Genomic DNA, 55,815 nt, shown 5'->3' with positions numbered 1-55,815 from the left:
CAACGGCTTTTACGGCTTCGGCGCCCATGCGGCCATTGGCGCCAAGGACGGCCACCAGCTTGGGATCGGAGAGTTGTTGGGTCATGCCGTTAACCCTACCGGCGGGGCCGGGAGGCAGGGGAACCGTGGACTGTGCGTTACCTCGCAGGAGCAGGCCTGGCTGTGGCTGGCAGTGGAACCGGAGCGCAGCGTCAGCTGCCCGCACCCACCCATTCCACGGTGCCGTCAGCGAAGAACTGTTCCTTCCAGATGGGCACCTGCTCCTTGATCCTGTCCACCAGCTCCGAACACACGGCAAAGGCCTGCCCGCGGTGAGCCGCGGACACGGCGCACACCAGAGCGGGATCACCGATGTCCAGCATGCCGATCCGGTGCGCTGCCCAGATCCGCACGGGCTGCGGGGACGGGCCAGAGGCGGCGCCGTCGCCATCGCCGCTGCCGCGGGCTGCCTGCTGTTCGGACGCCAGGCGGGCCACGACGTCGGCCATCACCTGGTGGGCGGTAGGATGCGCACTGTAGCTGAGCCGCTCAACTGCCTTGCCGCCGTCGTGATTGCGCACCACGCCGCTGAAGCTGACCACCGCACCGGCGGTGTCACTTTCCACCGCGGCGATGGCCTGGTCAACGGAGATGGGTTCCGCGCTCAGCACGGCGTTGACTACCTCGAATGCTGCCTCAGTGCCCATGTCCGCCTTCCAGCTGGTCGCAAAGGTGCCCGATGACCGGGTCAAGGACGGTCAGTCCGTCCATGACCCCCTTGGGTGATCCGGGCAGGTTGATGATGAACGTGGTCCCGGCCGCACCGGCATAACCGCGGCTGAGCGCCGCAAGCGGGGTTTTCGCGGCTCCGGCACGGCGGACCGCTTCCATGATGCCGGGAATTTCGCGGTCCAGCAGCGGGCGGGTGACGTCGGGGGTCCGGTCGTCCGGGCTGAGGCCCGTGCCGCCGCTGGTGATGACGACGGCGGTGTGCTGGGTCAGGAGCGCACGGATGGCTGCGCCTACCGGCTCGCCGTCGGGAACTACCATAACGGGAAACACGTCAAAGCCGTGTTCGGTGAGCCAGTCGGTGATGACGGGACCGGTTTCGTCGTCGTAGATCCCGGCCGCGGCACGGGTGGAGGCAATGACGACGCCCGCCTTCCTGCCCTGCACGTCGCCGTGGCGGTGCGGTTCGGGGGCGTTCAGGGTGCCGGGGCTGCTCACAGTGTCCAGTCCCCGCTCTTGCCACCGCTTTTGGCCAGCACCTTGATGTCGGTGAGGACGGCGTGCTTGTCCACTGCCTTGACCATGTCGTAAACGCTGAGCGCCGCCACGGAGGCAGCCGTGAGTGCTTCCATCTCCACGCCGGTAACGCCGCGCGTCTTCACGGTGGCGAGGATGGAGACGGAGTCCGGTGCCAGTTCGAAGTCCACGGTGACCTTGGACAGGGGAAGCGGATGGCACAGCGGAATCAGTTCGGGGGTCTTTTTGGCGGCCATGATCCCGGCCACCCGTGCCACGGCCAGGGCGTCCCCCTTGGGCAGGCCGCCCGAGCCGAGCAGGCCCATGACCTCTGCGGTGGTGCGGACTGTAGCGGTGGCGGTGGCCTCACGGGTGGTTTCGGCTTTGGCGGAGACGTCCACCATCTGGGCGCTGCCGTCCTGGCGCAGGTGCGTCAGCGCGGCCGGGGTCTGTTCTGCATTCACAGCGTCCATACTTCCACCTCCGCCCCTGCCGCGAGCGCGGCCACTCCTTCCGGAACATGGACCAGCACGTTGGAGCCGGCGAGCGCGTGCATCAGGTGTGAGCTTTCGCCGCCCTGAAGTTCCACGGTTCCGTCCGACTTGAGGGTGCCGCGGCGTACCTGGTGCTTGTGCCCGGGTGAGGTGAGCGGCTGGCTGAGCCTGGCACGGACCGGCAGGCGGGGCGCCGGGGCGCCCTGCAGGCGGGCAAGGACGGGGCGGAGGAACATTTCAAATGAGACGAGGCAGCTGACCGGGTTGCCGGGGAACCCGAGGAAGGGCCGGCCTTCGAAGGTGCCGATCCCCTGCGGCCCGCCCGGCTGCATGGCTACATGCAGGAACTCGACCGGCTGGTCCGCCATGGCCTGCCGGACCACTTCGTACGCGCCCTGGCTGACCCCGCCGGTGGTCACGATCAGGTCCACTCCTGCCCCCTCTTCCCGCAGCAGCGCCCTGAGCCCGTCCGGGTTGTCGGTGGCGATGCCTGCACGGCGGACGTGCAGTCCCGCCTGTTTCATGGCGGCTTCCAGGAGGGTCCCGTTGGAGTCGAAGATCTTGCCGGGCGGGAGCTCACGGCCGGGCTCCACCACTTCGTCGCCGGTGGTGACCAGCAGGACCGTCACGGCCTGGTACACGGTCACGTCCGGGATGCCCAGCGCGGCCAGGAGTCCCAGCTGGGCCGGGCCAAGGAAGGTGCCCGCCGCCAGGGCCGCCCCGCCGGCCTGCACATCGCTGCCTGCAGCGCGGACAAACGTGCCTGCTGCCGCCGGAGGCAGCCACACGGTGGCGTGTTCCTTTGCCTGGGCGGCGGCCGGCAGGAAGCGGTCCGGGACGGCCCGCTCGATGGGGACGACGGCGTCCGCCCCCGCGGGGAGCATGGCTCCGGTCATGATCGGGGCAGCCATGCCGGGTTGGAGTGGTGCAGGACGTGCGCCCGCTGGGACGGGAGGCATGATGCCCAGCTCTGCACCGCCGTCGGGCACGTCCACGGAACGGATGGCATACCCGTCCATTTGGGAGTTGGCGAAGGGCGGCAGGCTGATGGGGGCACGCACGTCCGCTACCAGGCCGCGGCCAAGGGCATCCGCCAGGGGCAGCGTTTCCGTCCTGTGCACCGAGTGCAATGGCTCCAGCAACGCAGTGACGGCTGCTGCATGGTCTGCCACGGACCTCGCCTGGTGCTTCGCGTGATGCCGCTGGTGCTCCGTCCGGTGCTCCGCCTCTGCAGGCGTTCCATGCGGTTGCGGGCTGGCCATGGTTCCGCCTTCAGGTCGAGCGTTCAGGGTGTCACGTCCACTCTAATCGTGTGGAGCCCGGTGGCTCCGTCCGGGACAACCGGCCGGCTCCGCTCGTCCTGGATGCGTCCCGCGAGGTCCGTGGCACGGACCTGGACTTCATACTGGCCCTCCGTCAGCTCCACTCCCAGTTTCCATTGGTACCAGGTGTCCGCCGAGATACCTTGGGCCAGGTCTGCCTGGCGCCAGGGTCCGCGGTTCAGCCGCAGTTCCACCCTGCCGATGCCTGTGTGCTGCGCCCAGGCGACACCGCCGAACATTATGGTTCCGGCCTGCACCTGCCGTCCGGGGCGGGGCACGTCGATCCTCGAAGAGGTCTTGATGGGCCCACGCTCGGACCAGCCCCGCGGCGTCCAGTAGGCAACGTCGTCCGCGAACCGGGTGACTTTCAGCTCCGTGACCCACTTGGTGGCCGAGACGTACCCGTACAGCCCGGGCACCACCAGCCTCACAGGGAAGCCGTGCTCGAGGGGCAGCGGCTCGCCGTTCATGGCGACGGCGAGCAGTGCGTCCCGGCCGTCGCTGAGCACGTCAAGCGGCGTGCCGGCCGTCCAGCCGTCGGCACTTCTTGACAGCACCATGTCCGCGCCGGCCTGGGGCCCGGCCAGTGCCAGCAGTTCGCGGACGGGCCAGCCGAGCCAGCGGGCGTTGCCGATGAGGTCTCCGCCCACGGTGTTGGACACGCAGGCGATGGTGATGTGGCGTTCGGTCAGGGGTTTGGCCAGGAGGTCGGCGAAGGTCAGTTCCACTTCCCGGTCCACCAGTCCTGTGACTTTGAGGACCCACGTCGCGGGGTCCACGGCGGGGACCGTCAGGGCGGTGTCGATGCGGTAGAAGTCCTTGTTGGGGGTGACAAGCGGCTGCATGCCGTCCACTCCGGCCTCGGCGTCCCCGGGTATGGCCGGTGCAGGTGATGCGGGAACAGGCAAGGTCACGCGGCTCCGGGCCTCGCTGGCCACGGCAGCAGCACCACGCCAGAGTCCCGCCAGCAGGCCTCCTGCCGCCGTAAACACCGCTCCCCCGGCCAGAGCCTGAAGGAAACGGCGGCGTGCCGGCGGGGCACCGGGGGCAGGCTCCAGCGCTTGGGTCTCCCATTCCCGGAGCCTGCGAATGAGGAACCTGAGCAGAAGTACGGCGACGACGGCGGTGAGCACCGCCAGCACTGCCGCGTTGGCGCTGGCCTGGGCCCGGGTCAGGACGGCGGCCAGGCCCACCATGCCGAAGACGCCGATCAGCGCAGCGCCGGCAAAGCGCTTCCGGTATTCCAGGATTCCTGCCAGGGCGGCCCCTGCAGCCATCACCAGGCCCATGCCCACGAGGAGGGCCGCCTTGTCCGCGGTGCCGAACACGGCTACCGCCCAGTCCTTGACGCCCGGGGGAACGGCGTCGATCACCGCTCCGCCAACAGCGGTCACGGGTGACAGCGATGGACTGAAGAATCCGGCCAGCAGTTCCCCCAGCACGGCGGCGCTCCCCACTGCGACGGCGCCGGCGGCTGCTGCCCGCGCAGGCTGCCGCGGACCGCCGTCGTGCGTTGCCTGCCTTGGCGGCCGTGATGGCGATACCGGCCCTGATTGCGTTGCCGGCCCTGGCTCGGAGCTGCTCACACCTCCAGCATAGATTCGTGGAATACGCCTTGCGCCGGTCCTGCCGGGATTCTGTTGCCGACGTTCGCTCCGCCCCGGGTGTGATGCGCGCCCCAAGGTGGCGTAGCCTGAATTCATGAGTGTCCAGCTTGGCATGCCGCAGCCACGGGAGGAAGCAGACGCACCCCTGCCGTCAGTCCCTGCCGCCCGCCCCGGAGATGCGCCGGCCGGGCTCGCGGACCGTTACGGACGGCGGGCGACGGACATGAGGCTGTCCCTGACGGACAAATGCAACCTGCGCTGCACCTACTGCATGCCGGCGGAGGGCCTGGAGTGGCTTTCGAAGCAGGCCGTGATGACCGCTGAGGAGATCGTCCGCATCGTCGGCATTGGGGTCGGGCAGCTGGGGGTCCGCGAGCTGCGGCTGACCGGCGGCGAACCGCTGGTCCGGCACGACCTTGTGGACATCATTGCCGCCCTGCGCAGCAACCACCCGGACCTGCCGATATCCATGACCACCAACGGCGTTGGCCTGGCGAAGAAGGCTGCCGCCCTGAAGGCCGCCGGGCTGACCCGGATCAACGTGTCCCTTGACTCGCTGCACGAGGAAACCTTCACCCAGCTGACCCGCAGGCCCTTCCTGGACCAGGTGCTGGCGGGAGTGGACGCCGCGTGGGCCGCGGGTCTTGGGCCGGTCAAGCTCAACGCGGTGCTGATGCGTGGAATCAACGACGCCGAGGCGCCATCGTTGCTGGACTGGGCGCTCGGCCGCGGCTATGAGCTTCGATTCATCGAGCAGATGCCGCTGGATGCCGACCACGGCTGGACACGGCGGAACATGATCACGGCTGCCGAGATCCGCCAACTGCTCTCCGCTGACTTTGTCCTCAGCGCCGATCCCCGGGCCCGTGATGGTGCGCCGGCGGAACGTTTTGAAGTAAGACGGCGGATGGCGGGGTCCGATGGCGGGTCCGGTCCAGTGCTGGGAACCGTGGGAATCATTGCGTCCGTGACGGAACCCTTCTGCTCCGACTGCCGCCGGACCCGGATCACTGCAGAGGGCAAGATCATGAGCTGCCTCTTTTCCCGCGAGGAGTTCGATTTGCTGGGACTGCTGCGCTCGGGGGCAAGCGATGCAGCCCTCGCCCAGCGGTGGCAGGACGCAATGTGGCTCAAGCCGAAGGCCCACGGAATGGACCACGTGGGACTTGATGCTCCGGACTTCGTCCAGCCGGACCGCAGCATGAGCGCCATCGGGGGCTGAATCTCATGGACGTACGTTACTTCGCTGCCGCACGCGCTGCTGCCGGCCTGGAGGAAGAGAGCTTCCACCTGGCGGAGGGCGCCACCGTTGCGGACCTTCTGGAGGCTGTCCTGGCCGTGCAGCGCCCTGAACCTCCGGCCGGCACTCCCCCGCTGCCACGTATTCTCTCCCGGAGCAGCTTCCTCCTTAATGAAGTGGCGGTGCGTGACCACTCAGTTGTGTTAAAAGCGGACGACGTGGTGGACGTTTTGCCTCCCTTCGCCGGGGGGTAAGGAACGCCTGTCCGGCCGGTCCAGGGCGCGGGGAGTCACTCAGCTGGTACGCCGGGATCACGCCTGTACCGGGAGGTCATGAAGGGCTTGTATAAGGCTGTTGCCCCGTCAGCTGCGCTTCGGTCACGGAGATCCGTGCCAGCAGAATCATCCCGGCGGAGTTCGGCGACGTCAAAGAGGACTCCGCCTGTGACGCGCAGGGTGTGGCGGATGGAACCCGCTCCGGCGTGGCGCTCCACCTGGAGGTCCCCGTCATGCCAGGTGCAGCGCACGGGGGCATCCGGGGCGGGGTTCACGCTGTCGACGTAGTACCAGAGGACATCCCGGCGGACGGGATCGACCGTGAAGATGCCGTGGCCCTCGAAGTGGCTTCCATCCGATTCTGTGTGACGGTAGCTCTGCACCACGGCTGAGCCTCCGGCAACCAGGGTGAACGTCATTTCGGCGTCCACGGTCCGTTCCGCGCCCCAGGGGCCGGACTCGAGCCGTGTGGTCCCCCGCCACCGGCCCAGCAGGTTCGCCAGGGCCGGGTGGCCATGATCGGTGCGGGGCCGGTCCATGTTTCGTCCTCCCCTAACCCGGGCAATGACCTGCCCTCACGGGTTCATCCTAAGCCTGGGGCCCGTAAGTCAGAAGCCGAAAGTTTCAGTCTCCTCGAACGGTCCCACCACGGTCACGGTCCGGGGTGCAGCAGCCAGTTCGGCCGCGAGTTCCTGGACCTGTTCGGCGGTGACAGCCTTGATCAGGCGCAGCGTTTCGTCGATGTCCTGGTATTCGCCGGAGACGAGCTCGGCGCGGCCCAGCCGTGACATCCGGGAACCTGTGTCCTCCAGCGCCAGCACGATTCCGCCACCCAGCTGGCCCACGGCCTTGCGGAGCTCGTCCTCGGAAATCCCGTGCTCCGCCAGTTTGTCCAGCTCAACAGTAAGCAACTCCAGGACCTGCCGCACCTTCGACGGTGTGCACCCCGCGTACATGCCGAAATAGCCGGCATCAGCGTAGGAGGACGCGAAGGAGTACGTGGAGTACACGAGCCCCCGCTTCTCCCGGATCTCCTGGAACAGGCGTGAGGACATGCCCCCGCCCAGCACGGCATTCAGGACGCTCATGACGTAGCGCCTCTGGTCCGTGGCAACGATGGTGGGGCAGCCCATGATGATGTTGGCCTGTTCCACGGCGCGCTTGACCACGTGCAGCCCTGCCGTCCCCGTAATGAGGGCGCGGTCGGTGGACCTGCGTTCCACCGGCGCGGCGTCGGACTTCAGCGACCAGCCGGCCGATTCGAGGGCATCCACCACGAGGTTGCAGACGACGTCGTGGTCCAGTCCCCCGGCTGCAGTGATGACCAGCTCATCCGGCCGGTAGTACCGCTGGTAGTGTTCCCACACCGAGTCGCGGGCCACGGCCCTGATGGCGTCGGGAGTGCCGCCGATGGGGCGGCCCAGGGGGTGGCTGCCAAGCACGGCCGCCACAAAGTGCTCATGGGCGACGTCGGTGGGGTCATCGCTGTCCATCGCGATTTCCTCCAGGATGACGTCGCGCTCCTGCTCCATCTCAGCGGGGTCCAGGACAGCTCCGGTGATCATGTCCGCGATGACGTCAATGGCCATGGGCAGGTCAGTATCCAGGACACGCGCGAAGTAGCACGTGCTTTCCTTGGCCGTAGCGGCGTTTGACTCGCCGCCCACCTCGTCGAAGGCCGAAGCGATTTCCAGCGCGGTTCGGCGCCTGGTGCCCTTGAACAGGAGGTGCTCCAGGAAGTGGGTGGAGCCGTGCTGTCCCGGTGCCTCATCCCGCGAACCGACGCCCACCCAGAAACCAATGGTGGCCGACCGCTGCCCGGGCATCGCCTCGGTGAGTACCCGCACTCCCCCGGGCAGCACCGAGCGCCGGACTTCGGAGCCGCCGTCGGAACCGTGGACCAGGGTGTCGCCGGGGTGGTTCTGCTCAAGCGGCAGGGGTACAACAGTCATTGAGGCCTTTCAAAAGGGGCAGCCGGGATCTGGCTGCCATCGTAACAGCGGCGGGGCCGGTGGATCATCCACCGGCCCCGCCGATTCATACTTCAACCTGCAGGCCGTGCCCGCAAGGCGGAATGCTAGACGTCAGCGCCTTCAGCAGGTTCCGTGGCGTGGGCACGCTCGGTCTCATCCGCGGCGCCTTCTTCCTCGGCAACTACGGGGGCGAGCGAGAGCTTTCCACGGTCGTCGATCTTGGTGATTTCCACCTGGACCTTCTGGCCGACAGAGACGACGTCGTCGACGTTGTCCACGCGCTTGCCGTTGGCCAGCTTGCGCAGTTCGGAGATGTGCAGGAGGCCGTCCTTGCCCGGGGTCAGCGAAACGAAGGCACCGAAGGTGGTGGTCTTGACGACCGTACCCAGGTAGCGCTCGCCGATTTCCGGGACCTGCGGGTTGGCGATGGCGTTGATGGCGGAGCGTGCTGCCTCGGCAGACGGACCGTTGGTGGCGCCAATGTAGACCGTGCCGTCGTCCTCGATGGAGATGTCGGCGCCGGTGTCCTCCTGGATCTGGTTGATCATCTTGCCCTTGGGGCCGATGACCTCGCCGATCTTGTCCACGGGGATCTTCACGGCGATGACGCGCGGCGCGAACTCGGAGAGCTCATCCGGGGTGTCAATGGCGGAGTCGATGACCTCGAGGATGTGCAGGCGGGCCTCGCGGGCCTGCTTCAGGGCTGCTGCCAGCACTGACGCGGGGATGCCGTCGAGCTTGGTGTCCAGCTGGATGGCCGTGACGAACTCGGACGTGCCGGCTACCTTGAAGTCCATGTCACCGAAGGCGTCTTCGGCGCCGAGGATATCGGTCAGGGCCGCGTAGCGGGTCTGGCCGTCAACCTGGTCGGACACCAGGCCCATGGCAATACCGGCGACGGCGGCCTTCAGGGGCACACCGGCGTTCAGCATGGACAGGGTGGAGGCGCAGACGGAACCCATGGACGTCGAACCGTTGGAGCTGAGAGCCTCAGACACCTGGCGGATGGCGTACGGGAACTCCTCGCGGGACGGCAGGACCGGTACGAGCGCGCGCTCTGCCAGGGCACCGTGGCCGATTTCGCGGCGCTTGGGCGAACCGACGCGGCCGGTCTCGCCGGTGGAGTACGGCGGGAAGTTGTAGTTGTGCATGTAGCGCTTGGTCTTGACCGGTGACAGCGAGTCGATCTGCTGTTCCATCTTCAGCATGTTCAGCGTGGTGACACCCATGATCTGGGTCTCGCCGCGCTCGAAGATGGCCGAGCCGTGGACGCGCGGCAGGACCTCAACCTCGGCGGTGAGCTGGCGGATGTCCGTCAGGCCACGGCCGTCGATGCGGATCTGGTCCTTGAGGATGCGCTGGCGCACAACGTGCTTGGTGACCGAGCGGAACGCTGCGGACAGCTCCTTCTCGCGGCCTTCGAACTGGCCGGCCAGGGAAGAGGTGACCTCGTCCTTCAGGGCGTCCGAAGCGTTGTCGCGCTCCTGCTTGTCAGCGATCTGGAAGACAGCGGTGAGCTTCTCAGCGGCAGCGGCCTCAACGGCGGCGTAGACGTCGTCCTCGTAGTCGAGGAAGACCGGGAACTCGACGGTCGGCTTGGCTGCACGGGCGGCGAGGTCGGCCTGGGCGTCGCACAGTGCCTTGATGAACGGCTTCGCAGCCTCAAGGCCCTCGGAGACAACCTCTTCGGTGGGGGCGGTGGCGCCCTGTTCCTTGATGAGGTTCCAGGAGTTGTCCGTGGCTTCGGCTTCCACCATCATGATGGCGACGTCGTCACCGGCGATGCGGCCGGCAACAACCATGTTGAACACGGAGTTTTCCAGCTGGGAGTGCTTGGGGAAAGCAACCCACTGTGAACCGTTTTCGTCGGCAACCAGGGCAACGCGGACGCCGCCGATGGGGCCGGAGAACGGCAGGCCGGAAAGCTGGGTGGACATGGAGGAGGCGTTGATGGCCACCACGTCGTAGAGCTCGTCCGGGTTGATGGCCAGGACGGTCACCACGATCTGGACCTCGTTGCGCAGGCCCTTAATGAAGGCGGGGCGCAGCGGGCGGTCCATCAGGCGGCAGGCCAGGATGGCTTCGGTGGACGGACGTCCTTCGCGGCGGAAGAACGAGCCCGGGATGCGGCCGGCAGCGTACATGCGCTCTTCGACGTCGACCGTCAGCGGGAAGAAGTCGAAGCCTTCACGCGGGTGCTTGCCGGCGGTGGTGGCGGACAGCAGTGCGGTGTCGTCGTCGATGTACACCATTGCCGCGCCGGCTGCCTGCTTGGCAAGGCGGCCGGTTTCAAAGCGGATGACCCGCTTGCCGAATCGGCCGTTGTCAATGACTGCTTCTGAGAACTGGATTTCGGGACCCTCCAAGAGAGTCACCTCCGTTTCTGTTTTTACGGAAGTCCAGCCGCATCAACCCAGCCAGCATCTGTCTACTGGCCCTGCACCCGGTCATCGATCGAGACCCACGGGCCGGGGCTTCCGTCAAGGAAGCCGTTCCCGGGGATCACTACCGAGGACCGCGAATGCGTGATGCGGTTGATCCTCCTGTTTAGTTATTCAGGTGAAGAAGGCGGCCCGTTCCACGGAGGGAAGGGCCGCCCCAAAGTGTGACTAGCGGCGCAGGCCGAGGCGCTCGATGAGCGAACGGTAGCGGGCGATGTCAGTCTTCTTGAGGTAGCTCAGCATGCGCTTGCGACGACCAACCATGGCCAGCAGACCGCGCTGGGTGTGGTAGTCGTGCTTGTGCTCCTTCATGTGCTCAGTCAGATCCTTGATCCGCTGGGTCAGGACTGCAACCTGGACCTCGGGTGAACCGGTGTCACCTTCGCCGGTTGCGTATTCCTTGATGATGGACTGCTTTACAGCGGCGTCAAGTGCCACAATATCTCCTTGGGATGTGCCGTGAGGGCCCAGGTCAGTACTTCACTGCCGGGTCTGCTGCCGCGGCGGGCAACCGGAAACCGGTCAGCGCCGTACGCAACAGGAACCAGCCGCCACGGACTGCAGCCGGATCCATCGTTCAGTTTACCGGCCGGTGCCTAATCTTGTCGAAACAGTGCCCGCGTTATGCCTGGAGGCGGTTCCGCATTGCCTCCATGCCCTGCAGGACCTCCCGGAAACTGGTGCTCAGCGGGGAGAGGCCCACGCGGATGCCGTGCGGAGCTCGGAAGTCCGGAATGACGTCCCCGTCCCAGAGCGCCTCCACGGTTGCCTTGGTGAATTCGGGGTGGTCCACAGTGATGTGGCTGCCCCGCCGGGCGGGATCGCGCGGCGTGGCCAGCTCCGCCCCGAGGGGAGCCAGCAGGGCGTCAAAAACCTCGACGGCGAAGGCCGTCAGCTTCTCCGATTTCTCCCGGATGGCTGCCATGGACGCTTCCTCGATCAGGTCAAGGGTGCCCTGCATGGCGATCATTCCGAGGATGGCGGGCGTTCCGCTGAGGAAGCCGCGGATCCCGGCGGCCGGCTCGTATCCTGCCGCCATCTCAAAGGCGTCCTTGCGGCCCATCCACCCCCAGATCGGCTGGTTGAGCGACGGCAGGTGCCGGTGGTTCACGTAGGCAAACGCCGGCGACCCCGGTCCCCCGTTGAGGTATTTGTAGGTGCAGCCCGCGGCGAAGTCCACACCCGCCGCATCCAGCCCGATCTCTACCGACCCCGCGGAATGGCACAGGTCCCACACCACCAGCGCACCGGCGTCGTGCACTGCCGCCGTGATGGCGGGAAGGTCGGCCAGGTGGCCGGAACGGTAGGCGATCTGGCTGAGGAGGACGACGGCGGTGCGTGGCCCGGTTGCCTGCCGCACCTGCTCAACGGTTACCCCGGCGGCCGGATCCGCCTGGATCCAGCGGAGGGTCAGCCCCTCTTCCAGCGCTATGCCTTCCACCAGGTAGCGGTCCGTGGGAAAGTTTTCGGTGTCCAGGACCAGCTCGTTGCGCTCGGGGTCGGCCACAGCCGCGAGGGCGGCACGGATCAGCTTGTACAGCACCACGGTGGTGGAGTCCGCAATGATGGTCTGGCCGGGAGCCGCTCCCAGCACTGCCCGGCCCAGCTGGTCACCGATGGCCTGGGGCATCGCGAGCCAGTGTTCATCCCAGCTGCGGATGAGGCGGCCTCCCCATTCTTCGCGGATGAAGGCGGCGACGTCGTCGGCGGTCCGGTTGAGGGGCCGGCCCAGGGAGTTGCCGTCCAGGTAGGACACGGGGGTGTCCGAGCCGATGAAGTGGTGGCGGTAGTGGGCCAGCGGATCATGGCTGTCCAGCTCTTCCGCGCGCTGCTGCAAAGTCATGGCTGCCTTTCCGTGGACCGGCTGGTGGTTGGTGTCCGTGCGGAAGGTCCCCTGGTGCGTGCTCATTGGCCGATTTCCGTCCGGACTGCGAACAGTTCGGGGAAGAACGTCAGTTCCAGGGCCTTCTGCAGGAAGGCCGCGCCGCTCGAGCCGCCGGTGCCCGCTTTCATGCCGATGGTCCGCTGGACCGTCCGGAGGTGGCGGAACCGCCACAGCTGGAAATTGTCCTCAAGGTCCACCAGCTCCTCGCAGGCCTCGTAAGCGCCCCAGTTGGCTGCGGCATTCTCGTAGATGTGCTTGAACAGTGGCACCAGTTCCGGTGTGTACTCGTGGGCCCTGGTCACGTCCCGCTGGAGGACCGACGCCGGAACGTCGAAGCCCTGCCGGGCGAGGTAGGCCAGGAATTCGTCGTAGATGCTGGGGGCTGCCAGCAGTTCCTCCAGCATGGCGTGCGCTTCCGGGTCCGACTCGAACACCGGGAGCATCTTGCGGTTCTTGTTGCCCAGTACGAACTCAACCGCCCGGTACTGGCTCGACTGGAAGCCCGAGGAGTTGCCCAGGAAGCCGCGGAACTGGGAATACTCGGTGGGGGTCAGCGTGGCCAGGACCGACCACTGCTCGGTCAGGGTCTTCTGGATGTGTTTGACCCGGGCAATGCCCTTCAGCGCTGATCCGAGGTCATCGGCCCGGAGCCACGCCGCGGCGCTGCGCAGTTCATGCAGGACCAGCTTGAGCCACAGCTCGGTGGTCTGGTGCTGGATGATGAAGAGCATTTCATCGTGGTGCTCGGGCTCACTGACCGGCTGCTGCGCGCTGAGGAGGGTTGGCAGCTGGAGGTAGGAGGAGTAGCTCATCCGTGAGCTGAAGTCGCGGACGATGCCTTTGTCCAGCTTCCGGGTGTTCTTGTCGACGGACACGGTGCTGCCTTTCCCTGGTGGGCGCCCCTAGCGCCTGGCCAGCAGCTCGTGTGCCTGGACGACGTCCAGGCGCATCTGCTCCACGAGTGCTTCCGGCCCACGGTAGGCCACCATGCCCCGGAGGCGGGCAACGAATTCCACAACTACTGTCTGGCCGTACAGATCGAAATCTTCCACGTCCTCTTTTGGCCGGTCGATCACGTGGGCTTCCACTTGGCGGCTGACGCCGTCGAACGTGGGGTTTGAGCCCACGGAAATAGCCGCGGGCCACCGGGTCCCTGCCTGGTCCACCAGCCATCCGGCGTAAATGCCGTCGGCAGGAATCAGTCCACTGGCGTTGCTGGCCAGGTTGGCGGTGGGGAATCCGAGCGCACGGCCGCGTGCGGCGCCGTGGACAACCTCGCCACGCATCCGGTGCGGACGTCCCAGGACAGCGGAGGCCGTTGCAACGTCACCCTCCTGCAGGGCTTCCCGCACCCAGGTGGAGGAACATCGGCGGTCCGTGCCGTCGTCGTCATGCAGGGGGTAGCCCTCGGAGCCGAACTCGCTGATCACCTGCACCTCGAACCCGAACTTCCGGCCGAGCTCCTTCATGGTGTCCAGGTCCCCGGAATTGCCGCGGCCGAAGCGTACATCGTGGCCGATCACAACGTGGCCGGCATGCAGGCAGTCCACCAGGTACTGCTCCACGAAGTCCTCGGGGGTGAGGCTGGCCAGGTCCAGCGAGTACTTCATGACCAGGATGGCGTCCAGGCCCAACTCCCCCAGCGCCTCCAGCTTGTCCTGCAAACCCATGATCAGCTCAGGCGCGGACTCGGGACGGTGGACCTGGGCAGGGTGCGGGTCGAAGGTGACCACAACCGCTTTGGACCTTGTGATCCGGGCCGTGCGGATCAGTTCGGACAGCACCTGCTGGTGCCCCCGGTGAACGCCGTCGAAGTTCCCAATGGTGACCACAGATGGGCCGAAGTCCGCCGGGACCTCGGACGGATCGTTCCAGATGTAGACCATCACCCTCGCCTTAACCGCTTGCAAGTATCAATGTTCGGGCCTGGTACCGGCCGCGGAACTCTCTAAGATTACCTGCATTCGGGGGCCCGCCCGGACGCCGGGAACGGCACGGGCCGGGCGGTTACTCTTCCGCCGCCGCTGCCGGCCGCCCGTCCGGAGCCGGTGCGGCAAACAGGCGGATGAGCCCGTCCACTTCCTGCGCGGCAGTTGCAGGATGCCGGAAATGCTGGTGCGGCCGGATGGTGTAGTGGGTCCTGCGCCCCACCCTTGCCCGCTGGAGGTATCCCGCAGTTTCAAGGTCCTTGAGGATCTGGAGGGCGGCCCGGGTGGTGATGCCCACCCGCTCGGCGATGTCTGCCACCAGGATGTCCGGATCCGCTGCCACGGACAGCAGGACGTGCCCGTGGTTGGTGAGGAAGGTCCAGGCGGGCCGGGCGGGCCCGCCTGGACGTGGAGCTTCCTGGCCGCTGCCGATGGAACTTTCAGCCGTCATGGATGCTCCGTTGTTTCGGGGTTATGGATAGTTGGTCCTGCTTGGTTCGCGGCGGCGCCACAGCGGTTCAAGGGCTGCCATCTCCTCGGGTGATGCTGTCCCGAACGGAGCACGCTCCGGCGCGGGAAGCGGCCGGCGGCCCTGGCCGCGCGTTGCCCACAGGCTGGCTGCCACCGATACCAGGAGGATCGCGGCAATGACGGCCAGGGAAACGGGCGTGGGGATGTAGTAGATGTCGATCTTCAGGAACATCTTAATGCCCACCCAGATCAGGACGAGCGCCAGGCCGGTCTTGAGGTAGATGAACCGGTGGATAAGGTCCGCCAGGAGGAAGTACATGGCCCGGAGGCCCAGGATGGCGAACGCGTTTGCGGTGAACACGAGGAACACGTCATCGGTGACGGCGAAGATCGCGGGGATGGAGTCAACAGCGAAGATGATGTCCGTGACCTCAACGAGGACCAGGACCGCCAGCAGCGGGGTGGCCAGGAGGACGCCGTGCCGCCGGATGAGGAACCGCTGCCCGTGGAAATCATTGGTCATGGGTACGTGCCGGCGGAACAGCTTCAACGCCCGGGACTTTTCCGGGTCCAGGTGGTCGTCCCGGTGCCGGATCATCCGGTAGCCGGTTACAAAAAGGAACGCCGCGAAAATGTAGAGCACCCACCCTGCGCTGGCGATGATGGCGGCGCCTGCGGCGATGAAGATGCCCCGGAACACCAGGGCGCCCAGGACACCGAAGAATAGGACCCGGTGCTGGTACTCCCGGGGCACCGCGAAGTAGGTGAAGATGATGGCCCAGATAAAGACGTTGTCCACGGCGAGGGACTTCTCGATCAGGTAGCCGGCAAAATATTGCTGGCCGAACTCCGCGCCGTAAACCTGCCAGACCAGCACGCCGAAGCCGACACCGAAGGCCACCCAGACCGCGGACCACAATGCTGCCTCCCGCACCCCGATCACATGGGCTTTGCGGTGCGCGAAGAGGTCAAGGGCAAGCATCAGGACAATGAAAAGAAGTACGGCCAGCCAGGCCCATAGGGGAACGTTCATCAGGGGGAACCTGCTTCCAGTCAGATGTACCAACTGGAGGTCTTTCCCGGCTCCCTGCGGGAGCCTGCCCCGCCGGGCCGCTCAGGGGCGGCCGGACTGACGACGAGGCATTCGGGGGATACTCCCCTCCACACAAAATAGTGAAGCATATTTCATGTGTTCCGGCAAGGGTGCGCCAGTCCGGGAGGAAAGTTCCTCAGGCGGAGGTCCGTGCCCCCGGGCGCCGGCGGTACAGCCACACCAGCCCCAAAATGGGCAGCAGCAGCGGGATAAACGCATAGCCGCGGCCAAACAGCGACCATACGGTTTCATGCGGGAACTGGACGGGGTCGAAGAGGCTCAGGGCGCCCACCACCAGCACCCCGACAAGTTCCACCAGCACTGCGGCAACCGACACCTTGAACCAGGTACTTCCGGCCTTTGCCAGTGAGACGGTGGCCACCACGTACACGACGGCGGCGAAGGCGGAGAGCAGGTACGCGAGCGGCGCCTCGGAGAACTTGGTGAGGATCTGGTAGCCCGCCCGCGCGGAGGCAGAAATCGCGAAGACGGCGTAGACGGCGATGAGCAGCCGCCCTGGGCCGGTGTTCCGGCTGTTGGAGGCGCTGCTGCCGGCGTGGTCCTGCCCGGCGGTTGTGGTGTGCTGGTCTTTCACGTTGCGTGCTTCTTCCACTTCAGTACCAGATCTGGTTCATGCGGGCAGCCATGACCAGCGCGGTTACGCCGACGGCGGCCAGGACAAAGTTGCTCCACCTGGTCCGTTCCAGGATGGACCAGTAGACGGCGGCCGGGGGCAGGAGCATGGCGGTGACCAGGTAGCCCCAGAACTCCCACGCCTCGCCGGCGATGGGCTCGCCGGCAAACACCCGGATGACGGATCCCACCAGGTAGACGAGGAGGGCGACCTCCACCGCGGCCACGGACAGGATCGTGACGTCGTTCGGCGCCTTCTTGAGGATGCCCGCCGCAAGGCACACCGCGGTGGACAGGAGCCCGACAACCAGGATGATGTAGAAATACGCGTCCACCGTCAGCCCTCCACGGGGTTCCGGACCGGCGGGGCGCCGTTGCCGGGAGCGAACACCAGCACGGGTTTGGCGAAGCTGCCCGCATCGGCCAGGAGTGCCACCAGGCTTCCGTCCGGCGCGAAAGCGGCTGCGGGGTGGTCGGCGGTGGCAGCGTCGGGGCTTCCGGGAACGGCGCCGGCGGCGATGCGCCGGCCAAAGGAGATCTCGGTGGTTTCTTCTGCGCTGAGCTCGCGGTTAGGCATCAGGGCCCGGGCAGCCTGCGACATTTCCAGGACGTTGAGCTCCTCGGCCAGCTGGTCCAGGGTGCGCGCCTGGTCCAGTGAGTAGGGGCCCACGTGGGTCCTGCGGAGCGCGGTGAGGTGTCCGCCTACTCCCAGTGCATTGCCCAGGTCCCGGGCGAGGGCGCGGATGTACGTGCCGGAGGAGCATTCCACGGTGACGTCCAGGTCCACGACGTCCGCCTCGGGGTCCCGCCGGATGGCGTGCACCTCGAACCTGTGGATGGTGACAGGGCGGGCGGCCAGTTTCACGTCTTCACCGGACCGCACGCGCGCGTAGGCGCGTTCCCCGTTGACTTTGATGGCGCTGACGCTGCTGGGCACCTGCTGGATGTCGCCCGTCAGGGCCGCAACGCCGTCGTGAATTCCCTGCTCACTGACCCCGGACGTGCCGGCCGCGGCAATGACGTCGCCTTCGGCGTCGTCCGTCACGGTGGACTGGCCCAGGCGGATGGTGGCGGTGTAGGTCTTGGAGGTGCCCACGATGTAGGTGAGCAGCCGGGTTGCCTTGTTGATACCCACCACCAGGACGCCGGTGGCCATAGGGTCAAGCGTTCCGGCGTGCCCTACTTTCCGGGTGCCTGCGAGGCGCCGCATCCGGCCAACCACATCATGGCTGGTCCATCCCTGCGGCTTGTCCACTATCACCAGTCCAGAAAGCACGCCTCCCAGTATATCGGCGCTGGTCCCGGCCCCTGCCCACGCCCGGGCACCGGCACTCCGGAGGCGGTTCCAGCGCCAGCTAGGATGGCAGGCATGCCTGAGCTTGCCGCCCATGTCCGCGACGTGCCCGTCAACCAGATCCGCGAAATCACCGAGGCCGCGTGGCGCACCCCCGGCGCCCTGGTGCTCAGCATCGGCGAGCCGGGCTTTCCGGTCCCCCGGCATGTGCTGGAAGCAGCCATGGCGTGCCTGGACCGGGATGAGACGAATTACACTCCGAACGCCGGCATCCCGGCACTGCGGGAAGCGTTCGCGGCGCGGTTCCGTGAACGCGCCGGCATCAGCCCCGGCGGCATCGACAGCATCGGCGCCGACCGGGTGTACGTGGTGGACGGCGCCCAGCAGGGCCTGCACTTTGCCATGAGCCTGCTGCTCTCCCCCGGCGACGAAATCCTGGTCCCCAACCCCGGCTACCCCACCTTTGCGATGACCGCCCGGTTGCTGAACGCTGTCCCCGTGGGCTACCCGCTCTACCCGGACCACGGTTTCCAGCCCAGGCCCGCGGACATCGAGGCGCTCGTCACGGACCGCACGCGGGTACTGGTCCTGAACTCCCCCTCCAACCCGCTCGGCGCCGTGCTGGGCGAGGACCTGACCCGGGAACTGATGGATCTGGCCCGCCGTCACGATCTCTGGGTCATCTCCGACGAATGCTATGAGGCCTTCACCTACGATGTGTCGCACGTCAGCCCCGCAAGGTTCGACGGCGATGCGCCGGGTGACGCGCGCGTCTTCACCTCCCTGACCCTGTCCAAGACCTACGGGCTCACCGGGCTGCGCATCGGCGCGCTGATCTGCCCGCCCGGCATCAAGCAGAAGATGGACAATGTGATGGAGGCGATTGTCTCCTGCGTCGCTTCACCGTCCCAGTACGCTGCACTCGCTGCCCTGACCGGGCCGCAGGACTATGTGCAGCACGCACACGGGCACTACCGGGCGAACCGCGATGCGGCGTCCGCCGTGCTTGACGCGAAGGGAATCCCCTACCTCAAGGCGCAGGGGGCGTTCTATCTGTGGGCGGATGTCTCCCACGCCACCGGCGGGGACGTCCGCAGCTGGGTGCGGCGGTTCCTCGCAGATTCGGGTGTTGCCCTGGCCCCGGGGACTGCCTTCGGTTCCATCGGCGAAGGGTGGGTCCGGGTGGCCCTGTGCGGACGGCAGGAAGACCTGGTGGAGGGCCTGGGTAGGCTGCCGGACAGGGCTGATTAGGCCAGTGTCTGCCGGCTGCCGGGCCGGTCCCGGCAGGGTTAGTGCCGCCGGGGAGGGGCTAGTTTCCCTTTCCCGCCAGTGCCCCGTCCAACCACGAACGGAGTACCTCCGCGGGGGCCGCCCCAGCCTGGCGGGCGGCCACCTTGCCATCAACCATCACCATCAGCGTGGGAATTGCCTGTACATCGAATCTGCGCGACAGGCCCGGGGACTTGTCCACGTCCACTTTGACGAGCTTGATCCGGCCGGGCCGTTCCCTGGCCAGCTTGTCCAGCACCGGGCTCACCATCCGACACGGGCCGCACCAGGCAGCCCAGAAGTCCACCATCACGGGAACGGGTGACTGCTCGGCGACGGCCGCGAAGTCACCATCCCCTGCGGCCACGATCCAGGGCAGGTCCGCTTTGCAGTTGCCGCAGCGCGGCCGGCCGGCCGCCTGGGCCGGGACCCTGTTGGTCTTTCCGCAGGCTGGACACGTGGTGAGTGCAGGTTCCATTCCTTAGTATTCCTTCCTGCCGACGAAGTCCCCCCACGCCTGGAACGGCGCGTGCGACGACGGGATGTCGCTCCGGGTGACGGGCAACAGTTCCGGCCGGGTCCCGTCGAAGTACTCGTAGAAAACTGCGTCGTCGAAACCTGCGGCGGCGGCGCCGTGTCGGTCGGCGGCGAAGTAGACGCGGTCGATCCTTGCCCACAGTGCGGACGCCAGGCACAGCGGGCAGGGCTCGCAGCTCGCGTAGAGGACGGCTCCCTGCAGGTCATAGTTGGCTATCGCCGTTGCTGCGGCCCGGATGGCCACCACTTCGGCGTGGGCGGTGGGATCGTTATCCAGGGTTACGCGGTTGACGCCTTCATGCACCCGCCCGTCGGCAGTCACCACCAGCGCGCCGAACGGTCCTCCTCCTGCGCCGACGTTCCGGGTGGCCAGCTCCACAGCCTGCTCGAGGTACTTCGCGGTGTGGTCGGAGTCATGCGGCTCAGTCATAGCTAGATCCTAATCACTCAGGCTGCCGTTAGGGGGTGGAATTAGGGGGCTGATAGGGGGAAATCCCCGCGACATTCGTACTGTGCAGGAATAATCTGGCGCCGGGGGGTTCCGAATTTCTAGCCTCCTGCCGGGAGGCTCCTTATCCGCCACGTTAAGGCCCCAAACCGGAGTACCCAATGAAGATGAAATTTTCGATCGTCGCGTTGTTCGCTGCTGCGGCGACAGTTGTTCCTGCCGGGGCCGCAGCCGCGGTTTCCACCCTCGAGCACACAACGCCCCGGACGTTGGCTGAGGGCCTGACCGCGCCTTTGAGCCTTACCGTAACCTACGATAAATCCGTCCTGGTGTCCCAGAATTTCTCCGGTCTGCTCAGTCGCGTCAACGACGACGGCTCCACTACTGCCCTCTACCAGGGGGAACAGGGTTGGAGCGTCGGAGGCGTTGAAACCCGGCATGGCACGAGGTACTTCGTGGAGAACGCAGGCGCCGGGGAAGGTGATCCGGCCGCTCTCAAAGGTTACTTGAAGTCCCTCGACCCAGAGGGAGAGGTGCATACGCTTGCCGATCTCGCCAGCCATGAACGGGACAAGAACCCTGACGGCGCCCAGCACTACGGTTTTGGACCCGACGTACCGGATTCATGCCTGGCCGAGTGGCCCGCCTTCCCGCCGGCCCGGTACCAGGGCGGCCTGGACTCGAATCCCTACGCCGTGGCAATACGGGATGATAAGGCGTACATCGCGGATGCGGGAGCAAACGCAATCCTGGAAGTGGACCTGGAATCAGGGGACGTTGACACGCTGGCAGTCCTGCCGCCCCGGCCTGCAGTGATCCCCGCGGGGACCAGGATCCCCGTGGATATGGCTGGGACCACTGTAGAAGTTCCTGCGTGCGTGGTGGGGCACGAATACGCCTTTGAGCCTGTGCCGACGGACCTGGAGTTCGGCCCGGACGGCCGGCTGTACGTCACGTCACTTCCGGGTGGGCCTGAGGATCCTTCCCTGGGAGCCCGGGGTGCCATCTTCCGCGTGAACCCTTCCACCGGCAGCACCAAGGTGTGGGCGGAGGGCATCCTGAGCCCCACCGGCCTGGCCATTGCCGACGACGGCGACGTCTACGTGGCGTCCCTGTTCGGCAACGAGATCATTGAGTTTGATGCCTCCAGCCGCCACAGGTCACAGTTCCTCGCGATCGACGGCCCGGCTGCAGTGGAAATCCGCGGAAACTCGCTCTATGCCACGGCCGGTTTCAGTTTCGCTGATCCCACTCAGGGAAGTGTCATCAAAATAGGCCTGTAACGCGAAAGGACAGTTACCGGCACAGCAGAAGGCCCGGACCGCATCGGCGGTCCGGGCCTTTTGTTGTGCTGACGGTTACTTGTGGCCGTCTTCGTCGAGTTCCCCGTCGTCGCTGAGGTCAAGGTCCTCTTCGTCGAAGTCGTCCTCGTCGATGTCCACCTCTGCTGCAACGTCGCTCTTGTAGGGATCGGCGTCGCCGGCGTGCTGTGCCTTGGCGGCGAGGGCAGCCACCTCGGCGTCACGCTTCTTGGCCTCCCGCAGCAGTTCCTCGAGGTTGGAGGCAACCACGGGAATCTGGTCGGCCACGAATTCGAGGCTGGGAGTCAGCCGGACGGTGATGTTCCGGCCCACCTCCTGCCGAAGCACACCCTTGGCCTTCTCCAGCCCCTTGGCAGCATCGGCCTGCACGGCCTGGTCGCCAAAAACGGTGTAATAGACAGTGGCATGCTGCAGATCATTGGTCACCCGGGCATCGGTAACAGTAATGCCCTCCAGCCGGGGATCCTTAACCTTCCGGCCCAGGGCCTCAGCAACAACAACCTTAATCCGCTGCGCCAACTTGGCAGCACGTGCCGGATCAGCCATGAACAACTCCTAAAAAATTTGGAACGTACGACGGCGTGTTGCAGCTGACGTACCCACGTTCGATTGATGCCACGCACTCTAGGCGGGCCTAAGACGGACCCACGTTGGGATTTTTTCCGGCGGCCTGGGAGTGGCATCGGGCCTGCCGAAGCTGGGTGGCCGACGTCGTAAGACGTTGGCCACCCAGCGAAGGGGCGGGGCCGCCGGAAAAATCCCAACGACCCCGCACCCTTTAAGGCTGGAACAGCCTAAACGCGCGGCTTCTCACGCATCTCGAAGGTCTCGATGATGTCACCTTCGTTGATGTCGTTGTACGAGCCAAGGCCGATACCACACTCGAAGTCCGTGCGGACCTCGGTGGCGTCGTCCTTGAAGCGCTTGAGCGTCTCAACGGTGAGGTTGTCACCGATGATCTTGCCGTCGCGGCTGATGCGTGCCTTGGTGTTACGGCGGATGATGCCCGAGCGGACGATCGAGCCTGCGATGTTTCCGAACTTGGAGGAGCGGAAGACTTCGCGGACCTCGGCGGTGCCCAGCTGGAATTCTTCGTATTCCGGCTTGAGCATGCCCTTGAGCGCCGCCTCGATGTCATCGATTGCGGAGTAGATGACGGAGTAGAAGCGCATGTCCACGCCTTCGCGGTCTGCCAGTTCGGCAACGCGCTCGGCAGGCTTGACGTTGAAGCCGATGATGACGGCGCTGTCCACTGTTGCCAGGTTGACGTCGTTCTGCGTGATGGCACCAACACCGCGGTGGATGACGCGCAGCTGCACGCCTTCGCCGACGTCGATCTTGAGCAGGGCGTCTTCGAGGGCTTCCACGGCACCGGACACGTCACCCTTGAGGATGAGGTTGAGGGTGTCGATCTTGCCGTCGGCCACTGCCTGGTCGAAGTCTTCCAGGCTGATGCGCTTGCGGCGCTTGGCCAGGGCGGCGTTGCGGTCGGCTGCTTCACGCTTCTCGGCGATCTGGCGGGCGGTGCGCTCGTCAGCGGTCACGAAGAAGGTGTCGCCTGCACGCGGGACGTTGGACAGACCCAGCACCTGCACGGGGCGGGACGGGCCGGCCTCGGTCAGGGCGCTGCCGTCGTCGTCGAACATTGCGCGGACGCGGCCGTGGGCCGTGCCTGCAACGATGGTGTCGCCGACGCGCAAGGTACCGGACTGCACCAGGACGGTGGCAACCGCTCCCCGGCCCTTGTCCAGATTGGCTTCGATCGCGATACCGCGGGCGTCCTTGTTCGGGTTGGCGCGCATGTCCAGGGCAGCGTCCGCGGTGAGCAGGACGGCCTCGAGCAGCTCGTCGATGTTGAGGTTCTGGCGGGCAGAGACCTCAACGAACATGGTGTCGCCACCGTACTCTTCGGGAACCAGTCCGTACTCGGTCAGCTGGCCGCGGACCTTCTCCGGGTTGGCGCCTTCCTTGTCGATCTTGTTCACAGCCACGACGATCGGCACGTTGGCCGCCTGCGCGTGGTTGAGTGCTTCAACGGTCTGCGGCATAACGCCGTCGTCCGCTGCGACCACCAGGATGGCGATGTCGGTGACCTTCGCACCACGGGCACGCATGGCGGTGAACGCCTCGTGGCCCGGGGTATCGATGAAGGTGATCTTGCGGTCGTTGCCCTCGTGGTTGTGGGTGACCTGGTAGGCACCGATGTGCTGCGTGATGCCGCCGTGTTCGCCGGCCATGACGTCGGACTTGCGGATGGCATCGAGCAGGCGGGTCTTACCGTGGTCCACGTGGCCCATGACGGTGACAACCGGAGGACGGGCCTCAAGTTCTTCGTCGCCTTCGGCTTCGAGTTCGGCATCGAAGTCGATGTCGAACCCGGAGAGCAGCTCACGCTCCTCGTCTTCCGGGGACACAACCTGGAGCTTGTAGCCAAGCTCCTCGCCCAGCAGGGCAAAGGTCTCTTCATCCAGCGACTGCGTGGCCGTGGCCATTTCGCCGAGGTGGAAGAGGACGGTCACCAGCGCGGCGGGGTTTGCCTCGATCTTGTCGGCGAAGTCCGTGATGGACGAGCCGCGGCGCAGCCGGATGACAGTGTTGCCGTCGCCGCGGGGTACGCTCACGCCACCCAGCGACGGGGCACTCATCTGCTCAAGTTCCTGGCGCTTTGCACGCTTCGACTTGCGCTGCTTGCCACGTCCGGCGCCGCCCTTGCCGAAGGCACCCTGGGTGCCGCCGCGGCCGCGGCCGCCCTTGCCGAAGCCACCGCCGGCGGGAGCACCGCCGCCGCCACCGGGACCGCCGGTTCCGGGAGCGCCACCGGGGCGTCCGGGACCACGGCCACCGGCACCGGGACGGCCTGCACCAGCGGGTGCGGGACGTTCAGTGCGGTTGGGCATCATGCCGGGAGTAGGACGGTTTCCACCGGCACCACCGGGGCGCGGTGCACCCGGGCGGGGGCCACCGGCACCTGCTGCGGGACGGGGACCGCCCGCACCTGCTGCGGGGCGCGGACCACCGGGACGGGGGCCACCGGCACCTGCTGCGGGACGCGGACCACCGGGACGGTCGCCGTCGGTGCGGCTTCCACCCGGACGGGGCATGCCCTGCGAGGTGGCAAACGGGTTGTTCCCGGGACGGGGAGCACGCTCGCCGTCGCCGCCGCGGCCGCGGGGCATGCCCTGGGACGTGGCGAAGGGGTTGTTGCCCGGACGGGGACCGCCGGGACGGGGAGCGGAGCCACCCTGCCCTGAGCCGCCGGAACGGGTAGGTGCAGCGGGAGTTTCAGCCTTGGGTGCCGGGCGTGCGCCGGGCTTCGCTCCAGTGGACGGAGCAGCCGGAGCCGGTGCAGCCGGAGCTGCGGGGGCGCTGGCAGCGGGCGCTGCCGGAGCAGCTGCCTGTGCCGGTGCTGCCGGAGCGGCGGCCGCGGGGGCCTCAGCCTTGGGGGCCGGGGCTTTCGGTGCTGCCGGACCGGGTGCGGGTGTTGAGGGACGCGCCTCTGCCGCCGGGGCGGGCGCCTTGGGCGCTGCTGCCGGTGCTGCAGCCTTGGGCGCGGCGTCGGGGAAGGCGTTGCGCAGCTTGCGCACAACGGGGGCCTCAATGGTTGAAGAGGCAGAGCGAACGAATTCGCCCAGTTCCTGCAGTTTTGTCACTGCATCTTTGGAAGTAATACCGAGCTCTTTGGCGAGCTCATGTACGCGGACCTTGGCCACATTTCTCCTGTCTCGGTCCGCACCGAGCCAGGCACGAACCGTCTACTTCTTGCTGCGGGCCCAAGCCGCAAATGCTGCAGAAGGGCCCATTGCAGAGCGCAACAAAGTTGTCATCGTTGCGCACTCATCGCTGGGAACTCATCGGGTTTCCATCAGTTTTCTGACCCGCTTTCAGGTTGGACGGTTGGTGTTGCAGTTGCCGTAACGCGTGCAACGCTCGGGCCTGATGTGATCCGGCGTTCTACGGCGGAGGTACCGGCCGCTCCCCGCAGGGCGCGTCCGAATGCTCGCCGCTTCAACGCCAGAGCCAGGCACGATTCGCTGGGGTGCAGCCATGCACCCCGGCCAGCCATCCGGCGTCGTTCATCCACCAGGACAGCGTTTGATCCGCTGCCTTCGGCGACGAGCCGGAGTAACTCATTCCGCTTGCCTTTCTTCCGGCATCCGATGCAGGTACGCTCCGGCTGATTCCCGCTTGCTACTGGCACGGTCATCTTCCTGACGTTCATATCTGCTGGCCGCGGACGGCCCTCCTCCGCGTGAACGGAATGGGGCACGCCCAAGGCGCACGGCTGCCGGCCGTTAGGCGCGGTCTTTACTATTCTAGCCCCTCCCTGCCCGTCTGCCCGAAACTGCGCGGGCGATTCGAGGCCGGGAGGGCGTCAGGAACTGTTCAGTTGTCGCGGGCAGCAGCGGCGTCGGACACGATGTCGATCCGCCAGCCGGTGAGCTTGGCCGCCAGCCGGGCGTTCTGGCCTTCTTTGCCGATGGCCAGGGACAGTTGGTAGTCCGGGACCACCACGCGCGCCGAGCGAGTGGCTTCATCGGTGATTGTGACCGAATTCACGCGCGATGGCGAGAGGGCGCTGGCGATGAAGGTGGCCGGATTCTCGCTGAAGTCGACGATGTCGATCTTTTCGTCGTTCAGTTCGGTCATCACGGCGCGGACCCGGGATCCCATTTCGCCAATGCAGGCGCCCTTGGCGTTGATACCGGGAACGTTTGCCTTGACAGCGATCTTGGTGCGGTGGCCGGCTTCACGGGCCAGGGCAACGATCTCGACGGAGCGGTCCGCAATCTCCGGCACTTCAAGTTCGAAGAGCTTGCGGACGAGGCCCGGATGGGACCGGGACAGGGTGACGGACGGGCCCTTGGAGCCGCGGTGGACGTCGATAACCAACGCACGCAGCCGGTTGCCGTGGATGTACTTTTCCCCGGGAACCTGCTCCGGCGGCGGCAGCAGCGCCTCCACGGAACCCAGGTTGACCTGGATCATATGCGGGTTGTTGCCCTGCTGGATGGTGCCGGAGACCAGCTCGCCTTCACGGCCCTTGAACTCGCCCAGGACGTTGTCGTCCTCAACGTCGCGCAGGCGCTGCAGGATGATCTGGCGTGCGGTGCTGGCGGCGATCCGGCCGAAGCCTTCGGGAGTGTGCTCGAACTCGCCGATGGGGGCGCCGTCGTCGTCAATCTCCACAGCCCAGATGGTCACATGGCCGCTCTTGCGGTCCAGCTCGGCACGGGCCTTTTCGAAGGCGCCGGGCGACTTGTGGTACGCCACCAGGAGCGCCTGCTCAATGGTGGGGATCAGGAGGTCCAGCGGGATTTCACGCTCACGCTCCAGAAGTCTCAGTGCGCTCATGTCAATATCCATCAGGCCTCCTCAGAAGGTCCATTGTGTCCAGGTTCCAGACCATCCCCATTGAGGTGGCTGAATTCGATCTCGACTTTTCCGTTGCGGATCCTGTCGAAAGGAAGTTTCATGGGGTCGCCCTGCTTGGGCTTCATGCCCTTTTTCACCGCGATCTCCGGGACGATGGTGACTCCGTCACCGTCCACTGACGTGATCCGGCCCATGACATTCTCGCCCTGGACAACGTTGATTCTGGCCATGCGGCCCTTGGCGCGGTGCCAGTGCCGCGGTTCCGTCAGCGGGCGTCCGACGCCGGGTGAGGACACTTCAAGGTCGTAGGGCCTGCCGTCGTCTGCGGGATCGTTGTCCAGGACGTCTGAGAGAATCCTGGAGATGTCGGCAATGGCGTCAAGGCTGACGCCGCCGGTTTCTTCCTGCGGAAGGTCCACCACGACGTGGACCACCCGGTGGGAACCAGCCACGATGGCCACGTCCTCCAGGTAAAGGCGGTTGGCCTGGACCGCGGGTTCAAGGAGTGCTCGGAGCCGGTCGGCCTCCGGGTTGTGTGCGGGGGCGGCTTCAGCCTTACCCGTTCCGGTTTGGTCCGATGAAGCCGTGGCTTCTGCGTTACTCACGATGCCGCGCCGCCTCCCTTATAGATGATGTTGTGTGTACTAGCGTAGCTATTTTACCGGTCCGGTGGGGCGGAGATTCCCCGCCGGCGTGACACCATGGTCTGTTGTGAAAGAAGACGATCCGGAAAACCGCCCAAAGCTGCGCTATTTCCGGTACGCCGTTATTTCGTTCACAGCCCTGATTGTGCTCAGCCTGGGATTCTCGCTGATCCCCGCCGATCCGCCGGCGCCCGCGGATCCCCCGTTCTCCGAGCAGGCCAGGGTGGCCGCCCTGCAGGATTCGCTGGATCTGCGCGCTGCGGCCGGGCGGCTGTCAGCCAGCGCCGAGGCGGACGGCGACGCAAACCCAACCGCAGCGGACGAAACTGTGACGTTGCTGACCCTGCAGGCCCGCGCCCTCCTTTCACCGGCGGATTCTTCCCCGGAGGAGGATGCCCCGGGGTCCGCCACTCCCCTGCCGTCCGGACAGTCCGGGCCAGCCGCCGAGGCTGCGACGACGGCGGAGCCCACGCTTGCAGGGCTGGCTTCCGCGCTCTCGGCCAGTGGCGTTCAGCGCCTTACCGATGCTGCAAAGTCCGACGGCGGGATGGCGCGGTTGCTTGCCGGTGCCGGCACCGCCCAGCTGCTCGCAGCGGAGGACCTAGCCGCCGCCGCGGGCGTCGCCCAGGATACGCTTCCCCATGCCGGCACGGCAGCGCCTCCGGCCGCCGGCGCGCTGGCGCCCGATGCGACGGCGTCCTCCTGCCCGTCTCCTCTTCCGGAGCCCGGTGATGCAGGGCGGGAACCATCTGCCGCGGGGAGGTCGGCTGTACTGGGCAGTGCGTTGTCCGCAGCTGTGGCCACCGAGCAGCAAAGCCTGTACGCCTACCAGGCGGCGCTCCCCCGGCTTGGCGCGGGCGATGCTCCAGCAGCGGAGGCCTTCCTGGGGCAGCACCGGGAACTCGCTGCCCAGGCCGCGGCACACTCCCGTGCCGCCTGCAGTGCCCCGCCGGCGCAGCCGCCGGGCTTCGTGCTGGACCCTGGCTTCCTCGCGGCACCCCGCGACGGGCTGGCCCGCCTGGAAGTAGCGGCTCTGCCCGCCTACGGGGACGTCATTGCGCAGGCCGACGGCGGGCTGCGGAGCTGGGCGATCGCTGCCCTGCAGTCCGCCACGCGGCGCGCTGCCCACTGGAACGGCGGTGTGGGGCCGGTTCCCGGCCTCCTGCTGGACCAGGACCAGCTCCCGGAGCTTCCAGCCAGCCCCGCACCCGCGTCCGCCGGGACGTGACCTCGCCAAGCAATGGCGGCGGCCTGCCGGAAAGGGTGGCCCGGCGGGGCTTCTAATGGTTTGCTGAAGGAATGGATGCACACGACCAGTCCCAGCCTGCAGGCACGGACGCTGCGAGCCCCGAACTGCGCCGCCATATGGAGACCGAACCGCATGGAACGGACATTGCCCAACGGCTGAACTGGCTCCGGGCGGGTGTCCTGGGCGCAAACGACGGCATCGTCTCCGTCGCGGCGATTGTGGTGGGCGTGGCAGGAGCTACCTCCGAAACGGGTCCCATCCTCGCCGCCGGCGCTGCCGGGCTGGTGGGCGGAGCGGTGTCCATGGCACTTGGCGAGTACGTCTCCGTGAGCAGCCAAAGCGACAGCCAGCGGGCCCTGATCGAGAAGGAACGCCGGGAGCTGGCCGAGGAACCGGAGGAGGAACTCGCCGAACTCACCGCCATCTACCAGGCCAAGGGCCTTAGCCCGGAAACGGCCGGCAAGGTCGCTGAAGAGCTCACAGCCCACGACGCCCTGGCAGCGCACCTCTCCGCCGAACTCAACATCGACGAGACGGACATCGTGAGCCCCTGGCACGCAGCCTTCGCCTCGGCCGTGGCTTTTGTCATCGGCGCCATACTGCCGATGCTGGCGATCCTTCTCCCCCCGCCCGGGATCCGGGTTCCCCTGACCTTCGCGGCTGTCCTGGTGGCACTCGCGCTGACAGGCACGCTGGGTGCCTGGATTGGCGGCGGGTCGAAGACCCGGGCAGCAGTCCGGGTGGTGGTGGGCGGTGCCCTGGCACTCGCTGCCACCTTCAGCATTGGCACCATGCTCGGCGCCACGGGCGTGGTGTAGGAAAACCTGCCGGCCGCTGATACGTGCCGGCCAAACGGCAGGGCCCCGTTGCACCTAGGCTGGGACTGATGAGCCAGCCAACGGCAGTACCCATCCCGCCGGACCTTACCGGGCGCTACTCCCGCACCGCCACCGGACGGGAGTGGCTCGCTTCCCTGCCCGGCGTCACTGCGGGCCTGCTGGAGCGGTGGCGGCTCGTGCCGGACCTCGCCCCTGGCTCACTGCCGTGGAACGGGCACGGCGCGGTAGTGATACCGGTTCTTCGGGCGGACGGCCGGCCAGCAGCCCTCAAGATCGCCTTCCCGCACGAGGAAGCGCGCGTTGAGCGGCATGCGCTGACGCTATGGGGCGGGCACGGCGCCGTCACCCTCCTGGCGGCCGACGCCGGCACGTGTTCCATGCTCCTCGAAAGGCTCGACGCCGGGCGCTCCCTGGGTACCGTCCCCCTGGCTGACGCCGCGGCCGTGTGGGGCGGACTCGTCCGGCAGTTGAGCCTTGTTCCCGACGACCGGCCGCAGTGGCGGGAATTCGAGCACATCGCAGCTCGTGCCGAACAGTGGAGTGATGACCTGCCCGCTGAGTGGGAACAGCTCGGCCGCCCCTTTCCACGGTGGCTGCTGGAAGCGGCGCTCGAGGTGTGCCAGACGCGGGGCGCGGTGGGGCGCCGCTCGGGGCGGGACGTGCTGGTCCACACGGATTTGCACTTCCTCAACATCCTGGCCAGGCCGGATGGTGAGGCAACGGCTGGAAGGCCGGTGGCTGAAGCCTTCGCCGCCATCGATCCGCAGCCCATGATCGGCGAAGCGGAATTCGGCGTGGCCCCGCTGTTGTGGAACCGGCTGCAGGAGCTGCCGCTGAACCAGCCTGAATCCGGCCTGCGGCAGCGCTGCGCGGACTTCAGCGCCGCTGCCGGGCTTGACTCCGACGCCGCGAGGGAGTGGGGCCTGGCCAGGGAAGTGGCAAACGCGCTGGGGTACGCCGGGCAGCCGGGCCACCGCGGTGACCTGGCACGCTCACTTTGGGTTGCCAGCACCCTTGCCGGCCGCACCCTCGAGGGACTGCCGCCGGCCCACGCGCTGCCGGAGCCCGGCCAGGCGCCCGGCGTATAACGGCAACCGGGCACGGCCTTCTCCTGCAGGCCGGGGCGGCGGGCACCACGCAGCGGTCAGCTGCCGCGCACTGCGCAGTGCGCGGCCTTGACCGTCAGGCGAAGTTTTCCTGCCAGACGTCGTAGCCGAGCTTGATGATCAATGCCGACACGACTAACAAAAAGACCACGCGGACAAACCGGCTTCCCTGCTTCACGGCCGTCCTGGCGCCCAGGTAACCGCCGGCCATGTTCGCCGCCCCCAGCAGCAGGCCCACGCCCCACAGGATGGACCCATGGGGCAGGAAGAACAGCAGTGCCCCCGCGTTGGTGGCCATGTTGACGATTTTCGCCTTGGCACTGGCCTCGAGGAAGGCATACCCCATGGCCGAGACCAGGGCGATGACAAGGAACGAGCCCGTCCCCGGCCCGATAAGGCCGTCGTAGAAACCGATGATGGCTCCGATCAGGCAGGCCACCACGTAGTGCTTGTGGCCGTCGTGGCGCAGCGCGGTGATGCCGCCGACGTCCGGTTTCAGGGCTGTGAAAAGCGCGACGGCGACCAGCGCGGTGACGATGATGGGCTTGAAGACGCTGGCGGGCAGGTTTGCCGCCAGGACGGCGCCGCCAAAGCTGCCCGCCAGGGCGATCGCGGCCATGGGCAGGGCCGTCTTAAGGTCCGGCCCCACCCGCCGGTAGTAGGTGGCGGCGCTCGTGGCGGTACCGAAGATGGATCCCATCTTGTTCGTGGCCAGCGCCTGGACGGGAGTGATCCCCGGGACCAGCAGAAGGGCCGGGAGCTGGATCAGGCCGCCCCCGCCCACCACTGCGTCAACCCATCCGGCGGCAAAGCCGGCCAGCACGATCAAGAGGAGAGTTGCCAGCCCGAGGGATTCGAGTCCGAACTCCACCGTTGCGTCAGTTGGTGCGGACAGCGTTGACTACATAGTCAACAGCCTTGTCCACCGCCACATTCTCGGCGTCGCCGCTGCGGCGGTCCTTGATCTCCACAACACCGTCCACCAGGCCGCGTCCGACAGCCAGGATGGTGGGAACGCCCACCAGTTCCGCGTCCCCGAACTTGACCCCGGGCGATACCTTGGGCCGGTCGTCGAGGAGGACATCGAGCCCCGCCGCCTCAAGTTCGGCTGCCAGCCGCTCGGCGGTTGCGAAGATCTCCTCGCCCTTGCCCACCGCGACGACATGCACATCGGCGGGGGCAACAGCCCGCGGCCAGACGAGTCCCCTGGCATCGTGGTTCGATTCCGCCAGGGCCGCAACGGCCCGGGTGACGCCGACGCCGTAAGAGCCCATGGTGACGGTGACCTGCTTGCCGTTCTGGTCCAGGACCTTCAGTTCCAGTGCTTCTGCGTACTTGCGGCCGAGCTGGAAAATGTGCCCCATCTCGATGCCGCGGGCGGTCTCCAGCGGACCGGAACCGTCCGGGGCGGGATCGCCTTCGCGGACCTCGGTGCACTCGATGACGCCGTCCCAGGTGAAGTCGCGTCCTGCCACCAGGCCATAGACATGCTTGCCGGCCGCATTGGCGCCGGTGATCCAGGACGTGCCGCGGACCACGCGGGGGTCCACCAGGTACAGGAGCTTTGTTGAGCTTTCGGCGCCCAGCAGGGGCTCGTCCAGGGTCAGGCCGGGGCCAAGATAGCCCTTGACGATAAGCGGCTGCTTCTTCAGGTCGTCGTCGTTGGCCGCTTCCAGGCCGATCTCGCCGCCGATGGGCAGGAACGAGCCGATGTTTGCCTCAACGCGCTTCAGGTCCACGCCGCGGTCGCCTGGAACACCGATGACTACCAACTGGCGCTCTCCGGTGGGCAGGGTGACGGCGAGCACCACGTTCTTCAGCGTGTCCGCGGCAGTCCACGCGCCGCCGTCGGCCTCGCTGCGGGGCGCGATCTGGTTGGAGGCGGCCACCAGGGTGTCGATGGTGGGGGTGTCCGGGGTGTCGCGGACCTCGGCGGCGGGAGCCGCGCTGAAGTCGATGTCCGCCGGGACCACGGTGGTGACGGCCTCAACGTTGGCTGCGTAGCCGCCGGCGGAGCGCACGAACGTGTCCTCGCCGATGTCCGTCGGGTGCAGGAATTCCTCGCTCTTTGAACCGCCCATGGCACCGGCCGTCGCGGTGACGGGAATGACTTCCAGGCCCAGGCGCTCGAAGATGCGCAGGTAGGCGCCGCGGTGGGCGGCGTAGCTGGCGTCCAGGCCGGCGTCGTCAACATCGAATGAGTAGGAGTCCTTCATGATGAACTCGCGTCCGCGCAGGAGGCCCGCGCGGGGACGCGCCTCGTCCCGGTACTTGTTCTGGATCTGGTAGAGGCTCAGCGGCAGGTCCTTGTAGGACGAGTACAGGTCCTTGACCAGCAGCGTGAACATTTCCTCGTGGGTGGGGGCCAGCAGGTAGTCGGCGCCCTTGCGGTCCTGGAGCCGGAAGAGGCCCTCGCCGTATTCGGTCCAGCGGTTGGTGGCCTCGTACGGCTCGCGGGGCAGGAGGGCCGGGAAATGGACTTCCTGCGCCCCGATGCTGGCCATCTCCTCGCGGATGATGGCTTCCACCTTGCGCAGGACGCTCAATCCCAGCGGCAGCCAGGTGTAGATGCCCGGGGCGGCGCGGCGGATGTAGCCTGCGCGGACCAGGAGCCGGTGGCTTGCCACCTCGGCGTCGACGGGATCTTCACGCAGGGTGCGCAGGAACAGCTGGGACAGTCTTGTAACCACGGGCGGGTATCCGTTTCTGGGGAGGTGCTGGAGCTACAGCAAGCCGGGCATTTCGTCTGGGTACTAATCTACCGGCTAGCGGGGGCCTTTCCGGCGGCCCGGCTCCCTGGCGGGCGCCGCCCGGCGTGCACCCGGCGCAGAACAGCCCGCAACGCAGTTGAGCCACGCCCGGACATGCAAAGCCCCTGGCCCCCCAAGAGGCTGGTCATCGCGTCCGGGCGTGGCTCGACGCCGTTATCGCCCAAGTACTGGTGAGGACTGGTGAGACCGCCCACGCCACTCCAGCGCAGCTAGATCGAACCTATGTGATGCAGCGCACTATGACAAGTGCTGCCCACATTCCTGGCATGCACGGGCACGTCAGCCGCCTAGAAGAGCACCGTGGCGAAGGTCCCCACCTGGCTGAAGCCCACCCGCTCGTAGGTAGCCCGCGCGCGGGTGTTGAAGCCGTTGACGTAGAGGCTGGTGACGGGCGCAATCTTGCGTGCCTGCTCCACCACGGAAGCCATGTACCCGGCGCTCAGGCCCTGGCCCCGGTACAACGGGTTCATCCAGACGCCCTGGATCTGCGTGACCTCGGAGGTGACGGCACCGAGCTCGGCCTTGAACACCACCTCGCGGGCTTCGTTCAGATGAACCAGGGAGTGGCCCTGCCGAATCAGGCCTTCCACGCGGCGGCTGTAGAATTCCCTGCCGCCCAGGAAGGGTGAATACCCCACTTCTTCTTCGAACATGGCGGCGCAGGCCGGCAGGATCCGGTCGAAGTCCGCGAGGTTTCCCAGCCCCAGCCCCGGGTTCGGCTCCACGGACGGCGGCTCGCTAATGGTCATCAACGGCTGGTCCGGGCGGACTTCATGGGCCCGGTGTCCCAGTTCAACCAGTTCGGCGTGCAGCGCGAGCACGGCGGTGGCCGGCCCGAAAGCGGATGCGTAGCGGCGTCCGGACTTGTTGGCAGCGGCGGCCACCACTCCGGCCAGGGTGGGATCGAGCTGGACGGGCACCAGGTTGGCCCCGGCCCAGCACGCACCTGCCAGGACGCCGTCGTCGAACACGCCCAGGACACCGGCACCGCCGCTGGTGGGAGCGGCGGTACCGGCTGCGCGCAGGTGCGCGAGGATGAACACGTTGGAGACCGGATCACGCTGCGCCAGGAGCACCAAGGCAGCGGTGTCGTCCCCGTCAAGGGTGCGGATGGAAATCCCCGGCGGGTCGGGGACGTCCTTACGAGACGCTAACCACGGGGCTACCCTTGACAGCATCTTCGCCATCGGCCTCCCCCATCTCTTCCGCGATACGCATGGCCTCTTCGATCAGTGTCTCAACAATCTGGCTCTCGGGCACAGTCTTGATGACCTCGCCCTTCACAAAGATCTGGCCCTTGCCGTTGCCCGAGGCAACGCCAAGATCGGCTTCGCGGGCCTCACCGGGTCCGTTCACCACGCAGCCCATGACGGCTACCCGCAGCGGAATCTCCATTCCTTCCAGCCCGGCGGTGACCTGCTCGGCCAGCGTGTACACGTCCACCTGGGCGCGGCCGCAGGAAGGGCAGGAGACGATTTCGAGCTTGCGGGGGCGCAGGTTGAGGGACTGCAGGATCTGGTTTCCCACCTTGATCTCCTCCACCGGCGGGGCCGAGAGGGAAACCCGGATGGTGTCGCCAATGCCCTTGGACAGGAGCGCCCCGAAAGCCGTGGCCGACTTGATGGTGCCCTGGAACGCCGGCCCGGCCTCGGTGACGCCAAGGTGCAGCGGCCAGTCGCCTTTTTCCGCCAGCATCTCGTAGGCCGCCACCATGATGACGGGGTCATTGTGCTTGACCGAGATCTTGAAGTCGTGGAAACCATGTTCCTCGAAGAGGGACGCTTCCCAGACAGCAGATTCCACTAAGGCTTCAGGGGTGGCCTTGCCGTACTTCTTGAGGATGCCCGGCTCCAGGGATCCGGCGTTGACGCCAATGCGGATGGACGTCCCATGGTCGCGGGCGGCGGCGGCGATCTCTTTGACCTGGTCATCGAACTTGCGGATGTTGCCCGGGTTTACGCGCACTGCTGCGCAGCCGGCCTCGATCGCCGCGAAGACGTACTTGGGCTGGAAGTGGATGTCCGCGATCACCGGGATCTGCGACTTCCGGGCGATGATCGGCAATGCCTCGGCGTCGTCGGCAGACGGGCAGGCCACGCGCACAATGTCGCAGCCGGACGCCGTCAGTTCGGCAATCTGCTGCAGGGTGGCGTTGATGTCCGTGGTGGGCGTGGTGGTCATGGACTGCACGCTGATGGGCGAGTCCGATCCCACACCCACGGAACCGACTTTGATCTGCCGGGTCTTGCGGCGGGGGGCAAGGACGGGTGGCGGTGCTGAGGGCATTCCCAGGCTGACCGAGGTCACGAGGACTCCTAGAGATTGAAAAAGGGAGGGGCTTAGGCGGTGAGGCCGGCGAGCACGCCGATGATGGGTGACCACTCCGTGATGCGTGTCCCGGCTACGACTCCGGCAGCGGCGAAGGGATCCTGCTTGAGGATCGAGTTAAGGGCGGCCTCGTCTGCTGCCTTGAAAATCAGCAGCGCGCCGGCCCCGTCACCGTATGGTCCACTGGCAAGGACGGCACCGTCCTGCGCAAGGCCCGAGAGCCATTCGCGGTGCGCTGCCCGGGCGGCGTTGCGGTCTTCTGTGGAATCGGCGGCATAAACGTACTCAACGGCAAAAACTGTCATACCGCTACCCTATCTCCCCGCCTGCCTTCGCACCCATCCGGAGGGTGGACGCGCCTGGCCGGAGGGGCGGCTTGGCAGCTGTATGGGACGCCTGCGATCAGGCCAGGAAGAGGACCTTGATAGCTGCGGCTGTTCCCGCCGCCCACAGCATGGACGCCAGCGTTCCAATAATGAACCGTTCAGCCGCCACCGGCGTTTCCTTGAGCTCCGCGAACCTGCCCAGGCCCTTGATGGCCACAATGTAGGCGATGGCCACCGGCTGGCCGGTGAGGATGGCGAGGCACACTCCCAGCCGCTCGAGGATTCCGATGATGGCACCGCCCCGAAGAATGCGCTGGGCGGGAGCGGCCGGTCCGGAGCCGGCAAGGCCCGACGGCGGCGCGTCGGCAGCTGCGGTCAGCTCGCCGTCGACGCCCTGGGACCCGCCGGCGGGCGGCAGGTCAACGGTCACATCCGCGGACGGATCTTCGGCGGCCCTTTTGGCGTCCTCCGCAGCCTTGGCTGCGTCTGCCCTGTCGTCGATGGTCCTGGCCAGCCGGAACACCAGTGCAGTCACTGGCCACCCGGCGAATCCGGCAACGAGCAGCGCAACCGCGATCCAGAGTACGTTCACCGGTTTCCTTCCGTTGAAGTGCGGGCTGCCAAGGAATGGGCGTAGTCCAGCAGCATGGCGGCTGCCGGCCTCGCCGCCCATTCTTCCTGCCACCCGGACCTCAGCACGGCACGGCTCACCGACTGTTCGGTTATTCCCAACTCCCGGGCCACCTGTTTTTGGCTGCCATGCCTGGCTCCACCCTGGATGGCCCGCAGCCGGTCCACCACCCGCCACTGGGCCTCGGTGCGCTGCTGCACCAGGCGTCCAATCAAGCGAAGCACCGCCTGGGCATTTGCGCTGGCCATGGCGTCCTCCCCGGCGTGGGCTTGAAGATCCTTACTGCGGACCATGGTGCCGGACACCACTGACAACGGAACCTGGCCGGCGGCACCCTTGGCGAGTTCCACGGCTTTGCGGGCCGCCACAAAGCCGCTTCCGGAGCCCTCGCGCGGGCTGGCACCTGGCGCCAACCCCACGGCCCCGATTCCTATGCCCACGTACCAGTGCCCGTCGCGGAGCGCATGCAGTGCCACATCCACCACATCGGCGGCCTGTTCCACCACTCCCTGGAGTTCGTCCCCTACCGAACGTTCAAAGGGCACGGGCGTAAGGTTCCGCAGGGCGGCGATCAGCTCCGGGACGCGGTCAATATCGGAGGTGCTGCCCTGCTGGTCGATCGTGAGGACGTACATGCCCTAACCGTACGCGGGTGAGGATCACCAATCAAACATATTTGGCTGATTATTTAATATCAGTCAAAATATGCTGATTTTACGTAGTCACCCTGCAGGAGATAACTCCCGCCCCTGCCGGGCTGAACCACGCCAGGCAATCCCACCGGCGGCAACTGCCAACAGCGCAGCTCCGGCGCTTTGGGTGGGCAGGCTGCTCCCCGTTGTCGCCTGCCCCAGAACCACCCCGAGGGCGTAGAACACGACGGCGCCGGTCACCCACAGTGCTCCTGCCCACCGCGGGAGCACGCGTGAACGCCAGACCGCGACGCCGAGCAGGACAGTCCGAACAAAGGCAAGCACCAGCCCGGCCATGAACGCCGCCGACATCGATCCAGGGAACTCGAGCTGCATGACGTCCTGGTTCCCCGCCAGGTAAGCCCTCCCCACAGCCGGAGTCACGAAGGTGGAAATAACTGCAGGCACCAACAGCAACGCGGTACCGGCAGCCGCTATGACCATTGCCGCCAGCGCCAGGCGTCCGGACCGGCCGCCTGCCAGAAAACAGCCCAGCGCAAAGAGCCCGAAGACAGCCAGGATGGTGCCTCCCGTACTGCCGACGAGATGGCTGGCCTGGTAGGAGTACGAACTGACGAACCGTGCCCAGGCGCCGGGGTCAATCTCCTGGTCCGGCTGGGGCTCCAGGGAAGACCAGGCCGTGAGAAGCCAGGATGCAGGCAGCGCCCACAGTCCCGCACGGATCCAGCGGCCGGTGTCCTGCGGATTCATGTGATCGCCCTTCCTGAAAAGGCTGCTACGGCGTCCCTCCGGATGGAGGGCACAGTGTCAGCCGAAGAGGTTCACCGGCTTCACGATGTCGGCGTAGATGAGGAGGGCGCTCATGCCCATCAGCAGGGCGGCCACCACGTAGGTCACTGGCAGCAGCTTGGCGATGTCGAAGGCACCCGGGTCAGGTTTGCCAAACAGCTTGGCCACCTGGCGCCGGGCCCCCTCGTACAGGGCACCGGCAACATGGCCGCCGTCGAGGGGCAGCAGCGGTATCAGGTTGAAGACCGCGAGTGCGAAGTTCAGGCCCGCCAGCAGCCCGATCAGTGCGGCCAGCCGGGACTGCACCGGGATTTCTTCCATGGCGGCCACTTCCCCGGCGACGCGTCCTACGCCCACCACGCTGATGGGGCCGTTGGGGTCGCGGGGCTCCTCGCTGAAGGCAGCCTTTGCCACACCCACCACGCGGGCGGGCAGGTTGAACACCACCCCTGCCACCTGGCGGATGTTCTCCCCCGCCATGGGCAGGACGGACGACGCCGGCTGGGCCACAAGTTCGGTCTGGGAGCCGATGCCCAGGAAGCCGACGTCCTGGTAGCGGAGGGTGCCGGCGTCGTCCGTTTCCTGGCGGCCGTCCGCCCCGATGACGGGCCGGGCCGACAGCACCGGGGTCACCGTGGTGGACACCTGGGCGCCGTCCCGCTCAACGGTGATGCCCACCTCGCGCCCGGCGGAGGCCCGGATCCATTCCGTCAGCTGGTCCCAGCCGGTCACGGTCTTGCCGTCGAAGGAGGTGATCCTGTCATTGGGCCTGAGGCCGGCCGCGGCAGCGGGCGTGGGCTGGCAGTCCGCCGAATCCGGATCCACCGTTTCCCCCGCCGCCACCTGGCATTTGGACACCTCGGAAATGGTGGTGGTGGCCGTGGCCATGCCAAAGCCCATGAGCAGCACCGCAGTGAGGAGCACGCCGAGGACCATGTTCATGGCCGGGCCGCCCAGCATCACGATGACCTTCTTCCAGACCGGAAGCCGGTAGAACACCCGCTTTTCGTCACCTGGCCCCACTTCCTCGTGGGCCATGGACCGGGCTTCGGTGGCCAGGGTCTGGAACATGCCGGTGCTGGAGGGGCGGACGGAGCCGTCATCCTTGTTGGGCGGGTACATGCCGATCATGGACACGAAGCCACCCAGCGGGATGGCCTTCACACCGTATTCGGTTTCACCCTTCCGCCTGGACCAGAGGGTGGGGCCGAAGCCGATCATGTATTTGGTGACGCGGACCTTGAACAGCTTGGCGGGCACCAGGTGCCCCACTTCGTGCAGCGCAATGGACACGGCAATGCCGATCGCCACAAAGACGACGCCGAGGACAAAAAGGAGGACGGGGGTCATTGACGTGCTGCTGCTTCCTAGAGACTTCTGACTGCTAAACGTTCATTGGCGCGGGCACGTGCCCAGCTTTCAGCATCCAGCACCGACTCCACCGTCAGCCCGGAGGACCCTGGGTGTTCGCTGAGGACGGCATCGATCGTGTCCACAATGTCCGTAAACCTGATGCGCCCGGCGTGGAAGGCTGTGACGGCTTCCTCATTCGCGGCGTTGAACACGGCGGGGAACGTGCTGCCCTGCCCCGCTGCGTGCTTGGCGAGTCCGACGGCGGGAAAGGCCTCCGTGTCCAGCGGCTCGAAGGTCCAGGTGGCCGCGCGCGTCCAGTCGCAGGCTGCGGCGGCTTTGGGCACCCGGTCCGGCCAGCCCAGTCCCAGTGCGATGGGGAGGCGCATGTCCGGCGGGGATGCCTGGGCGATGATGGAACCATCGATGAACTGCACCATGGAGTGCACCACGGACTGGGGATGGACCACCACGTCGATCCGGTCAAGCGGCACGTCGAAGAGGAGGTGCGCCTCAATAACTTCCAGGCCCTTGTTGACGAGCGTGGCCGAGTTGGTGGTGACCATGACGCCCATGTCCCAGGTGGGGTGGGCCAAGGCTTCCTGTGGGGTGACGCCGTGCAGTTCGTCCCTGTTCCTGCCGCGGAAGGGGCCGCCGGATGCGGTCAGGATCAGTTTTTCCACTTCCCCGGCCGAACCCGAGCGCAGGCACTGGGCGATCGCTGAATGTTCGGAGTCCACGGGTACGATCTGCCCTTCCCGGGCGGCTGCCTTCACCAGCGATCCGCCCACAATGAGGGATTCCTTGTTGGCCAGGGCGAGTGTGGCGCCGGAGCGCAGGGCGGCCAGCGTGGGCGCCAGTCCGATCGAGCCGGTAATTCCATTGAGCACCACGTCCGCCTCAACGCCGGCGATCCGCGTGGAGGCGTCCGGTCCGGCGATGATCTCCGGCCGGTAGCCGGGCTTTCCCGCCGCCGCGGCAGCGGCGGCCACCAGCGATGCCAACTGTGCGGGGTCACCGCCGGCAATGCCGATCACGGACGCGCCGGTGTGCACTGCCTGGCGGGCGAGCAGCTCCAGGTTGCCTCCCCCGGTACTGAGGGCCACCACCTCGAAAAGGTGCGGGGCGCCGTCGACGACGTCAATCGCCTGGGTGCCGATGGAACCGGTGGATCCGAGGAGGACGATTCTGCGTGGCTGCATTGCTTAAGTATCCCGCACCGTGCCGCCCGGCCGTTCAGGACCTTCCAAGCTGCGATTCAGGCCGCAGGACTGCGGGCACGACGCCGGACAGTGCTGTTTCTGCCAGCGCCTCCCCCAGCGCCGGCGCCTGCTTGAAGAGGTTGTGCCCGGCCACGGCGCTGACGCTGCCGGCTGACCAGATTCCCACGCCGTCATCGCCCCACGGCAGTCGCGTCACCCAGCAGTGGACGTAGCCGGCCGGTTCGGGATCGAGGCCGGGCAGCGCAGTCCGCACGTAGGCTGCGGCACGCGCCGCCAACGACTCCAGGGCAGCCGGGTCGGCGAGGCTCCCGTCCTGGCGCACGTCGGTTGTTTCGCTCAAGCCCACTGAGTAACGCAGGTTGTCGGCCGAGGGCGCCGCGTAAACGCCGGTCTCCCCGAATACCCCGCTGCCGTCCTGGAATGTTGGCAGCGGGGCAGGCGTGACATCCCGCACGCGGAACGTCACGCGGGCGTGCGCGGCAAGTTCAACGGGTATGTCCAGTCCGGCGCCCCGCGCCAGGGCTGCCGTGCCGCGTCCGGCGCACAGGACTGCATGGTCGAACCGGTCCACGCGGGTCCCGGTCCGGACCTCCACACCCTGGCCGGGAGTGGGCCGGACAGCCATGACATGGTCCGCCACGAGGGCGTCCTTGAGCTTGCCGGCCAGGGCCCGGAACGCGGCGCTGGTGCGGATTGCCCCGCCGTGGGCATCGAGCATCGCCTTGCCGTGGAAGTCTGCGAGGATCGGCAGCGCGGCCGCAAGTTGTCCAGGGGTAAGCAGCCTAATAGGGACTCCGGGCAGGCCGCTGAGAACGCGGAGCTTGTCCTCCACGCTGTCCCCAATAGCCACCGCACCGGCGCCGGAGACCAGTTCCACACCGAAGTCCGCCTCCCACTCCCGCCAGAGGGCGCGGCTGTGACGCACGAACGAGGCCAGCCGGACGTCGTCGTGGGCGTGCCGGAAGATCCTCGATTCCCCGGCTGACTGTCCTGAGCCCGGGGTCCCGGACTCGTAGACAGTGACGTCCGCGCCTGCCTTCTGGAGGGCATGGGCTGTGGACAGCCCGACGATACCTGCACCTATTACCGCAACACGTGTCATGGATCCAGCAAAACATGTTTGTGCAGGCCGGCGCACCGGGCCACGTACTCAGGCGGCCGCGAGTTCCACCAGGCCCTTGGCCAGCGTGGCCACGGCACCCAGGTAGGCAATGATTGTGACGATGCGGCGGGCGGACGCGGGGCGCACCCGGCCGGCCAGCAGGTCGCCCGCAGCGATGCCCGCAACCATCGCTGCCAGGATCGCCAGCCACTGCCAGCCTTCCAAGGCAGGGACGTGCCCGCCGGACAGCACGTACTTGGTGAGCAGCGACGTGAACCCGGTGGTGATGAAGTACGGCTGGAGGGTGGCGCTGAAGCTCTTCTGCTCCCATCGGGTGGCGATGGCATAGGCCGTGATGGCAGGACCGCCAACGCCCGCGGCGGCATTCATCAGGCCGCTGGAAAACCCCAGGGACGCCATGGGGACCGGGCCGCTGGCACGCCAGGAACTCCTGGTCAGCCGCTGGGACGCGAGCAGGGCGATGAGGAGCAGGACACCGATGCAGATCTGCAGCGGGGCTTCCGGCACGTTGCTCGCCAGCCAGGCACCGGGCAATACGCCGGCCAGTGCTGCGAGCGCCAGCCCGAAGTACTTCTTCCAGGCGACGTGCCGCCACACCCGGGAGAGGATAAGGAGCGATGACGTGGCGCCGCAAAGATTGACGATCATCACGCCGTCGAAAGGGCCCAGGAGCACCACCAGCACCGGGGAAACGAGCAGCCCAAAGCCCAGGCCCGCGATCCGCTGGGCCAGCGCGCCTGCAATAACGGCGATCAGCACCAGCACGAACATCCCTCGATCCTAGTGGCATCCCCCTGGTGGGGTTCCCCTGTGGCATCCCTGACGGGCGTCGGCGTAACGTGGGTTGCGTGGACTGGCTCTCCTGGTTCGATGCGCCGGAATACGAATTCGCGCGGCAGGTGCTGCAGCGGGGTGTGGCGGCCCTGTACTTCGTCGCGTTCCTGTCCTCGCTGAACCAGTTCCCGGCGCTTCTGGGTGAGCGGGGCCTTCTCCCGGTACCCGACTTCCTGTCCGGTTTCAGCCGCCTGCGGCGGCCCACGCTGTTCCGCTGGCGGTACACGGACCGGCTGCTGCGCTGGGTGTGTGCCGCCGGGCTGCTGGTGTCGGCGCTGCTGGTGGCCGGCATCCCGCAGCAGGGCCCGCCTTGGGTTCCACTCGTCGCCTTCCTGGCCCTGTGGCTGCTGTATATGTCCATCGTCAATGTGGGACAGACGTTCTACGGCTTCGGCTGGGAGATGCTGCTCCTGGAGGCCGGCTTCACCGTCGCTTTCCTGGGCTCGGACCAGACCGACCCGCCGCGCACCATCCTGATCCTGATCGTGTGGCTGGTGTTCCGGCTGGAATTCGGTGCCGGGATGATCAAGATCCGCGGCGGCCGGGAATGGCGTGACCTGACGGCCCTGTACTACCACCACGAGACCCAGCCGATGCCTGGGCCGCTGAGCCGGCAGGCGCACCTCCTGCCGAAGCCCCTGCACAAGGTTGAAGTCCTCGGCAACCACTTCGCCCAGCTCGTGGTGCCGTTCTTCCTGTTCGCACCCCAGCCCGTCGCCAGCGTGGCCGCGGGGATCGTCATTTTCACGCAGCTGTGGCTGGTGGCCACAGGCAACTTCGCCTGGCTGAACTGGATTGCCATCGTGCTGGCCTTCGCCGCCGTTAGCGATCCCGTTGCGCATGCCGTGCTGCCGGCCATCCCCCTGGACTGGCACGGCCAGGCCGGCGTGGAGAGGGAGACTCCCCTGTGGTGGCTGGCCCTTACCCTGGCGGCCACGCTGCTGCTGGCGGTCCTCAGCTACTGGCCGCTGCGCAACCTTTTCTCCCGCCGCCAGCTGATGAATGCCAGCTTCAACCGGTGGCAGCTGGTCAATACCTACGGGGCATTCGGCACCGTGACCAAGCAGCGGATTGAGATTGTGGTGGAGGGAACCTTCGACGAGGATCCGGACGAGTCCTCCGACTGGCGGGAGTACGGTTTCAGGGGCAAGCCGGGTGACGTCCGCAGGCTCCCCCGGCAGTGGGCGCCCTACCACCTGCGGCTTGACTGGCTGATGTGGTTCCTGCCGCTGAGGACCGTCCACGAGGAATGGTTCTACGCCTTCCTGGGAAAGCTGCTGGAGGCGGACCGGCAGACCCTGCGGCTCCTCCGCCATGACCCGTTCGACGGCGCACCGCCGCGCTGGGTGCGCGTGCGCAGCTACCACTACCGCTTTGCCAGCCGGAAAGAGTTCAGGAAGACCGGGAACCGTTGGGTGCGGACGCTGCTCTACGAGCCGATTCCGCCGTTGTCACTGCGGCGCTCCCCCGGGCGGCCGGGGTGAGCGGGCCGGCTACCCGATGGCCTGGGCGCGGCGGATGATTTCCTGGGCGTGCTTGAGGATGGGACCGTCGATCATCTTTCCCTGGTGCTGGAACACTCCCGAGCCGGCCGATGCTGCAGCCTCGAGGAGGGCTTCAGCAGCCGCGACGTCGGCAGCGGAGGGTGCGTAGGCGGCCCGGACCACAGCGGCCTGGCTCGGATGGATGCACGCTTTGGAGCTGAAGCCGGAGGCCACGGCGTCGGCCGCTTCCTCCGCCAGCCCGGCCAGATTCGGGATGTCCGTGTACACAGCGTCCACCGCCTCCTTGCCGTGGGCGCGCGCAGCCAGCAGCACGGCGGAACGGGCGTGCAGCGCCACGGCCCGGTAACCGCCGTCGGCCGTCCTGCTGGAGGTTCCGCCCAGCGATGCCAGCAGGTCCTCTGCCCCCCACATCAGGCCCACCACGTTGGGGGCGGCGGCAATGGCGGGGGCATTGAGGACTCCCAGCGCTGTTTCACACAGCGCGATGACTTTGTAACCGTCCAGGGCTTCAAGCTGCTGGACAGTTTCCGTCTTGGCCAGCATGACCGTCCGGTAGGGCGTGTGGGCAAGGCAGTGAAGATCCTTCTCGAACTCCTCGGTGCCTGCGGGGTTTACCCGCACGATGGTGCAGCTGGGTTCAAGCTCCGGCTCCACCCCGGTGGTCCCCACTTGGGCCAGGATGGCGCCGCGGGCACGCTGCTTGTCCGCTGGTGCCACGGCGTCCTCAAGGTCCAGGATGACGGCGTCCGCCCGGGCAGCGGCCTTCTGGTAGCGCTCGGGCCGGTCGGCGGGGCAGAACAGCAGGGCAGGGCCCATTACGAAAGTCATACCGGCATTGTCTCCTGTCCGTTCCCCTGCCCTCTGCCGGGCTGGCCCGTATGGGCTTCCCGCGTCCACATCAGGCAGCTCCGCGTGGCAAGTGCCACCACCGTGCCGTCCTGGTTGCGGCCAGTGTGCTCCATGGTGACGATTCCCTGCCCGGGCCGGGAGCCCGAGAGCCGCTTTCCGCTGATGACCGTCTCGGTGTAGAGCGTGTCACCGTGGTAGAGCGGGTGCGGGAACGAGACCTCCGTCAGGCCCAGCTGCGCAATGATGGTCCCCTGCGTCAGCTGGGAAACGGACTGGCCCACCATGGTGGCCAGGGTGAACATGGAGTTCATGAGCCGCTGGCCGAAGGGCTGCCCGGCACTCCAGGCGGCATCCAGGTGCAGGGCCTGGGTGTTCATGGTGAGCGTGGTGAACAGGACGTTGTCCGCCTCTGTCACGGTGCGGCCAGGGCGGTGGGCGTACGTGACCCCTTCTTCCAGTTCCTCGAAGTACAGTCCCCGCTGTTCCACCACCCGCGGTTCCCCGCCGGTTGAGCCTGCCGCAGCGCCGCCACCGCCGCTCATACTGTCAGTTCCTGGTCCTCTTCGAACAGCTCGGCCCCGGTGGCGGCGGCAACGTCCTCCGCTGACACGTTGGGTGCCAGTTCGCGCAGCACCAGCCGGGACCCGTATTCGTCCGCCACGACGTCGATGACGGCCAGGTCCGTGATGATCCGGTCAACACAGCCTTTGCCGGTCAGCGGCAGGGAGCACTCCTGGACGATCTTCGGGTTACCGTTGCGGTCCACGTGCTCCATCATCACGATCACCTTCTTGGCGCCGAACACCAGGTCCATGGCGCCGCCCATTCCCTTGACCATCTTGCCCGGAATCATCCAGTTGGCCAGGTCACCGTTGGCGGCCACCTCCATGGCGCCCAGGACGGCCACGTCCACGTGGCCGCCGCGGATCATGCCGAAGGAAGAAGCCGAATCGAAGAACGCGGCACCCTTGTTGACGGTGATTGTCTCCTTGCCCGCGTTGATCAGGTCCGGATCAATGGCGTTTTCCTCCGGATAGGGGCCGACGCCGAGGATTCCGTTCTCCGAGTGGAGCACCACTTCCACTCCATCAGGAATGTAGTTGGGGATGAGGGTGGGCATGCCGATGCCGAGGTTGACGTACTGGCCGTTGCTGAGCTCCTTGGCCACCCGGGCCGCAAGTTCGTTCCGGGTCCACCCATTGGCGCCAGCTCCGTCCGCCTGCACCTCGTGCTGCTGCGCCGCCGCCCGGCGGTACTCTGGCCGCACGCCTTCGGGCCGGGGAGCGTCGGGGCTGTTGGGGTCCATGGCTATGCTCCTGCCTGCCGGGGGCTGCCGGCGTTGTGTGCGGATGCTGCCTGTCCGGGCCGGGCCAGGGCCACGGTCCGTTTCTCGATGCGTTTCTCCGCGTTTGCGGCAAGGACCACACGCTGGACGAAGATGCCCGGGGTGTGGATGTGTTCCGGGTCCAGCTCGCCCGGCTCCACGAGCTCCTCCACCTCGGCAATGGTGATCCTGCCGGCCATGGCGCACAGGGGGTTGAAGTTCATGGCGGTGGCGTGGAAGACCAGGTTTCCGTGCCGGTCCCCTTTCCAGGCATGGACAAGCCCGAAGTCCGGGGTCAAGGCTTCCTCCAGCACATAGTCGACCCCGCCGAAGGAGCGCACCTCCTTAGGTGCGGAAGCCACGGCAATCCCGCCCTCGGCGTCGTACTTTTGGGGCAGCCCGCCCTCTGACACCTGGGTGCCCACCCCTGCCTTGGTGTAGAAGCCAGGGATTCCGGCGCCGCCGGCGCGCAGCTTCTCGGCCAGGGTGCCCTGCGGGGTGAGCACCACCTCAAGCTCGCCGGCCAGGTACTGCCGGGCGAACTCCTTGTTCTCACCCACGTAGGAGCTGATGGTGCGGCGGATCCGCCCGTCCCGGAGCAGGATGCCGAGTCCCCAGTCGTCCACGCCGCAGTTGTTGCTGACGGTTTCCAGGTCCGTTGTCCCTGCTCGGTGCAGTGCGTCAATGAGGGTGACCGGGATTCCGCAGAGGCCGAATCCGCCCACCGCCAGGGACGCCCCGTCCGGGATGTCCGCTACGGCTTCCCCAGCGCTGGCAACAACCTTGTCAATCATCGGTGATCCTCTCAGGCCGGCTTCGGTGCCAGTTACAACAGTGCCAGTACTACAGACCCAGTTCGCGGGCGATCAGCATCAGCTGCACCTCCGTGGTGCCTTCCCCCACTTCAAGGATCTTGGAGTCGCGGTAGTGGCGTGCCACGGTGAACTCGTTGATGAAGCCATAGCCGCCGAATACCTGGGTGGCATCCCGCGCGTTGTCCATGGCTGCCTCGCCTGCGACCATCTTAGCGATGGCCGCCTGGGTCTTGAACGGCTTTCCGGCAAGCATACGGAAGGCCGCATCGTAGTAGGCCAGGCGCGCGGTGTGGGCACGGGCCTCCATGCGCGCGATCTTGAAGGAGATGGCCTGGTACTTGCCGATCTGGTGGCCGAAGGCGCTGCGCTCCTTGGCGTACTTGACCGACAGGTCCACGCAGCCCTGCGCTGCGCCCGCAGCCAGCGCGGCAATGGCGATCCGCCCTTCATCGAGGATGGACAGGAAATTGGCGTAGCCGCGGCCCTCCGCTCCCAGCAGGTTTTCTTCCGGAACGCGGACGTCCTTCAGCGTCAGCGGGTGGGTGTCCGAGGCGTTCCAGCCCACTTTGTTGTACGGCTTTTCGGCCTTGAACCCGGGGGTGTCCGTGGGCACCAGGATGGTGGAGATTTCCTTCTGCACCATGCCGTCCCCGCGTTCCTTTTGCCCGGTAACGGCGGTGACCGTCACCAGCCGGGTGATGTCCGTTCCGGAGTTGGTGATGAACTCCTTGTTGCCGTTGATCACCCAGTCTGTCTTGTCTCCGACGGTCTCTCGCCGCGCCGTGGTTTTGGTGCCGCCCGCGTCCGATCCTGCTTCCGGTTCAGTCAGCCCGAAGCCGGCGAGCGCCTGGCCGGACGCGAGCATGGGCAGCCACTCCTGTTTCTGGGCGTCGGTGCCGAAGCGGTAAATGGGCATGGCCCCCAACGAGACGCCGGCTTCCAGGGTGATGGCCACGGACTGGTCCACCCGGCCCAGCTGCTCAAGGGCAAGGGCAAGGGCGAAGTAGTCCCCGCCCATTCCGCCGAATTCCTCGGGGAAGGGCAGGCCGAACAGCCCCATTTCCGCCATCTGCTTGACGACGCCGTACGGGAAGCTGTGCTCTTCGTCGTGCTTGGCGGACACCGGCGCCACCACGGTGTCCGCGAAGTCCCGGACCGTGTCGCTGAGGTCCTGGTATTCCTCGCTGAGTTCAAAACCTGCCATGTCTAGGCTCCTTCGCCGTTGAATGCATCTGTGTCTGTGTTTGTGCCTGCGCCCGCGCCCGTATCTGCGTCTGTGTCTCCCGCGTGGGGGTGGATGGTGGCCAACACCTGGTCCGCCTTCACCAGGTCGCCGGGGCGGGCGGTGAGATGGACGGTGCCGTCCAGCGGGGCTACCAGCTGGTGCTCCATTTTCATGGCCTCGACCGAGACGAGAAGCTGGCCGGCCGCTACGGTGTCCCCGTCACTGACCGGAACGGAAACCACTGTTCCCGGCATGGGTGAACGCACCGCGGGATCGGTGGCACCCTCCTCCCGCTGGAGGGCCGCAAGCACCCGGTCAAGCCGTGCTTCCCGGCTCAGTACGTCCAGCCGGCAGGACCAGCCCTCATTGCCCAGGAACAGTTCCGCAGGTATGCCGGCAACCGGCGAATCACGCGTTGGGTCCGCCGGGCCGCGGAAGACCGGCGCGATGGAGTAGGTACTGGTGCGACCGTCGAGGGTCAGCACTGCCTGCCGCCGGGAGGGGAATTCCAGCCGTGCCGGCCGAACAGGCCCGTCCCCCACAGCCACAAGCAACGTCCTTCCGGAAACAGTGCCGTCCAGGGCAGTGCCGTCCGCTTCCGCCCCCGCATCCCGGGTGCCGCTGACACGCACGGCCGCAACGCCGCCGTCGGGCGTTCCCAGGCTGACCAGGCGCGGCGCCGGCGCCCCAAGCCGCCAGCCGTTGCGTGCCTGCCAGAGCCCCGGGGCCGGCGGCGTGTTGTTCTGTTCCTCCATGGCGAGGGTGAAGAGCGCTGCCGCCGCCAGCTCGGCGTCGGCAACCCTCCGGAAGGACAAACCGGGCAGTTTGCGTTCGATCAGCCCGGTCTCCAGCCGCCCGGCGCGGACATCGGCATCATTGATCAGCAGCCGCAGGTATTCCACGTTGGTGTCCAGGCCGAGCGCCGTATAGCCGGCGAGCGCCGCGTCCAGGGTGTCCAGGGCGGCTGTGCGGTCCTCCCCCCAGGCGATGACCTTGGAGATCATGGGGTCGTAGCTGGAGGAAACCTCCACGCCCTCCACCAGGGACGAGTCCACCCGCACCCTGCCGCGGGGCGTGTCCATTGCCACGCGGGCGGGGGCACCGGGACGTTGCTGTGGACCGGGCAGTTCGTCCAGCAGCAGCACAGTTCCGGTGGAGGGCAGGAAGTTCCTCTCGGGGACCTCTGCGTAGACGCGCGCTTCCGCGGCGTGGCCGTGGAGTTCGACGTCGGCCTGCCGGACGGTGAGTTCCCCGCCGGCGGCGATCCGCACCTGCCACTCGACGAGGTCGATGCCGGTAACCATCTCCGTGACGGGGTGCTCAACCTGCAGCCTGGTGTTCATCTCCATGAAGTAGAACTGGTCCGGCGCGTCGTCGGAGACGAGGAATTCGACCGTTCCGGCGCCGCTGTAGTTCACGCTGCGGGCCGCGTTGCAGGCCGCTTCACCGATGCGGGCGCGGATGGCGGCGCCGTCCGGCAGGGCCTCGAGCAGCGGCGACGGCGCCTCCTCGATGACCTTCTGGTGCCGCCGCTGCAGTGAACACTCGCGTTCGCCCAGGTGGATGACGTTGCCGTGGCTGTCCGCCAGGACCTGCACCTCGATGTGCCGCGGGGTGGTAACCAGGCGTTCCAGGAACAGGGTGTCGTCGCCGAACGCACTGGCCGCCACCCGCCTGGCCGTGGCCAGCGTGGCCGCAAGGTCTTCTGGGCGCTGCACCACATGCATGCCCTTGCCCCCGCCGCCCGCGGAGGGCTTGATCAGCAGCGGAAAACCCACGCCCGCGGCCGCGTCAACCAGCTCCGCATCGCTCATCCCCGGTTGTGCCACGCCGGGCACCACGGGGACGCCGTAGCCCGCCACATGGTTCTTGGACCGGATCTTGTCCCCCATGATGTTCAGGGCCTCCACGCCCGGGCCGATGAACGCGATCCCGGCCTGTTCCAGGGCCCGGGCGAATTCCACGTTCTCGCTGAGGAAGCCGTAGCCGGGGTGCACGGCCTCCGCCCCGGTCCTGCGGCAGGCCTCGATGATCGCCCCGATGTTCAGGTAGCTCTCCGCGGCGGCTGCCGGGCCGATCCTGACGGCGGTGTCCGCTTCGCGCACGTGCCGGGCACCGGCGTCGGCATCGCTGTAGACGGCCACCGGGCGGATGCCCAGGGCCTTGAGCGTCCGGATCACGCGGCAGGCGATTTCGCCGCGGTTGGCCACCAGGACGGTGCCGAACATGGGCCTGGTGGCGGCGGGGGTGCCGGCCAGGGAAGGGGTGGTCATGTGCTCGCTCACATCCTGAAGAGGCCGAAGGAGGTTTCCGGCAACGGCGTGCGGGCCACCACGTCCAGTGCCAGGCCCAGGACGGTGCGTGTATCGGCCGGATCGATCACGCCGTCGTCCCAGAGACGGGCCGTGGAGTAGTACGGGCTGCCCTGCTCCTCGTACTGCTGGCGGATGGGTGCCTTGAAGGCTTCCTCGTCCTCGGCGGACCATTCCTGTCCGGCGGCTTCGTACTGGTCCCGTTTGACGGTGGCGAGGACGCTTGAGGCCTGGTTGCCGCCCATGACCGAGATCCGGGCGGCCGGCCACATCCACAGGAACCGCGGTGAATAGGCACGCCCGCACATGGAGTAGTTGCCTGCACCGAAGGAACCGCCAATGACCACTGTCAGCTTGGGCACCCGGGCGGTGGCTACGGCGGTGACCATCTTGGCCCCGTTCTTGGCGATGCCGCCCTGTTCCGAGTCCCTGCCCACCATGAAACCGGAGATGTTCTGCAGGAAGACCAGCGGAATGCCGCGCTGGTCGCAGAGTTCGATGAAGTGGGCCCCCTTGAGTGAGGATTCGCTGAAAAGGACGCCGTTGTTGGCCACGATCCCCACAGGGTGCCCGTGCAGCCGCGCGAACCCGGTGACCAGCGTGGCGCCGTACTCCTTCTTGAATTCGTGGAACCGGCTGCCGTCCACCAGCCGGGCAATGACCTCGTGGACGTCGTAGGCGGCGTTGACGTCCGTGGGGACGGCACCGTAGAGCTCCTCCGGTTCCACGGACGGTTCGACGGCGGCGTCCACCTCCCAGGCGGGCGGCGCAGAAGACGGGAGCGTGGACACGATGTCCCGGATGATCTGCAGCGCGTGTTCGTCGTTTTCGGCGAGGTGGTCGGTGACGCCGGAGATCCTCGAATGCACTTCCCCGCCGCCAAGCTCCTCCGGCGTGACGATTTCGCCGATCGCAGCCTTCACCAGCGGCGGCCCGCCCAGGAAGATGGTGCCCTGGTTCCGGACAATCACTGTTTCGTCGCTCATGGCCGGCACGTAGGCTCCGCCGGCCGTGCAGGACCCCATGACCGAGGCGATCTGGGGAATCTTGGCAGCTGAGAGCCGGGCCTGGTTGTAGAAGATACGGCCGAAGTGGTCCCGGTCCGGAAACACCTCGTCCTGTTTTGGCAGGAAGGCCCCGCCGGAATCCACCAGGTAGATGCACGGGAGCCTGTTCTCGAGGGCTATCTCCTGGGCCCGCAGGTGTTTCTTCACCGTCAGCGGATAGTAGGTCCCGCCCTTGACCGTGGCGTCGTTGGAAATCACCAGCACGTGGCGGCCGTGGACCAGGCCGATGCCTGCAATGACGCCCGCGCCGGGGGCCTCGTTGTTGTACATGCCGTTGGCGGCCAGCGGAGCGATCTCAAGGAAGGGGCTGCCGTCATCCAGCAACCGGTCGATGCGCTCGCGGGGCAGGAGCTTGCCCCGGCCCATATGCCGCTGCCTCGACTTTTCCGGTCCGCCCAGGGCAGCGTCCGCGAGCCTTTTCCGCAGGTCCTCCGTCAGCAGAAGCTGGGCTTCGCGGTTTGCCACGAACGTGCTGCTGGCGGGGTCGATCCTGCTGGCAAGGGTCTCCATCGACGCGTCCTGTTCCTGTTCCGGCCGGGGCAAGAAGGCCAACTCGGTTAGTACTCAATAACTGAAATTCAGGTTAGTCTCGATTAACTGTGATGTCCAACACAGCAGCTGCCTTGCTAGACTTCCGGGGTCCGAGGAGGAATTGTGCCAAGCACCGACGCCGCTGCGGCCAGCAGCACGACCCAGCCCAGTGGCACATCCCAGCCCGCCAGCCCGCCCGAGCCCAGCAGCCCAAACCAGTCCCCCAGCACAACCCAGCGCAGCCTGGCCAAGGAGAACCGCCGCCAGGCGCTCCTGTCCGCTGCAGCTTCGCTGTTCGCGCTGCACGGGTTCAGCCGTGTCTCCCTGGAGGATCTGGGCGCCGCCGCCGGCGTCAGCGGCCCGGCCGTTTACCGACACTTTCCCGGCAAGCAGGCAGTCCTGGCGGACCTCCTGGTCACCGTCAGCCAGGAACTCCTGGACGGCGGGCGCCGGGTGGCGGCAGAAAACGCCGATCCCCTGGCGGCCCTGCGCAGCCTGGTGGCGTTCCAGGTGGACTTCGCGCTGGGGAAGCCGGACGTCATCAGGGTCCAGGACAGGGATTTCAGCTGCCTCTCCGATGAGGACCAGGCGGCTGTCAGGACCCTCCAACGGAGCTATGTGGAGGTGTGGGTGGAGGTCCTCGCGGGGCTCCATCCCGAGACCGACGCTTCGGAGCTCCGGATGCGGGCCCATGCCACGTTCGGGCTCATCAACTCCACCCCCCACTCGGTCCGGAGCCACGGGAGGAAGATGGCGTCCGGAACCGCCCGGCCCCTGCTCGAGAGCATGGCCCTGGCCGCGCTGCTGGCGGACTCCCAGACCACCCCCTGAAGCCCGGAGTTTTTGTCCGGATATGCAGGCTTAAACCGGTTGGAACCCTGCGTATCCGGACAAGAACTCGAGGGTCACACCATGGTCAGCACCAGGCCGGGATCCGCGAGGATGGCACCGACGTCGGCAAGGAAGCGCGAGCCCTGTTCGCCGTCCACCAGCCGGTGGTCGAAGGAAAGGCTGAGGGTCATCACCTGGCGCAGGGCAATGTCCCCCCGGCACTCCCAAGGCATCCTGCGCACGGCTCCCAGGGCAAGGATCGCCGCTTCGCCGGGGTTGAGGATGGGGGTGCCGGCGTCAATCCCGAAAACACCAATGTTGGTGATCGAGACCGTGCCGCCGGCGAGGTCGGCCGGAGGGGTCTTGCCGGCACGGGCCGTGTCGGCGAGCGCTGAGAGGGCTTGCGCCAGCTGGGCCAGGGACAACGAATCCGCGTCCTTGATATTGGGGACCGTGAGCCCTCGGGGCGTGGCGGCTGCAATGCCCAGGTTCACGTAATGGAACGTGATGATCTCCTGGTTCTCCCCGTCCCAGCGCGAGTTGAGGGAAGGATTGCGCCGGAGGGCGATCAGCACCGCTTTCGCGGCCAGGGTCAGCGGCGTGAGTTTGACGCCCGCGAACTCCCGGCTGTCCCGGAGCCTGGCGAGCAGTTCCATGGACGGCGTGACGTCGACCGTCAGGAACTCGGTGGCATGCGGCGCGGTGAAGGCACTCTGCACCATGGCTGCGGCCGTGAACTTGCGGACCCCTTTGATGGCGGTGCGCGTTTCCCGCGCACCCCCGCCGGCCTGCACACCCGCATGGTCCGCGGCAGCCGCGCCGGCCGATGCTGCGCCCGCGGACTGGCTGTCCATGAAGTGCTGGACGTCCTCCCGGGTAATCAGTCCCTGGGGTCCGGTACCGGTAACCCTGGCCAGGTCTACGCCAAGGTCTTTGGCCAGCTTCCGGACAGGCGGGGTGGACCGTGGGCGCTCGCCTGCGGGATGCTCTGACGCAGCCGCGAGGTGCTCAACCGCGGGGGTTTTGGCCACATCAGGCGTGGCCTCCACGGACATGGCGTCGGCAGACGTGGTCTCGGCAGACGTTGTGTCGGTGCGCGTGGTTGCCGCGGGCGTCGAACCGGCAGGACCAGCCACCGGGAAGGTCCGCGGGCGCCGTGCGGGCCGGCCAGTGCTTTCGACGACGGCACCGTAGCCCACGAGGTTCGGCTCCCTCTTGGGGGTCCCGGCGGAGCTCTCCCCCGCTGCCTGCCCCGCAGCCTCCCTAACATCCTCGCCCGAGTCCTTGCCCGCATCCCTGACCGAAGCGGCGGCGCCGCCTGCCCCGGAAGGTGCCGGGCCGGCGTCGTCCGCCACCTCGAAGGAGACGATCGGCTTGCCCACCTCCACGACGGCTCCCGGCTGTTCGTGGAGCTCTTTGATGACCCCGGCAAACGGGGACGGGAGCTCCACCACAGCCTTGGCAGTCTCAACCTCGGCGATCACCTGGTTTAGCGAGACGGTATCGCCCACCCCCACCTTCCAGCTGAGGATCTCCGATTCGGTGAGGCCCTCGCCCAGGTCCGGCAGCCGGAATTCCTTGATCATGGTCCCGCTCATCCTTCCAGCCCGCTGAGGGAGTTCGGCCGGCCCAGGGCACGGTCTACGCCGTCCAGGATCCGGTCCAGGCCCGGCAGGTGGTGCATCTCAAGCTTTGAGTAAGGGTAGGGAATATCGAATCCGGTGACGCGGACTGGTGCCGCCTCCAGGTGGTAGAAGCACCGCTCGGTAATACTGGCGGCCACTTCCGCCCCCAGGCCGCCCGACTGTGCGGCCTCGTGGGTGATGACCAGGCGCCCGGTCCTGCGGACGGAGGCCACAACTGTTTCGTAGTCCACCGGTGCCAGCGAGCGCAGGTCGATGACCTCGATGGAAACTCCTTCATCGGCGGCGGCCGACGCGGCGTCCAGTGCCGTCTTGACCAGCGGGCCGTAAGCAACCAGCGTGACGTCGGTGCCTTGGGTGAGGACGCGCGCCTGGCCCATGGGCACGGGCGCGGTGTGGTCAAGGGACTCGTCCACGTCGCCTTTGTCGTGGTACCGCCGCTTGGGCTCGAAATAGAGCACGGGGTCGTCGCAGGAGACCGCCTGCTGGATCACGGTGTACGCGTCCTGGGGGCTGGACACCGTGACGACGCGCAGGCCGGACGTGTGCGTGAAGTAGGCCTCCGGCGATTCGGAGTGGTGCTCAGGCGAGCCGATCCCGCCGCCGAACGGAACCCTGATGGTGATGGGCATCTTGACTGCCCCTCGGGTGCGGTAGTGGAGCTTGGCCACCTGGCTGACGATCTGGTCGAACGCCGGATAGATGAATCCGTCGAACTGGATCTCCACCACCGGGCGGTAGCCACGGTAGGCGAGGCCGACGGCGGTGCCCACGATGGCCGATTCGGCCAGGGGTGTATCCACCACCCGGTGCGTGCCGAAGTCCTTTTGCAGCCCGTCGGTCACCCGGAACACGCCGCCGAGGGTGCCGATGTCCTCACCCATGAGCACCACTTTGGGGTCGTTCTCCAGGGACTTCCGCAGGCCCGCGTTGATGGCGCGGGCAAAGGTCATCTGGGTCATCAGCGTGCACCTTCTTCTGAAACGGCTCCTGCGGGATCACCGAAGGTGGCCAGGTA

The 55,815-nt window shown here is 67.0% G+C and carries 56 protein-coding genes (2 of these 56 running past the window's edge); 9 read left to right on the top strand and 47 right to left on the bottom strand.

Going from position 1 to position 55,815, the window contains the following annotated elements:
- The 6 genes from dapB to AC6CHP_RS15050 all read right to left on the bottom strand — a co-directional run.
- Window positions 1–85: the start of a 4-hydroxy-tetrahydrodipicolinate reductase gene (gene dapB / locus AC6CHP_RS15075; protein WP_377195522.1), read on the bottom strand. Its footprint begins 686 nt before the window's first position; 85 of the gene's 771 nt are visible here — the first part of the coding sequence; it begins with the start codon at window positions 83–85; its stop codon lies beyond the left edge, outside the window.
- 106 nt (window positions 86–191) lie between these two features.
- The gene (locus AC6CHP_RS15070) at window positions 192–686 is read right to left on the bottom strand and encodes a molybdenum cofactor biosynthesis protein MoaE (RefSeq protein ID WP_188732093.1); all 495 of its coding nucleotides are present in this window, start codon (window positions 684–686) and stop codon (window positions 192–194) included.
- Entirely contained in the window at window positions 676–1,206 is a 531-nt protein-coding gene (locus AC6CHP_RS15065) for a MogA/MoaB family molybdenum cofactor biosynthesis protein (protein ID WP_188732094.1), read from the bottom strand. The genes AC6CHP_RS15070 and AC6CHP_RS15065 overlap by 11 nt, the downstream gene beginning before the upstream one ends.
- Window positions 1,203–1,697 (bottom strand): cyclic pyranopterin monophosphate synthase MoaC, encoded by a 495-nt coding sequence (gene moaC, locus AC6CHP_RS15060; RefSeq protein WP_104185186.1) that lies wholly within the window; start codon window positions 1,695–1,697, stop codon window positions 1,203–1,205. The genes AC6CHP_RS15065 and moaC overlap by 4 nt, the downstream gene beginning before the upstream one ends.
- Window positions 1,685–2,980, bottom strand: coding sequence for a molybdopterin molybdotransferase MoeA (locus AC6CHP_RS15055; RefSeq protein WP_188732095.1), 1,296 nt, complete (start codon window positions 2,978–2,980; stop codon window positions 1,685–1,687). The genes moaC and AC6CHP_RS15055 overlap by 13 nt, the downstream gene beginning before the upstream one ends.
- 23 nt (window positions 2,981–3,003) lie before the next feature.
- On the bottom strand, window positions 3,004–4,482 hold the full coding sequence (locus AC6CHP_RS15050) for a molybdopterin-dependent oxidoreductase (protein ID WP_498230783.1): 1,479 nt from the start codon (window positions 4,480–4,482) through the stop codon (window positions 3,004–3,006).
- 259 nt (window positions 4,483–4,741) lie between these two features.
- On the opposite strand from AC6CHP_RS15050, the gene moaA reads away from it, so the two are divergent.
- Both moaA and AC6CHP_RS15040 read left to right on the top strand, forming a co-directional pair.
- A complete protein-coding gene (gene moaA / locus AC6CHP_RS15045; protein ID WP_498230729.1) occupies window positions 4,742–5,869 on the top strand; it encodes a GTP 3',8-cyclase MoaA in 1,128 nt (375 codons plus the stop codon).
- 5 nt (window positions 5,870–5,874) lie between these two features.
- Window positions 5,875–6,141 carry a MoaD/ThiS family protein gene (locus tag AC6CHP_RS15040; RefSeq protein ID WP_188732100.1) on the top strand — a complete coding sequence of 89 codons (267 nt, stop codon included), beginning with the start codon at window positions 5,875–5,877 and terminating at the stop codon, window positions 6,139–6,141.
- 35 nt (window positions 6,142–6,176) lie between these two features.
- Here the strand turns inward: AC6CHP_RS15040 and AC6CHP_RS15035 are convergent, their stop codons facing one another.
- The 12 genes from AC6CHP_RS15035 to truB all read right to left on the bottom strand — a co-directional run bounded on the left by AC6CHP_RS15035 (window position 6,177) and on the right by truB (window position 17,862).
- Window positions 6,177–6,701, bottom strand: a complete 525-nt coding sequence (locus AC6CHP_RS15035) for a DUF1579 family protein (RefSeq protein WP_188732101.1) — start codon at window positions 6,699–6,701, stop codon at window positions 6,177–6,179.
- Between the two features lie 69 nt (window positions 6,702–6,770).
- Entirely contained in the window at window positions 6,771–8,114 is a 1,344-nt protein-coding gene (locus AC6CHP_RS15030) for a M16 family metallopeptidase (RefSeq protein ID WP_498230726.1), read from the bottom strand.
- Between the two features lie 125 nt (window positions 8,115–8,239).
- Window positions 8,240–10,501, bottom strand: coding sequence for a polyribonucleotide nucleotidyltransferase (locus AC6CHP_RS15025; protein ID WP_104185193.1), 2,262 nt, complete (start codon window positions 10,499–10,501; stop codon window positions 8,240–8,242).
- 243 nt (window positions 10,502–10,744) lie between these two features.
- On the bottom strand, window positions 10,745–11,014 hold the full coding sequence (gene rpsO / locus AC6CHP_RS15020) for a 30S ribosomal protein S15 (RefSeq protein ID WP_013600532.1): 270 nt from the start codon (window positions 11,012–11,014) through the stop codon (window positions 10,745–10,747).
- A 184-nt stretch (window positions 11,015–11,198) separates the two neighbouring features.
- Window positions 11,199–12,485: a kynureninase gene (kynU, locus tag AC6CHP_RS15015; RefSeq protein ID WP_377090179.1), complete on the bottom strand. Its 1,287-nt coding sequence runs from the start codon at window positions 12,483–12,485 to the stop codon at window positions 11,199–11,201.
- Window positions 12,482–13,336 carry a tryptophan 2,3-dioxygenase gene (gene kynA / locus AC6CHP_RS15010; RefSeq protein ID WP_188732103.1) on the bottom strand — a complete coding sequence of 285 codons (855 nt, stop codon included), beginning with the start codon at window positions 13,334–13,336 and terminating at the stop codon, window positions 12,482–12,484. Before kynA ends, kynU begins: the two co-directional genes overlap by 4 nt.
- 27 nt (window positions 13,337–13,363) lie before the next feature.
- Window positions 13,364–14,347 carry a bifunctional riboflavin kinase/FAD synthetase gene (locus AC6CHP_RS15005; RefSeq protein WP_188732104.1) on the bottom strand — a complete coding sequence of 328 codons (984 nt, stop codon included), beginning with the start codon at window positions 14,345–14,347 and terminating at the stop codon, window positions 13,364–13,366.
- Window positions 14,348–14,468: 121 nt separating this feature from the next.
- Entirely contained in the window at window positions 14,469–14,840 is a 372-nt protein-coding gene (locus AC6CHP_RS15000) for a helix-turn-helix transcriptional regulator (RefSeq protein WP_498230723.1), read from the bottom strand.
- Window positions 14,841–14,861: 21 nt separating this feature from the next.
- Complete coding sequence (locus AC6CHP_RS14995; RefSeq protein ID WP_498230721.1) at window positions 14,862–15,893, bottom strand: TerC family protein; 1,032 nt, start codon at window positions 15,891–15,893, stop codon at window positions 14,862–14,864.
- A 196-nt stretch (window positions 15,894–16,089) separates the two neighbouring features.
- Window positions 16,090–16,548, bottom strand: a complete 459-nt coding sequence (locus AC6CHP_RS14990) for a hypothetical protein (RefSeq protein ID WP_188732107.1) — start codon at window positions 16,546–16,548, stop codon at window positions 16,090–16,092.
- Between the two features lie 19 nt (window positions 16,549–16,567).
- On the bottom strand, window positions 16,568–16,921 hold the full coding sequence (locus AC6CHP_RS14985; RefSeq protein ID WP_498230718.1) for a hypothetical protein: 354 nt from the start codon (window positions 16,919–16,921) through the stop codon (window positions 16,568–16,570).
- Between the two features lie 2 nt (window positions 16,922–16,923).
- Entirely contained in the window at window positions 16,924–17,862 is a 939-nt protein-coding gene (gene truB, locus AC6CHP_RS14980) for a tRNA pseudouridine(55) synthase TruB (protein ID WP_377195714.1), read from the bottom strand.
- Window positions 17,863–17,955: 93 nt separating this feature from the next.
- Between truB and AC6CHP_RS14975 the strand changes: the two genes are divergently transcribed.
- Window positions 17,956–19,131 (top strand): pyridoxal phosphate-dependent aminotransferase, encoded by a 1,176-nt coding sequence (locus AC6CHP_RS14975; RefSeq protein ID WP_498230716.1) that lies wholly within the window; start codon window positions 17,956–17,958, stop codon window positions 19,129–19,131.
- A gap of 58 nt (window positions 19,132–19,189) precedes the next feature.
- Here the strand turns inward: AC6CHP_RS14975 and trxA are convergent, their stop codons facing one another.
- A complete protein-coding gene (trxA, locus tag AC6CHP_RS14970; RefSeq protein WP_188732110.1) occupies window positions 19,190–19,627 on the bottom strand; it encodes a thioredoxin in 438 nt (145 codons plus the stop codon).
- Between the two features lie 3 nt (window positions 19,628–19,630).
- The gene (locus AC6CHP_RS14965) at window positions 19,631–20,116 is read right to left on the bottom strand and encodes a nucleoside deaminase (protein ID WP_498230714.1); all 486 of its coding nucleotides are present in this window, start codon (window positions 20,114–20,116) and stop codon (window positions 19,631–19,633) included.
- 185 nt (window positions 20,117–20,301) lie between these two features.
- Here AC6CHP_RS14965 and AC6CHP_RS14960 point away from each other — a divergent pair, with 185 nt between their 5' ends.
- The gene (locus tag AC6CHP_RS14960) at window positions 20,302–21,417 is read left to right on the top strand and encodes a ScyD/ScyE family protein (RefSeq protein WP_498230712.1); all 1,116 of its coding nucleotides are present in this window, start codon (window positions 20,302–20,304) and stop codon (window positions 21,415–21,417) included.
- 75 nt (window positions 21,418–21,492) lie between these two features.
- Here the strand turns inward: AC6CHP_RS14960 and rbfA are convergent, their stop codons facing one another.
- From rbfA to rimP, 5 genes are all read right to left on the bottom strand, one after another.
- Complete coding sequence (gene rbfA / locus AC6CHP_RS14955) at window positions 21,493–22,002, bottom strand: 30S ribosome-binding factor RbfA (RefSeq protein ID WP_188732114.1); 510 nt, start codon at window positions 22,000–22,002, stop codon at window positions 21,493–21,495.
- Window positions 22,003–22,250: 248 nt separating this feature from the next.
- Window positions 22,251–25,166 (bottom strand): translation initiation factor IF-2, encoded by a 2,916-nt coding sequence (gene infB / locus AC6CHP_RS14950; RefSeq protein ID WP_188732116.1) that lies wholly within the window; start codon window positions 25,164–25,166, stop codon window positions 22,251–22,253.
- A 152-nt stretch (window positions 25,167–25,318) separates the two neighbouring features.
- Window positions 25,319–25,660 carry a YlxR family protein gene (locus AC6CHP_RS14945; protein WP_377090172.1) on the bottom strand — a complete coding sequence of 114 codons (342 nt, stop codon included), beginning with the start codon at window positions 25,658–25,660 and terminating at the stop codon, window positions 25,319–25,321.
- A 179-nt stretch (window positions 25,661–25,839) separates the two neighbouring features.
- Entirely contained in the window at window positions 25,840–26,820 is a 981-nt protein-coding gene (nusA, locus tag AC6CHP_RS14940) for a transcription termination factor NusA (protein ID WP_066274794.1), read from the bottom strand.
- On the bottom strand, window positions 26,820–27,434 hold the full coding sequence (gene rimP, locus AC6CHP_RS14935) for a ribosome maturation factor RimP (protein ID WP_377195720.1): 615 nt from the start codon (window positions 27,432–27,434) through the stop codon (window positions 26,820–26,822). Before rimP ends, nusA begins: the two co-directional genes overlap by 1 nt.
- Window positions 27,435–27,540: 106 nt before the next feature.
- On the opposite strand from rimP, the gene AC6CHP_RS14930 reads away from it, so the two are divergent.
- The 3 genes from AC6CHP_RS14930 (at window position 27,541) to AC6CHP_RS14920 (ending at window position 30,649) form a co-directional block, all read left to right on the top strand.
- Window positions 27,541–28,701 carry a DUF4439 domain-containing protein gene (locus AC6CHP_RS14930; protein WP_229675438.1) on the top strand — a complete coding sequence of 387 codons (1,161 nt, stop codon included), beginning with the start codon at window positions 27,541–27,543 and terminating at the stop codon, window positions 28,699–28,701.
- Between the two features lie 137 nt (window positions 28,702–28,838).
- The gene (locus AC6CHP_RS14925; protein WP_174178911.1) at window positions 28,839–29,540 is read left to right on the top strand and encodes a VIT1/CCC1 transporter family protein; all 702 of its coding nucleotides are present in this window, start codon (window positions 28,839–28,841) and stop codon (window positions 29,538–29,540) included.
- Window positions 29,541–29,608: 68 nt separating this feature from the next.
- Window positions 29,609–30,649: an aminoglycoside phosphotransferase family protein gene (locus tag AC6CHP_RS14920; protein ID WP_427115259.1), complete on the top strand. Its 1,041-nt coding sequence runs from the start codon at window positions 29,609–29,611 to the stop codon at window positions 30,647–30,649.
- A gap of 94 nt (window positions 30,650–30,743) precedes the next feature.
- On the opposite strand, the gene AC6CHP_RS14915 is transcribed toward AC6CHP_RS14920, so the two are convergent.
- The 12 genes from AC6CHP_RS14915 to AC6CHP_RS14860 form a co-directional block, all read right to left on the bottom strand.
- The gene (locus AC6CHP_RS14915) at window positions 30,744–31,538 is read right to left on the bottom strand and encodes a sulfite exporter TauE/SafE family protein (protein WP_377195724.1); all 795 of its coding nucleotides are present in this window, start codon (window positions 31,536–31,538) and stop codon (window positions 30,744–30,746) included.
- Window positions 31,539–31,545: 7 nt separating this feature from the next.
- Window positions 31,546–33,357 (bottom strand): proline--tRNA ligase, encoded by a 1,812-nt coding sequence (locus AC6CHP_RS14910; protein WP_188732125.1) that lies wholly within the window; start codon window positions 33,355–33,357, stop codon window positions 31,546–31,548.
- A 368-nt stretch (window positions 33,358–33,725) separates the two neighbouring features.
- Window positions 33,726–34,616, bottom strand: coding sequence for a GNAT family N-acetyltransferase (locus tag AC6CHP_RS14905; protein ID WP_188732202.1), 891 nt, complete (start codon window positions 34,614–34,616; stop codon window positions 33,726–33,728).
- Entirely contained in the window at window positions 34,579–35,745 is a 1,167-nt protein-coding gene (ispG, locus tag AC6CHP_RS14900) for a flavodoxin-dependent (E)-4-hydroxy-3-methylbut-2-enyl-diphosphate synthase (RefSeq protein ID WP_066274770.1), read from the bottom strand. The genes AC6CHP_RS14905 and ispG overlap by 38 nt, the downstream gene beginning before the upstream one ends.
- A 32-nt stretch (window positions 35,746–35,777) precedes the next feature.
- On the bottom strand, window positions 35,778–36,071 hold the full coding sequence (locus tag AC6CHP_RS14895; RefSeq protein WP_104185214.1) for a YciI family protein: 294 nt from the start codon (window positions 36,069–36,071) through the stop codon (window positions 35,778–35,780).
- A gap of 97 nt (window positions 36,072–36,168) precedes the next feature.
- On the bottom strand, window positions 36,169–36,684 hold the full coding sequence (locus tag AC6CHP_RS14890; protein ID WP_188732127.1) for a hypothetical protein: 516 nt from the start codon (window positions 36,682–36,684) through the stop codon (window positions 36,169–36,171).
- Complete coding sequence (locus AC6CHP_RS14885; protein WP_188732129.1) at window positions 36,681–37,358, bottom strand: MarR family transcriptional regulator; 678 nt, start codon at window positions 37,356–37,358, stop codon at window positions 36,681–36,683. The genes AC6CHP_RS14890 and AC6CHP_RS14885 overlap by 4 nt, the downstream gene beginning before the upstream one ends.
- 87 nt (window positions 37,359–37,445) lie before the next feature.
- Window positions 37,446–38,126 carry a hypothetical protein gene (locus AC6CHP_RS14880; protein ID WP_498230707.1) on the bottom strand — a complete coding sequence of 227 codons (681 nt, stop codon included), beginning with the start codon at window positions 38,124–38,126 and terminating at the stop codon, window positions 37,446–37,448.
- 57 nt (window positions 38,127–38,183) lie between these two features.
- Window positions 38,184–39,515, bottom strand: a complete 1,332-nt coding sequence (locus tag AC6CHP_RS14875; RefSeq protein WP_498230705.1) for a M50 family metallopeptidase — start codon at window positions 39,513–39,515, stop codon at window positions 38,184–38,186.
- 17 nt (window positions 39,516–39,532) lie between these two features.
- On the bottom strand, window positions 39,533–40,717 hold the full coding sequence (dxr, locus tag AC6CHP_RS14870) for a 1-deoxy-D-xylulose-5-phosphate reductoisomerase (protein WP_377195730.1): 1,185 nt from the start codon (window positions 40,715–40,717) through the stop codon (window positions 39,533–39,535).
- Between the two features lie 34 nt (window positions 40,718–40,751).
- Window positions 40,752–41,840, bottom strand: coding sequence for an NAD(P)/FAD-dependent oxidoreductase (locus tag AC6CHP_RS14865; RefSeq protein ID WP_498230703.1), 1,089 nt, complete (start codon window positions 41,838–41,840; stop codon window positions 40,752–40,754).
- Between the two features lie 48 nt (window positions 41,841–41,888).
- Complete coding sequence (locus tag AC6CHP_RS14860; protein ID WP_188732137.1) at window positions 41,889–42,632, bottom strand: TSUP family transporter; 744 nt, start codon at window positions 42,630–42,632, stop codon at window positions 41,889–41,891.
- Window positions 42,633–42,709: 77 nt separating this feature from the next.
- Between AC6CHP_RS14860 and AC6CHP_RS14855 the strand changes: the two genes are divergently transcribed.
- Window positions 42,710–44,179: a lipase maturation factor family protein gene (locus tag AC6CHP_RS14855; protein WP_498230700.1), complete on the top strand. Its 1,470-nt coding sequence runs from the start codon at window positions 42,710–42,712 to the stop codon at window positions 44,177–44,179.
- A 9-nt stretch (window positions 44,180–44,188) separates the two neighbouring features.
- Here AC6CHP_RS14855 and AC6CHP_RS14850 read toward each other — a convergent pair whose 3' ends face one another.
- From AC6CHP_RS14850 to AC6CHP_RS14820, 7 genes are read right to left on the bottom strand one after another with little or no spacing between them, the layout of a single operon-like run.
- A complete protein-coding gene (locus AC6CHP_RS14850; RefSeq protein ID WP_498230698.1) occupies window positions 44,189–45,028 on the bottom strand; it encodes an HpcH/HpaI aldolase/citrate lyase family protein in 840 nt (279 codons plus the stop codon).
- Complete coding sequence (locus AC6CHP_RS14845) at window positions 45,025–45,591, bottom strand: MaoC family dehydratase (protein ID WP_188732143.1); 567 nt, start codon at window positions 45,589–45,591, stop codon at window positions 45,025–45,027. Before AC6CHP_RS14845 ends, AC6CHP_RS14850 begins: the two co-directional genes overlap by 4 nt.
- Window positions 45,588–46,355, bottom strand: a complete 768-nt coding sequence (locus AC6CHP_RS14840; RefSeq protein WP_498230696.1) for a CoA transferase subunit B — start codon at window positions 46,353–46,355, stop codon at window positions 45,588–45,590. Before AC6CHP_RS14840 ends, AC6CHP_RS14845 begins: the two co-directional genes overlap by 4 nt.
- Before the next feature lie 2 nt (window positions 46,356–46,357).
- The gene (locus tag AC6CHP_RS14835) at window positions 46,358–47,167 is read right to left on the bottom strand and encodes a CoA transferase subunit A (protein ID WP_427115267.1); all 810 of its coding nucleotides are present in this window, start codon (window positions 47,165–47,167) and stop codon (window positions 46,358–46,360) included.
- Between the two features lie 49 nt (window positions 47,168–47,216).
- Window positions 47,217–48,392, bottom strand: a complete 1,176-nt coding sequence (locus AC6CHP_RS14830) for an acyl-CoA dehydrogenase family protein (RefSeq protein WP_498230693.1) — start codon at window positions 48,390–48,392, stop codon at window positions 47,217–47,219.
- A 2-nt stretch (window positions 48,393–48,394) separates the two neighbouring features.
- Complete coding sequence (locus AC6CHP_RS14825; RefSeq protein WP_498230691.1) at window positions 48,395–50,686, bottom strand: acetyl/propionyl/methylcrotonyl-CoA carboxylase subunit alpha; 2,292 nt, start codon at window positions 50,684–50,686, stop codon at window positions 48,395–48,397.
- Window positions 50,687–50,694: 8 nt separating this feature from the next.
- Entirely contained in the window at window positions 50,695–52,302 is a 1,608-nt protein-coding gene (locus AC6CHP_RS14820) for a carboxyl transferase domain-containing protein (protein ID WP_498230689.1), read from the bottom strand.
- Between the two features lie 144 nt (window positions 52,303–52,446).
- Here AC6CHP_RS14820 and AC6CHP_RS14815 point away from each other — a divergent pair, with 144 nt between their 5' ends.
- Window positions 52,447–53,154 carry an SACE_7040 family transcriptional regulator gene (locus AC6CHP_RS14815; protein ID WP_188732150.1) on the top strand — a complete coding sequence of 236 codons (708 nt, stop codon included), beginning with the start codon at window positions 52,447–52,449 and terminating at the stop codon, window positions 53,152–53,154.
- Window positions 53,155–53,228: 74 nt separating this feature from the next.
- Here the strand turns inward: AC6CHP_RS14815 and AC6CHP_RS14810 are convergent, their stop codons facing one another.
- The 3 genes in view from AC6CHP_RS14810 to pdhA are tightly spaced (at most 8 nt apart) and all read right to left on the bottom strand, a layout consistent with a single transcriptional unit that may run on beyond the window.
- On the bottom strand, window positions 53,229–54,740 hold the full coding sequence (locus AC6CHP_RS14810; protein ID WP_498230687.1) for a dihydrolipoamide acetyltransferase family protein: 1,512 nt from the start codon (window positions 54,738–54,740) through the stop codon (window positions 53,229–53,231).
- An 8-nt stretch (window positions 54,741–54,748) separates the two neighbouring features.
- Window positions 54,749–55,759 carry an alpha-ketoacid dehydrogenase subunit beta gene (locus AC6CHP_RS14805; protein ID WP_498230685.1) on the bottom strand — a complete coding sequence of 337 codons (1,011 nt, stop codon included), beginning with the start codon at window positions 55,757–55,759 and terminating at the stop codon, window positions 54,749–54,751.
- A protein-coding gene (gene pdhA, locus AC6CHP_RS14800) for a pyruvate dehydrogenase (acetyl-transferring) E1 component subunit alpha (RefSeq protein ID WP_377195738.1) crosses the window boundary here: on the bottom strand, window positions 55,759–55,815 show its 3' end. Its footprint extends 1,113 nt past the window's final position; only the last 57 of its 1,170 coding nucleotides appear in the window; its start codon lies off the right edge, out of view — the gene reads right to left on this strand; its stop codon occupies window positions 55,759–55,761. Before pdhA ends, AC6CHP_RS14805 begins: the two co-directional genes overlap by 1 nt.

The sequence above is a fragment of the Pseudarthrobacter sp. GQ63 genome, from assembly GCF_059758765.1.
The sequence above is the reverse complement of the archived record's forward strand: the minus strand, read 5'-3'. Positions and strand labels throughout refer to the sequence as shown.

Coding starts and splice junctions, on each gene's coding strand:
- AC6CHP_RS15070 (WP_188732093.1), bottom strand. CDS start 686: ATGGGCACTGAGGCAGCATTCGAGGTAGTCAACGCCGTGCTGAGCGCG.
- moaC (WP_104185186.1), bottom strand. CDS start 1,697: ATGGACGCTGTGAATGCAGAACAGACCCCGGCCGCGCTGACGCACCTG.
- AC6CHP_RS15055 (WP_188732095.1), bottom strand. CDS start 2,980: ATGGCCAGCCCGCAACCGCATGGAACGCCTGCAGAGGCGGAGCACCGG.
- moaA (WP_498230729.1), top strand. CDS start 4,742: ATGAGTGTCCAGCTTGGCATGCCGCAGCCACGGGAGGAAGCAGACGCA.
- AC6CHP_RS15040 (WP_188732100.1), top strand. CDS start 5,875: ATGGACGTACGTTACTTCGCTGCCGCACGCGCTGCTGCCGGCCTGGAG.
- AC6CHP_RS15035 (WP_188732101.1), bottom strand. CDS start 6,701: ATGGACCGGCCCCGCACCGATCATGGCCACCCGGCCCTGGCGAACCTG.
- AC6CHP_RS15030 (WP_498230726.1), bottom strand. CDS start 8,114: ATGACTGTTGTACCCCTGCCGCTTGAGCAGAACCACCCCGGCGACACC.
- kynU (WP_377090179.1), bottom strand. CDS start 12,485: ATGAGCACGCACCAGGGGACCTTCCGCACGGACACCAACCACCAGCCG.
- AC6CHP_RS15005 (WP_188732104.1), bottom strand. CDS start 14,347: ATGGTCTACATCTGGAACGATCCGTCCGAGGTCCCGGCGGACTTCGGC.
- AC6CHP_RS15000 (WP_498230723.1), bottom strand. CDS start 14,840: ATGACGGCTGAAAGTTCCATCGGCAGCGGCCAGGAAGCTCCACGTCCA.
- AC6CHP_RS14995 (WP_498230721.1), bottom strand. CDS start 15,893: ATGAACGTTCCCCTATGGGCCTGGCTGGCCGTACTTCTTTTCATTGTC.
- AC6CHP_RS14975 (WP_498230716.1), top strand. CDS start 17,956: ATGCCTGAGCTTGCCGCCCATGTCCGCGACGTGCCCGTCAACCAGATC.
- trxA (WP_188732110.1), bottom strand. CDS start 19,627: ATGGAACCTGCACTCACCACGTGTCCAGCCTGCGGAAAGACCAACAGG.
- AC6CHP_RS14965 (WP_498230714.1), bottom strand. CDS start 20,116: ATGACTGAGCCGCATGACTCCGACCACACCGCGAAGTACCTCGAGCAG.
- AC6CHP_RS14960 (WP_498230712.1), top strand. CDS start 20,302: ATGAAATTTTCGATCGTCGCGTTGTTCGCTGCTGCGGCGACAGTTGTT.
- rbfA (WP_188732114.1), bottom strand. CDS start 22,002: ATGGCTGATCCGGCACGTGCTGCCAAGTTGGCGCAGCGGATTAAGGTT.
- AC6CHP_RS14945 (WP_377090172.1), bottom strand. CDS start 25,660: ATGACCGTGCCAGTAGCAAGCGGGAATCAGCCGGAGCGTACCTGCATC.
- nusA (WP_066274794.1), bottom strand. CDS start 26,820: ATGGATATTGACATGAGCGCACTGAGACTTCTGGAGCGTGAGCGTGAA.
- AC6CHP_RS14925 (WP_174178911.1), top strand. CDS start 28,839: ATGGAGACCGAACCGCATGGAACGGACATTGCCCAACGGCTGAACTGG.
- AC6CHP_RS14920 (WP_427115259.1), top strand. CDS start 29,609: ATGAGCCAGCCAACGGCAGTACCCATCCCGCCGGACCTTACCGGGCGC.
- AC6CHP_RS14905 (WP_188732202.1), bottom strand. CDS start 34,616: ATGCTGTCAAGGGTAGCCCCGTGGTTAGCGTCTCGTAAGGACGTCCCC.
- AC6CHP_RS14895 (WP_104185214.1), bottom strand. CDS start 36,071: ATGACAGTTTTTGCCGTTGAGTACGTTTATGCCGCCGATTCCACAGAA.
- AC6CHP_RS14885 (WP_188732129.1), bottom strand. CDS start 37,358: ATGTACGTCCTCACGATCGACCAGCAGGGCAGCACCTCCGATATTGAC.
- AC6CHP_RS14880 (WP_498230707.1), bottom strand. CDS start 38,126: ATGAATCCGCAGGACACCGGCCGCTGGATCCGTGCGGGACTGTGGGCG.
- AC6CHP_RS14875 (WP_498230705.1), bottom strand. CDS start 39,515: ATGACCCCCGTCCTCCTTTTTGTCCTCGGCGTCGTCTTTGTGGCGATC.
- dxr (WP_377195730.1), bottom strand. CDS start 40,717: ATGCAGCCACGCAGAATCGTCCTCCTCGGATCCACCGGTTCCATCGGC.
- AC6CHP_RS14865 (WP_498230703.1), bottom strand. CDS start 41,840: ATGACACGTGTTGCGGTAATAGGTGCAGGTATCGTCGGGCTGTCCACA.
- AC6CHP_RS14860 (WP_188732137.1), bottom strand. CDS start 42,632: ATGTTCGTGCTGGTGCTGATCGCCGTTATTGCAGGCGCGCTGGCCCAG.
- AC6CHP_RS14850 (WP_498230698.1), bottom strand. CDS start 45,028: ATGACTTTCGTAATGGGCCCTGCCCTGCTGTTCTGCCCCGCCGACCGG.
- AC6CHP_RS14845 (WP_188732143.1), bottom strand. CDS start 45,591: ATGAGCGGCGGTGGCGGCGCTGCGGCAGGCTCAACCGGCGGGGAACCG.
- AC6CHP_RS14840 (WP_498230696.1), bottom strand. CDS start 46,355: ATGGACCCCAACAGCCCCGACGCTCCCCGGCCCGAAGGCGTGCGGCCA.
- AC6CHP_RS14835 (WP_427115267.1), bottom strand. CDS start 47,167: ATGATTGACAAGGTTGTTGCCAGCGCTGGGGAAGCCGTAGCGGACATC.
- AC6CHP_RS14830 (WP_498230693.1), bottom strand. CDS start 48,392: ATGGCAGGTTTTGAACTCAGCGAGGAATACCAGGACCTCAGCGACACG.
- AC6CHP_RS14825 (WP_498230691.1), bottom strand. CDS start 50,686: ATGACCACCCCTTCCCTGGCCGGCACCCCCGCCGCCACCAGGCCCATG.
- AC6CHP_RS14820 (WP_498230689.1), bottom strand. CDS start 52,302: ATGGAGACCCTTGCCAGCAGGATCGACCCCGCCAGCAGCACGTTCGTG.
- AC6CHP_RS14810 (WP_498230687.1), bottom strand. CDS start 54,740: ATGATCAAGGAATTCCGGCTGCCGGACCTGGGCGAGGGCCTCACCGAA.
- AC6CHP_RS14805 (WP_498230685.1), bottom strand. CDS start 55,759: ATGACCCAGATGACCTTTGCCCGCGCCATCAACGCGGGCCTGCGGAAG.